The sequence below is a fragment of the Vibrio sp. 10N.222.52.B12 genome (assembly GCF_002875385.1).
In the GTDB taxonomy this organism is placed as follows: Bacteria; Pseudomonadota; Gammaproteobacteria; order Enterobacterales; family Vibrionaceae; genus Vibrio; species Vibrio jasicida.
In genome coordinates, this window is record NZ_MDAW01000145.1 from 1 (window position 1) to 40,420 (window position 40,420).

The window sequence follows — 40,420 nt, forward strand, 5'->3', positions numbered from 1 at the left end:
GCTTAAGTGAACTACATTGCGAGTTTATGCTCGGGCTTTTTGATTCTGTATGCTTCACTTCACCGTTATCGGCTTATCTTTCACACCAGCGTAAAACACCAAAATCTCTACCGGCTCATCGCCCGTATTTGCGCCAAAATGCCATTGGTCGACGACTTCCGCAATTGCATCCCCGGCTTTCAGTACGATCTTCTCGTCATCCTTTTTCGTGACTGTGATTTCCCCTTTCAGCACAATGCCAGCATTAATGACAGGATGTTGGTGCATGGGAAGCTCCACTCCCTTCGGGACGGTAATTTTCAAAATGGTGACTTCCGGTTGGCCTTTTGGATATTGTGGTAGCGTAGTGCCATCCCAACTGGTTGTTGTCTTTAGGACTACGTCAGCCTCTACTGAATCTGGCAATTGAGTATCTGCCCATACAGAGCTAAACACCAATGAAAGTGCAATCACTGCGGTTTGAATCGGTTTCAAAACCCTCTCCTTGTCTATTAATAACCTTTGCTTAAACAGTAAGAGAGATTCAGATATGAGCCTGACTTGAAGAGTAAATATGTGAGATAGAGAACGATTTTAAGTCATCCATAAAAAATGCCCACCGAATCGGCAGGCATTCTCTATTTCACAAAGTTTTAGCGCTAGATAGTGCCTTTATTGGGAAAGCTTTTTCATTTGTAAGCCCATAAAGATGAAACTGATGCCTTCAATCAGTAGCGAGATACCCACAAATGTGCCCAATAGCGTGGTTGAGAATGCAGGATCATCGAGCAACATGAAGAAATAACCACCGATAAGCACTGAAATTACGCCACTGAATACAATCACGTTGCTGCTTGGTAGGCTCCGGTTGCTCAAACCAAAGAAGATACGAGTCAAACCGTTTAAGATCATCACAATCACCATCAACATTGTAATGGTTACTAAGCCTGCTAGTGGCTTGAATAGGATAAACAAACCGCCAACAATATATAAAACGGCACTTAAGACGTACCAAAGTTTCTCTTTCCAAACGTTAATGGAAAACGTGTGGTATGCCTGAACCAGACCACTGAACAACAGAACCGCACCAACGATGGTCGAGATCGTCACGCCAGCCAAAACAGGCAAACTCATGGCACCAACGCCCATTAATGAGATAATGACGCCGACAATGACGAAGTACTTCCAGCCTTTAGACAAAAAAGTCGGTTGTTGTGATTGATTAGAATTTTCCATTGAATGCCTCTTAAATTAAACGCAAGCCGCCTTTTCAGTCTAGTCTAATAAAACCGTAGAGAGTTCACAGACTTAACAGAAATACGTGTCCCGTTTGCAGAATTGGATGTTAAACCCGTATCACATCATCGCCTATACACTATTTTTGAATAATAAGATTCACGATTGTTAGATTAAAGCAGTGCAAAACAAAGAGATGGGGAGTAGGATTGGCGGCTTTCTAACGCTTGCTGCTTGATTTTTTGTTTTGAGATTCTCACTCCCAGTTTTCAGGCCCGTTTTGAGGATGACATTTTGCTCGATCATCATATTCGCACTTTCATTTCAGAAAAGCTGAGTGCCGTCGGCATCAATAGCGATCCATACGGAATAGAGCTCACCAGTGTCTTTATTTTGTCGAGCCTCGCTGCTGCTGCGATCAGTTATTTGATTGTTCACCACCTTATCGTTCGCTCTGCCAACAATGTGTTGCAAAAAACCAATAAACCCTTGGCAGACAGCTTTACGAAATACGATGTTTTAGAAAAACTCTCACTGCTGATTCCAATTATGGTTTTGGATGTCTTTATTCCATTAGCCGTTGGTCATTATGACTGGTTAGCCAACATCTTTGACCGCATTTTAAGTATTTCGATTTTGGTCATCTTTATTTGGATGATTTTCGCCCTACTTGATGCCTTGAATGACATTGCCACCTTTAAAGGCATTACGAGAAAAATGCCGATCAAGAGCTTTGTTCAGCTTATTAAGCTCTTTACCTTCTTTGTAGGTGTTGTCGTATCGATGTCGATATTGGCCAATGAATCCCCTGTTATCTTCCTCTCTGGATTGGGGGTCGCAACAGGTTTTGTCATGCTGGTGTTTAAAGACACGATATTAGGATTTGTCGCGGGTATTCAGCTTTCTGCAAACCGCATGATCAGCTTGAATGATTGGATTCAGATGGACTCATACGGCGCCAACGGTACGGTAGAAGAGATTTCATTAACGACAGTAAAAGTACGAAACTTCGACAATACCGTTAGTATGCTGCCCGCTTACGCACTGGTTCAAAATGCATTCATTAACTGGCAAGGAATGTCCGACTCCGGCGGTCGACGCATCAAACGTGCCGTCAATATTGATGTCACCTCAATTCGATTTTTATCTGAGCAAGAAATCGAAAAGCTCAAGAACATTCGAATTCTACGTCAGTACATTTACGAAAAGTCTCGTGAGATCAATGACTACAACGATGAAATGAGCGAGGAACCTGCGTTGGGTAACCTTCGTCAAATGACCAATTTAGGAATGTTCCGTGCGTACGTGAATGCTTATTTGAAAGCGAACAAGGACATCCATCAATACATGTTAATTATGGTGAGGCAGTTAGAGCCGACACCCGAAGGGATTCCAATCCAAGTTTATGCGTTCACGAATAATACCGACTGGGCTTATTACGAAGGCGTTCAGGCGGACTTGTTTGATCACATCTACTCTATTATGCCACTCTTTGGCCTAAGGCCGTATCAAATGCTGACCAGCAATGATGCAACTCATATCACGCTGGAGCAAACGAAGAGCCGCTCAAAATAAAGACACGCTTAGGATGGTGAAGTTTCAGCTTCACCTTCCATGCTGTTCACCAGATTTTTACGGTTGTAGCGATGTTCACTCAATACACCCCCTTCCACCTTGTAACGCAATCCATACTTTCCTATACACCCTCGCAGTCTCGAGCGAGTCAAATCCGACAGATCGGATGCCGTACTCGCCTTATCAACAAGCTGAACCCAATACGTTTCCATTTTATCTTTCATTATGATTTCCCGACCAACATCTTAACTAGCGTTAGCGAGAATTCTTGCAAATACTTCCTGTGGTCTGGATAGCATACGACAGAACTTTTCTAACGGAATGCCTACGAGAATCGCAAAATTATTGTGTGAAAAATCATTAATACGTTGAAAATAAAGGTTTCTGTCTGATTTTTCCTACGATAAACAGAATGATTAAATTCTATAAAAATTGATAAGTTATCGGTAATAAATACGCTTCTGTAAGTAAAAATGAGGCGCCAAACCTCTGAAAAACCCTCTTAAACCAGAGCAAGTGTTAACTGTTAATCCGCATCGATTGCTCTAATTACCAACAGTCTCTTCGTCCTTCACACCGATGTGCATGAGTCATTCGACCACATGTTTTCGCAACAGGGACAAGTACCTCAACGTCGTCATTGTGATCATCCCCCTTGTTTAGTGAACAGTCATCGCTCAAATATGCAGGTCTAATTTGAAGATTTTGACTATTACTTTCATTACAAAAGTTACGTCAGATTAGACATGCTTTTTGCCACATTTTCTGCTCCCGTCTGTATTTCATCAATGACTGAGGAGACTAGTAACAGTTGCTCATCAGTCTCAATAGAAGATTGACGAATAGACTGCATCGATGCTGAGATCTGACTGGTAAGTGCAAGATTGTCCGAAACCACTTTACTTATTTCATTTGTCGAGCTCGATGTTTTCGACGCAAGAACACGAACTTCATCTGCAACTACGGCAAAACCGCGACCATGCTCCCCAGCCCTCGCGGCCTCGATTGCTGCATTTAAAGCAAGCAAATTGGTTTGGTCTGCGATACTGCCGATGACTTGGACTATATTCTCTATACTTACGGAAAGCTCATTAAGCGTATCAATCAAAGCAACAGAACTTGCCACTTGTTCCACAACCGCAGATGATTGCTTTTGAGCTTGATGGATTGAATTTTTACCATCCGTTGCAACTTGTTCTGTCTCAACAGATGTACTACAAGCAATCGACAATGCATCTTTTGACTCTTGTTCTCTCATCACTTCTGAGGTGATATTCGTAGCAAACTTAACAACCTTATACATCTCATTTTTCTCATTAAAAATTGGGTTGTAAGATGCTTGAATCCAAACCTTCTCTCCGGTAGATGACTTTCTCAAAAACCGACCGCTAAAGGCTCTTCCATTTTGTAAGTCTTTCCAAAAATCTGGGTTTTCTTTGTAAAACTCATCAAAGCAAAACATTTGATGATGTTTCAAAATCACCTGCTCTCTCGAATAGCCCAAAGTGTCTAGAAATGCCTTATTGGCATCTAGCACCTCCCCGGAGGGACTAAAGGCGATCACTGCAAATGTTTTATCTAATGCTGTTAAGAGATCTTGGTTATTCATACTAGTTGTATGCGCTTTGGTAATGTCCGAAGCGATTTTGGCAACTCTATCAACACGACCTTGAGAAATAATAGGAAAGTATGTGGCCTCAATAAATACCTCATTTCCTCCTCTGTCTCTTCGAGAGAACACACCGCTTTTTTCTTTTCCAGCTCTTAAGTCATCCCAAAAATTTGAGTAAATTTGTGATGAAACTAATTCTTGAGAACAAAACACTGAGTGATGCTTACCGAGCACCTCTGTTCTTTCATATCCCATGCAAGATAGGAAAGAGTCACTAACCTCTAAAACATGGCCTTGAAGATCAAATTCAATGACGGCAGTCGATGAATACAACGACCTGACAAAGTCCATATTCACATCGACAATATTTATTTCTTCTTTCTTTTTAAAAAACATAGGAGATCGCTCGCTCAATGTGGTTGTAATGGTGAGTTAAAGAAGCTGTCATCACCACCGGAAGGGATCATTCATCCTATAACGGAATATAATCACATCCCTGTTCGATAACTCTTGCCACTTTATTGAACTTAATCTCTGTGCAGAATCAGACTGAGCGCAGAAAAGCGTCAGTTAATTCTTACCTTGTTGGTTATTTGATTTATTTTCCAAATTTATTTTTTAGCGTTAAAAACCATTTCCCAGATCTTTCAATAAATATCTAACTTAAAATATCATGCTAATTTTATATGCAACAAATGTATAAAAAATTAAAGCATATTAAATGAATGTGCTCAAATGGCACTACCGAGTTAATTGAACATTGCTAACAGACTAAAGTTTAATAAAATTTGTAATGTAACCTGGCTTGGGTTGGTTCAATTTACCGCCTACAAATTCAAGCAAATTTTCCACAATTAGGTGTAGGTTTTTTCCCAAATATCACCAGATGTTCTTTTTTTGTGTTTTTTGAGATCCAGAGTCTATTCATTAAGTTGATTATAATTCACCATCACAAAAGTAAGGGTTTATTTTTGCTGCTTTTAAGTTTTGAGATACATAGATAAGTTAACTCGACCTTATTAAGCAAACGATAACCCTTTCCACAAATAGTCGTAGTTAATATAAATGAGATGAATATGAACTTAATTTTTCGCAGCTTAGTGGTCGCTACGGGGGTAATTTACATACCAATGCTTCACGCTGAACCATCAACCGCTTCCCCCAGCTCTTCTGTACAAGATTCTACCGATACAACACTCTTGGCAGCTTCGAACCAAAATTTAACCCAGTTGCCGCCTTTTCAAAACGGACACTTTTATTTAGGTGGACGTCTTGGCTGGGCTGCTTATGATGGCGCATGTGGCACTTCTGCTTTAGATTGCACCGATGATACTTTGGGCTATGGATTATACGGGGGCTATCAATTCAATTCTTGGTTTGCTCTTGAAGGTGGTGCAACATCTTATGGTTCACCAGATGCTCGTTATTCCATAGGCGATGTCTCTGCAGACGTTTATGGCGGAGAAATTGCAGTCAAGCTAGATTATCCTCTAACCGAACGTATAAATGTGTTTACCCGATTAGGGGGTGCATACCAATATATCGAGAAAGAAATCTCTACAATTCAGGGAGATTCAAGTAGTCACGACTGGAACGTACTCTCTTCATTAGGGGTTAGCTATCAACTTTCCCAAAACTGGTCGGTACGAGGCGAATATCAATTCATTGATGGAATTGGAGATAGCAACGTGGGACAAGCAGACTCCCACTTCACGTCTATTGGATTAACGTATCACTTCAATCAGCAGGCACCCATCATTGAGCCTAAACCAATTGAACCAGCGATTCGTTATGTAACTATTGAGAAACCGCTCTCTCTCAGTGCACAAACGTTATTTGCGTTTGACTCTACTACTGTTGTCACGAATCAGTCGCTAGATTTACTCGTAGAACAACTCACGTCCTATCCTGAAGATAAAGTACAAATCCTAGGTTATACCGATAATTCCGGCTCTGAAGCTTACAACCAACGCTTATCAGAGCAACGCGCTAAAGCAGTTGCTGCCTATCTAACAGAAAAAGGCATTGATGCATCTCGCTTAACCGTCGTCGGTAAAGGTGAAGCAAATCCCGTTGCTTCAAATGATACGCAACAAGGGCGAGTTCAAAACCGTCGTGTTGAAATACGATTCGACACAACAATTAATCAAACTCTAGAAGCTACTGACAAGCCAAATAAGACGAACTAAGAGGTAACAAAATGAAGAAGTTATGGCTATTTGGCCTTTCATTGTGCAGCATCCTTTTAGCAGGATGTAACAATGGAGATGAAGGGCTGGTCGATGTACCAGACGGGGGAATTCATCAAGCAGTTTCCATCGTTGTCACTCCTAAAAATGCTCAGTTCCCTGTTGGGCTACCACTTCAATTCGAGGCAATTGCTACGTTAGATGATGGTACAACTGTCGATGTAACGTCCAACCCTTCACTAAGTTGGTCCTCTTCCAATAACGACATTGCAACTATCGACAATCAAGGTTTATTAACCAGTGTTTCAACTGGACAAGTAACTATTACTGCAAAAGGCATCAACAAAGATGGCTCTATCGTTGAGGATACCTCAAATGTAACTGTCACAAATGCTGCGGTCACCGAGCTTCTCGTGACACCAAAAACTGCTTCTGTTGCGAAGGGATTAAGCCAAGCATTTAGAGCCGAAGCCATTATGTCTGACGGGCAAGTCATTGATGTTACCAAAAACCCCGAATTAACTTGGAGTAGCAGCGATACAGCAGTTGCCTCAATTAATGATGATGGTACCAACAAAGGACAAGCTTTGGGTTTAACTGCGGGTACGTCTGAGATTAAAGCGCAAGGCATGGTAGGTGACAAAGAGTTTTCCGACACAGCAGTATTGACAGTGAATGAAGCCACAATTCAAAGCTTCAATGTCTCCCCTGACGCAACTTCCATACCTGTAGGTTTAGATACAGTATTAAAAGCAGAAGTCACTCTGACAGATGGCTCAGTAAAGGACGTAACGCAAGAAGCAGATTGGACAACAACAGATCCTACAGTGCTCGACGTTAATAATACAGAGGGCAACAAGGGTTCTATCCACGCTAAAAAAACGAACACGTCGCCAGTAGATGTCATAGCCTCAATTACCGTAGCTGGGAAAGAGTATACCGACAGCACGGCTATCACAGTCACTACTGCGACAGTAACTGCCCTTTCAGTAACACCAGAAACAGCCACCCTACCGGAAGGCTTAACACAAGAGTTCATTGCCCAAGCCGAATTATCTGACGGAACATCTCTCGATGTAACAAAGAACACAGCTGTTAGTTGGACAACCAGTGATAGTTCTATTGCGACGGTTGATAAAGGGATAGTGACTTCGGTAGCAGAAGGTAATGTAACAGTAACAGCCGTTGGTGTGGTTGGAGAACAGAGATTCTCAGACAGTGCCACATTGACTGTCACACCGACGGTCGTAATGAACATTATTATTTCACCGCAATCAGTAAACACTCCTGTTGGGTTAACCAAGCAATTTACCGCAACTGCAGTCTTCTCTGACGACAGTGAATTGGATGTTACAAACAATGCCGCAATTAGCTGGACTACAGGTGAAGCAACTATCGCAACAGTAAGCAATGATGCGGATGGCAAAGGAATAGTAAAAGGTGAATCCGTAGGCAAAACAACGATAACTGCCACCGGAGTATTAGGTAGTCAATCCCTACAAGCAACGGCAGATTTAGAAGTTACTAAGGCTGTCATTACTGATTTCCAAGTGACACCTGCAATCAGCGCTTCGGCACTTGGATTGCCTACTTCTTTTATCGCAACCGCAACGCTTTCCGATTCGACATCACTCGATGTAACGAATAACCCAGAAGTAAGTTGGAGCTCTAGCAACACTGGGGTAGCAACAGTAACAAACGGAGAAGTTGACGGAAATGGTGTTGCTACCGGCATTACCGTCGGTGTAACCAACATCACAGCATCAGCAACCGTTAACGGAGAGAACTGGCAATCATCAGGAGAACTAACCATTAACAATGCGACTATTGTTGGTATTTCTATAGACACGACAGATAACGAAGTCGCTGTTGGAAAAACATTAGCAATGAAGGCTATTGGCGAACTATCTGATGGCAACACTACTGATTTAACTGCAGATGACCGTTCAACTTGGGTGATAGAGGACACCTCATTAGCTTCTGTCTCTAACGCGGCTGAGGATAAAGGCACGGTTACTGGGATTAAGCTAGGCAGCACCAATATTACCGTATCTGGAGAATTTGATGGTTTAACTCTGGATGCAACAACTGCATTGGATGTTGTTGGCCCATATCGTCGTCCATTATTAGCAGATGAAACCGTATATGAGGAAGATACAAAAGAAGAGATCGTCTATGTCGACAGCACAGGTACAACTCAAATGCCAGGACCTGGCCCTGATATTTATGGTTATGCTGCAGTAGACATTGATGTAGCCATTGCTGAGTGTCAACTGAGAGGTGAGGAATTGGCATCAAATCCAACATCACTAGCTGCCTACTTGAATGAAGGCAATGATGAAACGTCAACTTGGCCACTCAACTTCCGTTATTTCTGGACGACAAAAATGAGCACTGGTGAGGTCGAATCTTGGTTTGAATACCGCGACTCTGTGTTCTTTAACGATGATACAGCGAAATTCGAGATTTCAGGACAAGACCCAGCAGCAAAAGCATTTGTTATCTGTGAACACAAATAGTGCTTAACACTTAAGCTATAAAAAGGATGGCTGTAAACGACCATCCTTTTTTAATTGGCTCAACCGCTATTTAATTCATTATTGAAAAATCGCGTTCATCCACATCGATTATTCGAACCTCCAACTTTTCGCCACACACCCCATATGCCTCCAGCACCCGGTTCGTTACCGACTGTCCACCACTGGTTTTCCCATTCACTCCCTTTCCACGAGACACGCTCACAAGGAGAAGCGTAAGTTTTGCTCGACTCCCATTGAACACCGTTGGGGGTGATAGGTTTTGCTTTTTGCACCACTCTCACTTCAGTGGAATCAGAAGTTACGCCATCATTGACCGTTAATAAGAAGCGGTAAGTAATGTCGGCCGCATGTTCATCAAAGCCTACATTCGTCTTCGAGGCGGAAGGTGATGCAATAATAGCAAGAGGGCTTGAAGGAGCGAGTTGCTGCCATTGATACATCAATTGGTCGCCATCCGGATCGCTGGAAGCATCCCCAGTTAGACTTATCGTCCCAGCACCTGTCAGTTCGTATTGGTTGCTGGTTGCGACAGCGACCGGAGGTTGGTTTACGTCTGTACTGTCTTCACTCTTGATGTACAACAAACGATTTGGAGAACCGTCGCCCACGTTGTACAGAGCATTTGCCGTGCTATTTTCTATCAGCAAGCGTTTTAGCTCACTCGGCGATGCTTTAGGATTCACTTCTAGCAATCGTGCAACTTGACCAGCTACATGTGGTGCTGCCATTGAGGTACCGGACATTGATTGATAACCACCATGGTTGCGGGCGGAAATAATGTTTGCTCCTGGAGCAAACAACGTGACACACTCCCCCCAGTTAGAGCTATACCAACGGTAATCGTCGTTGGTGGATGCCCCAACTGTTATTGAGTATTCAGAGTGAGGTGTTTTGGTACAGGCATCGGTGTTATTGTTCGCCGCCGCGTGTACAAATGGCAGGTTGTATTCAGTAATAAGCCTATCAACCGCTTGGTCGAGTGGAGCCCAACGAGTACTTCGAGAAATACTGTAGTTGATGACAGCTGGCTGACCTTGTTGCTTAGCATGTTCAATGACCCAATCAAAAGAGTTAAGGATCTGGCTTCCCCAACCTTTGTTCTCACAATTCAAGACTCTCACAGAATAAATATCCGCTCCCGGTGCGATACCATATTGACGCCCAGCGGCTGTGCCCGCAACGTGAGTGCCGTGGCCATGACAATCAGAAGCATCGCTGTCGTTATCAACAAAGTCCCAACCAGATTGAGCACGCCCCCCAAAATCCGGATGAGAAAAATCGATACCTGAGTCGATAACATAGATTGATACGCCTTTTCCGGTGTATGGCCCTACTTCGTATTCTCCATCCAAAGGCAGCTCACGTTGGTCAGAACGATCCAATCCCCAAGAAGCGACTCGTTGTGAATTCTGGCCATGTACACCGTCCGCGCTAAAGATAACGTCTGGATAAACACCTCTAACCTCCGTCATCTCTTTTAGCTTCTCGGCTTGACCTGTCGATAGTTTTACAGAGAAGCTATTGAGGTTTTGGTAGATACTATCAGCCAAGGGGGCATGAGTTCGGGACGAACGTGTGTGAACCGATTCAGGCACGTTCGCCAAACGTTGCAATACTTGATTTGCTTTTTCTTTGACAGAATTAACCTGTGTACTTCGCGTCATTTTCTTTGGTGAGCTCGCATCATCTAGGAGGACGATGTAAGTTTCACTTTGAGATGCATTGGCTGGTAAATGCAGCGCAACCGGCAAGGCGCAAAGAAATAATCTCTTGTAATTATCCATGTTTTCACCCTTATGAGATTCCATGAAAAACGTAATTTGTGGCTAGTATTTCTAATTTAGGTTTCTTGCAACATTGCATTTAAGAACACTGATTGTTCGAAGTATTAACTTGTCGCCAAACACCCCATGTTCCATCCGAGCCCGGCTCCGTACCTTGAGTCCACCACTGGTTTTCCCATTCATTCTCTTTCCAAGAAACGCGTTCACAAGGCGTTGCGTATGTTTTACCTGCGTCCCATTTTGGACTTGATTGAGTCGCTTCCGCTTTCTGCGTAATCACTGCTTCTGCAGAGTCCGAAAGCTCACCATCGCTGACGGTTAAGATAAATCGATAAGTGACTTCACTCGTACTGCCAGCAAACCGCACTTGGGTGTTTGCTTCTTTAGGAGATTCAATAACTGCGAGGGGAGATTTAGGAGAAGTCTGCTGCCATTGATACACTAAACCGTCACCATCAGGATCATTAGACTTTTCACCGATTAACATCACGGTTCCCGATCCTGTCAATTCACCTTGCGAGCGAGAAACAATAGCGTTAGGCGCTTGGTTTTCCTCACCTTTTGACTCCACCAACATCACCTTTTCTTCCGTATTCGGTGCAAACGAGCCGCTATCCACCGGTGATGCCCATTGCCCAACGGTATTACTAAGGTACAGTCTGTAATCTTTGGCCGTACCATTTACGTTGCCGTCTTGTCGCGGTAGATATTCAACTCGGGATAACGCGACACTTTGACCTAAGTCGATGATGATTTCGTGTGGAGCTTTACCCACAGGAGATTGACTCCAACGTGAATGCCAAAACGTATCAGGATCACCATCAATAGCATTGCTTGCCGGACGTGGATATTGAGTTTCTTGACTAGAAACCGAGACAATTCTCATGTTATCCGGAGACACAGTACTGCCAGTTTGGTCAACAAAAGTCAGTTCTGCCGCAGAAGCAAAGTCTTGTCCTTTAATCTCTGAATCAATAACAAAGCGTGCGTAACGATAACGGTTTTGGGGCTCTGGTTGAGGATCATCAGCGACATTCAGTTGCCATTGACGTTCACTGATAAGACGGTTGCTTGGGTCACGTTTCACTTTTTCAGTCGTGTCTTTCACGACCACTTTTAGAACATGACTTCCAGAGTCGAGATTTGTCGGGTTTACCGTTATTGCAGCCTGATCACCTTCCAAAAGAACGTCTCCATTTAAGGACCATTGAATAGCTACTCTGTCAGTCGGAATAGGAGTCGATACACTGAAAACTCGTTCGCTTTCTAATGCGATGGTACTCAAAGAAGGAGAAACTGAAGCAACTGGGTTGATCGTCTCATACATTTTAAGGATCAAGGCTTCGCTATTCACTGAGCCAAATTCAAGGTTTGTTCCTAAAGCACGCATCAAGGAGTTTTTGATCGGACGATATTTTCCAGTCGCACAGTATTGCGCGCCTTCGAACAGACCAACCTCATGATCATGTGCCATCCAATGCGACCATTTCACATTGCTTGTTTGCATCGTGACATTTTTTGCAGAGGGTTCACCGTTCAGATTACAGTTACCATAACTGTATTCGTCCGCAAGCTTACCGAAGGTATGACCCACTTCATGTAAGGCAAGTCCAACCGCACTGCTGTGGGTCGACATGGTTGCGACATTTCCGTAACCTACTCCACCGTATTTTTCTGTATTGGAGACAACAAGGAAAATCTCGGTCGCGGATTCCGGCAGGACAACTTTAGCTTCATTCAACGAAACAAAACGATCTTTGAGTAGCAACAATCGGCTTGAACTGTCAGGGAAATAGCTTTTGAACGCGCTGCCGTCGAGTGGAGAACCAATACCGATACCTGATTGCTGGCTAGCTTTTTCGATTAACCAAACGTTAAAATAGTCTCGGTAATCGCTGTAAGGTGATTTAGCAAAAAAACCATCGGTAATCAGTTTTGCATCGCTTCGGAATTTTTCTTTCTCTCCAGCGGTATACCCGTCTCCTAACAAAACTAAATCGATTTTTTCATTTGGAGACCCATTATCAATAAATTTATAGGCAGACGTGGAAACACTGCTTGTTCGAAGGGAAGCCAAACGCTTTGGCTGGACCATGAGCAGTTCAATAACTTCGCCAGCCTCATTTAAACTGTAGAAGCGAACAGAACTTCCTCTCTCTAACGTCGCTTGCTGAGCATGATCTAAACTCACCATTCCCTGCTCAAACCACTTTTCATGGGCCGCGACAAATTCACCCGTTTGCTCTTCAAATTCTTCAAACTGCAAGTATAAAGGGCTTTCAATATGCAGTAGCCCAACACGCTGATGAGCATCATTAAGGACTTCGATCGCGATGAGCGCGGGTGTATCTAACCCCAGTTCTTCTGCGGTATATGCCACCCTTGAGGCGTCACTCATCACTTCAATCTGGAACTCTTTTCCGATATGAACATCAGCTAGAGCGGCTTGCGGAACAGCACTGAAACACGATAGTGCTACAGCAAGTAACTTCAATTTTGGTTTAATCATATTTTTCTCCTTGTTTCCTAGCGTTTACCTGACTAACAAGTACAACGTGCCCTTGCCCAAAGGCATTGGCCTCGGCAATTGAAAAGATCATTTATTAATAATGAGAAAGACAAGTCGGGAGGCAGTTCTCCCGACAAATTAACGAAGGAAAAGCATCATGGACATGCTACGCCAGCATTCTTCCATACACTTGATGTATCCGGCTGATCACCACGCGTCCACCACTTCGCCTCATACTTAACGCCGTTGTACGTCACTTGATCACCGCCGGAGTAGGCTTTTTGAGTTGACCACGGCAGCGCTACATCGCTGATGAGCTCCCAGGCATCGCTGTTATCAGGCTGATTGTTCTGGCTCCAGTACTTTGCCTTCCAAACGAGTTGCTTGTGGCTGACAAGATCACCACCCGAGTACGATTTGCTTGCTGACCATACAGCGTAGTTCGCCGCATTTGGGTCACTGATGTTGCAGGCATTGTTGTTGGCTTTGACTTTCACAATCATGCTTGAACTGGCACTTTCCCCTGCTGGATCAGAGACGACCACACGGACCGTAAATTGGCTATCCACTGTTACTTCTGGAACCGTCAGACGAATAGTGCCTACTGATACAGGCTGATAAGCTAAGCCAGCGGTATGCCATTGATATGAAAGCACATCACCATCTTGGTCCAATGCCGTTGCGGTAATCTCAATAACTGCACCGGATTTTGCCCCCATGCTTTTCGGGAGAGACACTTGCGGCGCATGATTTTGGTTTGCTTGAGGCTGTGCACTAATCATCACCGTATCTTCAGAACTTGCTTTTCCATCGGAGACCGTGACGGAAAAAACGTACGACTCCGCTTTGTTAGACTCCGGCAAAATGACACTGGTGTTAACTTTGTCGGTCGACTGAATGGCCGCAGGTAAACCCGAGATTTGCTTCCACAGGTAAGTTAACTCATCGCCATCGGCATCCGCTGACTTCTCTGCAGATAGCGTAATGGTTGCGCCTGACAGTACAGACTGATCTTCACCAGCATGAGCAACAGGTGCGCTATTCTCCGTTGGAGTTGAGTCGGTTAAGGAATCAGACTGTACAATAGAAACTTTGAGGTCTTGCTTTGGTTTCTCAATGTCTAGCGAACTCAACACCGTATCATCGCAGACAACTTCTGCTCTTGTCGGTGCATCCGATTGCTTGAGGTTGATGTGGAACTTGTTCATCACGTTATCGTCATAACGGAATCCAACCAATTGGTAGTTATCCGTTTGGTAGTTTCTACCGTTATACACTCTGACATAACATCCATTTGCGTTTAGGCTCTCTGCCGGAGTCGGCTGATAAACAAAGCCATACGCACCATGTAACGCCGGGAAAATATAACTATTAAGTGTCTGCTGAGGGTCGTAGTAACCGACGAGCGTAGTAACAGCGACACCGCTATCCGTAGGGACACGTGTCGGGTTATTTTCCGCTACCTGAGCTTCACTGGTTTCTTGCCAACCTTTACCGTCGCTGATGTAAAACTTGCTGTCACCACGATTCAAGTTCACCGATTGGCCATTAATATGAACTGTCACGCCATATCCAGAGTAACGTGCGACGTTCACCACTTTACCCGCGACAACATTTACAGCGCTCGGCAAGTAAATATCGCGAATCCAACGACCGTCGCCCGTTTCTACCTTTGTGATATCAAAGTCATTGATGTAACCCAACAGCGCTGAACCTGAGATGTCATCTTTGATCGTATTTAGTTGAGATTGCGAGGCGATAGATTTGGCCAGCAAGAGCGCTGGTTGTTCAAACTCTTGCATCGTTTTGGTTTCATCGTTCCATTTACTAAAACCAGTCGACGATGCCTCATCAAACGCCGCTTTCTTTTCCATAAAGGTCTGAATCTTTTCTAGTACAAACGGAGTGTGCAGAGTGTATTTGGAAATCGGTGAAGTTGGCTCACCGCCCCCCATTGCATCTCTGTTGAACTTATAGCCTTCGAAAGCTGGGATTCCTATGCCGTCGGTACAACAAACCTGATCCTGACCATTACGCTTGCTCCACATGAAGTTAGCAATAAAACGCTGTTGGAATTGATCCCAACCCCATGCAGAGTTTATGTCTGTAGATGGCCGATGCGTTGTGCCATCCGTGCCACCCGGCCAGTGCCCAAGGCCAAAGTTATGTCCGACTTCGTGACTCCATTCATTACCTAACGATGAGTCGATAGTTACCATACCGTTGCCACCACTGCCACCGTGAGCAACCACACCATTTTGATAACGCCCTACTGCGGCAATCGCTGTAATTTGATTCGCCGTATATGGATGTGCTCTCTCTGAGATCGCTGTTGAAGAGTTGATGCCATAGTTTGCTAGGTTGATGCCGTGCGACATCAGAATCTTGGTGGTATACGCACGCATATCCCCTTTGTGCCAAGTGCCCGTGCTCGGGTCTAACTCGGTTAACAAGCGACCATCTGGCAGCATCACTTCATTGAGTTTCACTGTTTCGTACGGGTTAACGATCAACTTGCTTACCGGAATTTTTTGGAAGTAGTCTCTATGTCTTTCAGGATTATCTGCGAAGTAAAAACGCCCCCTTGGATTGGTTAACATCCCTAAATCCATCGTGTTTATCAGCAATTCGTTCGGCGCACCAATATCCAAACCGGAGAGGACGCCTGATGTGCTTCCATTCAGGAGCTCTAGAGTAAGGCCGGGCTGTATCCAAGTCGCTGGCAGTGTCACTGACCACATATCTTGTGCATACGTAATGTCGAGGTTTGGACCATCGTGACTCGGAAGTTGCTCTGGTGGGTTCAGTGACAGCACACCTAATTTCTCACCTTTCGCATCGCGCCCAATCACTTTCACTTGCGTCGAGTCCAGTGCATGCTCGACAGGTTTAACAAGCAGCAAAGTATCACGCAATGCAGTGAGATGCGGCCTAGGATCGCCTTTATCGTTGTGATGAGGAACCGTGATGTTTTGCGCATAAATGACCATCGCCTCAAAATCACCCTGTAAGTCATTAGTCGGCTGATTATTATTGAACGGAATCACCTGAGCGTGAGTAACGCCCGTGAATAATAATCCGCAAGCGACACTTAACCCTATACTGACCTTATTTATTTTCATACCTTTCCCTTATGTTTGTATTTCAACCACTTTGTTTATTACTTTTATTTCCCAGCAATTGTAAAAATCAACTTCATGAAATCAGATTTTTCCCGAGAAAGATCAGGTTAAAACCTTAAAATATTTCTTATTGAGCAAGCGCGAACAGAGCTTCCATTTCATGGATTTAGAAATTACTTAATTAGCTTTAGCGAATTTAAAGCTCTAGCCTGAGAATTAACACCGCTTTCAAAGTCATCAAGACAACAATGATAAAACCAAGCGCTCAGGAAAAAAGACAATAAATTTCAACACATTAAATTAGTTTAAATTATTGAAGTCATAAATTAATTAAATATTTAGCAGCATATTTCTGTAAATAAAAGTTAAATAAATAAGTTTTAAACCAACCTCTTGTTGTTGAAAAGATCAGACTTTTACTACAGCACTATTATTTTCATCCGACTGATAAATAAGAAGATTAAAAAATATCGCATAAAGTCTGCTTAATATGGAATCAGAGTCATGAAATTCATTAGCCAATAACTCATGCTTCATAACTTACTGAATCAATACCTCATTTTTAAAAACTCTATTTGAAATTCATGATGTTTCGGAAATAAAAAAGCGGAGAAGGAAAACCTTCTCCGCTTTGTTCGTTATTTATACGTTCGAGGAAAAACTAAGGTGTCACGTCTGTAAAGGTAAACGTCCCGTTATCCAATTCGCGTTTCACTTCTTGCTTTTTGTCAAAGTCAATCTTAGTCAGGTCAACTTTCTTGATTCGACTGTCGTGCATCGTAGTGTAGTACAGCGCCTTGTTACCTTGATCGATCACCGAGGTCCATTGCGTCGCACTCGGCAAATCAGGGATGTGTTCACGATATTCAGGCCCAAATTCTGTACCAATTGGAATGTCGAAGTTGTTCAAAATGTGGAATGCTTGTGACACCCCCTCTTCACCCGTTTTTGATTCTGGAGCAGTGTTTACGAAAAACGCCGCACGAACAAATCGCGATGGTGGCGTAATGTCCCCTGGCATACCCAAGAAGCCAGAGCCAATACCGAACGACTTCGCTTCAACACCACCAAACTTGGTTGGCGCACTAGTGCCCGGTTGCAAATGAATGTAGTTGTTTAAATTGGTCACTTGCCATGGGAACGTTGGTGAGTTCGTTAGTACACCTACTTCGTTGTCGTAGATGTGTACTTGGCCATGATCCATGATTTCAATGACGATGTTGTTACCCGCTTTGTCGGTAACACGCCAATGCCCAGTTGGTGAAGGTTGTCCTTTCTCATCGATATAAACCGGAACAATATCGATGTTTTTCATCGCTGTTTTAACTTCATCGACGGTTTTGAACTGCGACAACATCCAACGAACAAAGTCCATATCCGCAATGCTGTTTGCGCGATCTTTCGCGTCGTACGCTTTTAATGAACCGTAACCTTTGAAGTAAAACAAACCGGCAGTCAGTCCCTCTTCATTGATGCCTTCACCAATGAAGCGATCGTCACTGACGGAGATCCCAACAAAGCCATACTTACTCTTCCAATTCAAACCTTGTTTTTGGTCCGGCATAGTCGATGTAAACGTGTAATCACGGGGAGCAACAATCAACTTGCTGTTGAGATCGTTTTCGCCCCACTCAATTGTGCGAGCATGAATATGGTCATTCGCCACAGTAGAAAGAGAGATGCCAGTACAAGCACTCGCCGGAACGATAATGCTCGCAGAAAGTGCCATAGCAAGGAGGGTTTTCTTTATCATTTTTAGATCCACCAAGGAGGGGTAACATCTCGCGATTGTAGTCCTTTCTAGGCAACTTACAATCGAAAAGATATTAAAATGGTGGAATATAAACTTACTCGTGTAGACACAAAATAGCGCTCTAGCTATTAGAGCACTACTCCTTGCTTACTATAGAATCCCCAAGTTGCCTTCAATAATTACTGGGTACATAGAAATGCCTTTGCGCGGGTCTTCTTCGATAAGTTTGACCAAGTATTCTTTATCGGATTTTTGATTAAGCTTGAAAACGATAACAATTCGATGGCCCCTGAGAAACTCGTTAATATCAAACGAATCGTCATTGGCAACTTTATCTCGGCGCACCTGAAACAAATACAAAGTATCAAAAAAGGAAGCATAATACCCAGTATTAACGATATGAGTATTCGAAAGGTAATTCACGTCCATCTTATACCTGCCATGAGAGCCAATAAGCTTAACGTTTCTGTCGCCGAAGTCTCCTTCCAACAGAAATACACTGGTCAAAGCATTCAACCAAGGAATGGACAATAGAGTAATAAGTAGTGCTAGGTAGATGAGCACCTTTTTCTTTCTTCCCATTTTCACCATCCTACCAAGCGTCCGTTAAAAACAACTTCATCAAAAAGATGTTCACTTTCAGATTTTTGCATCTTACCGATCCACTTACCATCGCCTCGATCTGCAAGCTTCACGTGAGTGAGCCCTCGGAAATAACGAGATAAATCTAAACTGATCACTTTCTCAGCAAACTCGGGCTCAAGACCTTCGATGTAATTCCCATCAAGTGAAAAAAAATACATTGAACTGCCTAAAGACGCATAGATACCAGTGTGAACTCGGTACACTTGGCCATCAAAAGTATGGATGGTTTTGTAGAAGCCCGATTTGGCCGTCAATAAGATCTCATGTTCTTCATCTTGAAAGTGGGCATAACCAGAAAAATAAGTACCAAGAGAAAAGAACCATGGGAGAAAAAACGCAATGCCGATTACAACGAGTAATCTTAAGCTTAGTCTTTTTACGTTAGCCACCGATTCCTCCAAAGCAATCAAAACATTCAAATGCCTCGCGATAAACAAAGTAGAAAGTGACGATGCCAACAATTATCCCGAGTGAAACCTCCCAAAAAATCGGCTTTCTGACCAGCTTTTTTATCCCTGTATATTGAATCTCAACATGTCGAGATTCCGATTTGTCAGCCTCCTTTTTTATGTCGGCTAGATTCTCTACAACAACAGGTTCCGCTGTTACCGTTTCTTCTACTCCTTGATTGCCTGCATCTGAAGCGCCATTTTCATGCTCTATCCCAACATTTTTTGCATTGATGAATACATATCCTTCACCAGGAAGGTTATTTATCTCAAAACCCAATTCTAGACTGTCGAGTTTTTTGCGTAACTTCATAATCGCAACCGCAAGCGAGTTATCTCCAACAACTCGTCCGGGCCACCCCAATTCAATCAACGCTTGTTTATCGATGACCTCGTCATGAGAATCACAAAAAGCGAGAAGTAAATTATATTCACTTCGATTCAGTTCAAGTGGTTGATTCTCCTTTCCCGATTCACTATCGACCAAAGTAATCGTTCTTCTAACCGTATCAATAGATAGTCGTTCGTACATCTTTAACCTCGTGCAACCCCATTAGCATTAATTGTTGTATAAAAAAATATAAATTCAAATTATTCATGGCTTTATAAGAGAAATTCAACTGAATTAAATCTCTTTTAATCATCGGTAAAGCACTATTAACAGCCTTTTATTTCCAAATTTTCGCTCAATCGATTCAAATTGCTGTCGACGAAAAACGGCTCGATTTCATATTGGATACGAACCAACAACTTTTTTAAACATAGGTGAAAAACATGAAACTTAATACATTTTTCTTGATGGGTGCGACAGCAATTACTTTTGCTTCTGGAGCAGTAAATGCAGCAGATGAAGCAAGTGCCGAAGTTATCTGGAGTGGCCTAATTGGCAGCTCTGTTCCTAGCTCAAACCTAAAGATTACAGGTGAAGGCGGCGGCGAGATTGCTTCCGGCACTCTTTTCATTGAGAAAGACGGTAAGTTCACATCTACAGAGGTGGTTCTTGAAGCTCGTGATTATGACTCTGTATTAGAAACCGTTGGTGACCGTCAACCTCTAGCAACGTGGTCATACATCAGCGCTCAAGTAATGATGGATGGTTCAATGTCATACGAAGCAGACGTAGCGGTAACTGATCAACTATCAGGCACGACATTTACTCAGGGTAATTTCAATGAGCTTCAAACAGGCGTTGTTGCTCTGACGGTTAAAAATGAACAACCAATCACCGATATTGCTGTACAAGGCGAAGGTCAAGTTAGTGTTCAAATGAGCGCTAGCTACGAAGACGGCCTTTAATTGACAAAAGGGGGAAACGTGAAGTTTTCTTTGATTCGTTCGTTATTTTGCATGTTGACTGGAACATTCGTTTTCAGCGTAAAAGCAGAAACACACATTTTTCAGTTGGTCAGTGAAATCGATAAAAGTCAGTTTTTCTCTCACCAGATTACTGACATCGCGTTTTCCCCTTCTTCATTAACACTAAAAACAAATACAGAAAAGAACACATTTAATGATGCGTTCACTTTGTTGACGGTCACGACAGACATTCCAAGTTCTGACCAGTCAATGAAGTTTCAACTCTTTATGAAGAGCAACACTTCACAGTGTTACAGCGCGGATGAGACGGCCCTAGTAACACCGTCAGATTTTGCTCAAGTTTACATTGAGGGACAACCATTAACAGAGATTGAACCTTTGTTAATGGAGTTCAATCAAGCTTCGGATGGCGTAAAGGTTGGCGAATACGACGTCAAATTTTCTTTCGGAACCTTGCCTGAAGGTGCGAGCTTGTGCCAAGGCAAACTATCTGTGCTAGCGGAGCTTTCATTGTGAATAGAATTTCCACCGTTGCTACCAGTATTTTGGTAACACTTTCGTTTAGTGATGCTTCTTTTGCGGCACCGATCCCTCAAGGTTTTCAGGATTTCTACGAGCAACAAGCTCGAGATGTAGAAATCAAGGGGCTGAATGGCTCGTTCATCACGTTGCCGATGTTAGTCACATACAACTCAGTGCAACTTCAAGATCAGAATGACGTTCAAACGTTAGTGGAACACTTAGTGCACTCTGGTTTAACCAAAGTGACGGCTACGAAAATTACTAATGATTTAGTAGTTGGCATAGAAAACAGCGTTGATTGTGTGGGTGACTTGAACCTGTGTTCTCTTAACCCTGAGTCATACGATGTTTTCTATGATTACCACACAAACAAGCTCTACATTTACGTCAATAAAGCGTTGCTTGCCAATACAAAACCTGGAGCAATAAAGAAAGACTACGCGTCAACGTACAATGCAAATCCTGGTTTGATCAATCGCGCAAATGTATACACAACGTCAAGCTTTAACGGTAGCCCTAACCTGTCACTCAGTGACCAACTCATTTTGGGTCTACCTTATGGCTCGGTACATCTTGACACTTATGTTAGCAACCAAGAAGGAACCTCCGAGGTTAACTACGGTTACTACAATATCGAACACAGAAACTTGCGCCTAACCGCCGGCTATCATCAAGACCGCTTGGCATTAAACAGCACATCGTTTTTATTGAATGGCACTCAGTACCATGAAGCTAGTGTAAATCTATCTTCAAGTAAAAACCTAAGTCGAGCAAATAATAATGATGACCAGTTTTTGTTTTTTTATGCCCCTTCTAGTGGCGTTTTAAAAGTTTACAAAGACGAACAGATCATCGTCCAAAAGTCGGTAACAGAAGGCCAAGGCAGTATTCGCTATTCAGAGCTTCCTAGTGGTGTTTACAACGTGATGGTAGAGATCACTGCTGGTTCTCAAGTGGTTTCCACGGAGTCAGTTCGTGTTTATAACGCACAAACCGATACGCTTAACACCGGAGAGTTCGACTATTTTATTTCAGCAGGTCAATTCCAAGGAGCGGATGTAGAGGTCATCAATGAAGACGATGAATTTGAAGCGCAGAAGACTGAGTCTTTCGAAGCCAAGCCTTATCTTCAAGGCATAGTGGCATATAAATGGTCTGATACTCAAACCCTCGCCTTGGGCTCTACTGTGACCGAAGAGCACAACATGGGGCAAGTTGGCCTCAAAGGGTATTTACCATTTGAGAGCCGTTATGAGGTGACGGCCTCTTCAATTGATGGCGAAGCCTCTTACTTATCTGGCTACTTAAATGTGGGCCGCATCGGCGTCACCTATGAAAAGCTCGATAACGAAGAGAAGAACCGTTTTGCCCAGTACCTGTATGGCGCTGCAAGTAAGGAGCAACTGAGCCTATCGAGCAGCTTCACACTAGGTAAAAAAATCCGTGGATATGGGTCGGTAAACTACTTAAATCAAGCAGATATCTACAACAACGAGCGTAAAAACTGGTTCTTATCATCAGGATTAAGTGCACCTTTTGTGCTTGATTCTAATCTTGATGTCAACCTGAGTTACAACAACGAATCGTTGGCTTCTGACTTTGATGAAGGCGAAGTGACTCTTGCTATTAATTGGTCTGTACCCTTGTCCTTTAAGCTAAGAGGCAAGTCGAGTGTCACCATAGATCAAGATGGCTTTAGCCAATACACCAACAGTCTAGAGACTCGAGATCTGCTCGAGAGTGAAGAGACGGATCTCCGTCTAACGGCAAGCAACAGCTACTATGCAAACTCGTCGCAATCTTCGCTCAATAATGTGACAGCTTATGCGGCAAACCGAAACGAACATTATCATGCAGATGGTTTTGTGTACCTTGCTGACAACGGTGAAAAGTCAGTTAACGCATCACTAAGCAGTACACAAGTTATTGGTAAGAATAGCATTCACTTCACCACGAAGCAGAGTGATGCGTACGTCTCCGTTGATACGAAGAACAACATTCGTTTTGACGATGAAGAGAACCAAACAAAAGGCTTGTTGGTGGTAAAAGCTGACGACAAAGTGAAGCATAAAGAATACATCTATGGTGATTCTGGCTTGATTTCACTCGATAAATATCAAACCAGCACTATCGAATTAGATGTGGAGAGTGTTGCGCTGCACAACACAGGTCAGCAAAACGCGACGGGTTATACGCACCCAGGAACTGTAATTGAACTCAACTCAAATGTCAGCCGAGTCATCAGCTTTGTCAGTAAATTCAAAGATATTTTCGGTAACGACATTGAGACTATCGAATGTGAAGGCCCTGCGTGTTTGTCCATCTCAAACATTACTTCAGGTATTCACAAAGTTGATGTTCAAGAAGGGCAAACTTTTTCACTCAAGAGCGGTGGCCAGCAATGTTATTTACCATCGGTAGACGATGCAAAACAATTAAACTTTGGCACAAATTACTGCCAGCCAGATCTTGAACCATTGGAGTCAATGGTTCTCGTCAAAAATAATCGAGAAATCAATGTGATGTACATCGGTCAGTTCGATGACATCACAGAGATCAACCAACAACTTGAGGCAATGACCAACAGTGGCGCTGAACTGCTGACAACGCGTTTGGGCCGTAAGTCTTTTGTTTACCTGACTGGAGATAAGGATCTTCAACTCAGTCATCAACAACGTCAAAACATTGAAAACGTCGCTCAGTACGCCAACTCGGAAACGCAACAAGAGCGCGACTTTGTACTTAATCGACCAGAAGGTAACTGATGATGAAATCACTTCCAATTTTCGCTGCTGCACTTATTTCAACGGCAGCTTCAGCAATGAACGTAGATACTATGTTGTTAGTAGGTGACGAATACGGAAACGGCGTTTTCACTATCTCAAACAACAAATCGACCACTGAGTTCATTCAATCGAATATCACTCAACTGCAAGTTAAAAATGGCGAACTGACGCGCACACCTTATACAGAGTCAAACTTCTCTGATTGGCGCGTAACGTTAACTCATCCAAAGATGATCCTTGAATCAGGTCGCCAAAAGCAAGTTGGTGTGCGTTCCCTGTGTGGTAACAAATGTGATTTTAGCGAAGACCAATACTACCTAGTTAGCTTTGAACCATCACCTTACGACCCAGAAGGAAAATCACAGTCTGCTGTGACGATCAACTTTGGCTATCGTCCTCTCTTTGTGATTCCTGCGAAAACACAGAAAATCGACTACTCAGTATCACTGTCGAACGGGAAACTGCACATCAACAACACGGGTAACAGCTTCATCCGCACTTATGTGGACCAATGTACGGATAAGGTAACAGAAGACTGCGAATTTACCGCTATGTCCTTGTCAGGCCGTGAGCGCACGTATGAATTACCTAAAAACATTTCAAAAGATCAAGTAGAAGTGACCGTTATTAACCATGACGAAAGCTACCATAAAAAGATAACGCTAAAGGATGGCAAGTAATGATTCGTTTTGCTTCTTGGTTACTGTTGATTGTTGCCCCGCTGGTTCATAGTGCCACGCTTAATGTTCACATTGAAGGTCAACAATTGCGACTTGAAAACGCCATTGCTTTAGGTGGCAACACATACACCTTAAGTAACTGGACAGTAGCAAGTGGTCTCACTCCCACAGATCGTTTTCTTCCGGGCGCGTACCTAACCAACAAGCCAGATGAAATGACGTTAACTGGACCGACTGGGACAAGCGTTAATGCCCCTATCGGGCTGAAAGGCGTACAATACAACGTGTCATCTAACAATTATGTTCGTAATGACACTCAACTTGTAACCCCAAGCTGCGCAACATCGCAGCTATCTGGAAATACTGTCACTCTTTCAGATGACAGCACGCAAAGTTGTAGCGCTAGCTTTTCTCTTGATTACAGCAATGAGGTTACCCCTTTTTATTTTTACAGACCAACATTTGACTTGGATACAACCGCACTTCTGGCCGCTTTGCAGGGGCAAGAGAAAGGTGTGTACACGGCAACCATTCCTGCTGACATTCGATACTACTATCAGTCGTCAGGTGGCGCCCTCACCTATCGTGTTTTATCTGACGTTTTCACCGTCAATATCGATTATGTTCCTAACAGTTTGGAAAGCATCGATGTTGCTGGTGATGGTGTAATGAACCCTACTTATGACACAACCAACCATACTGTGTCCGCTGAAACCACGTTCAATATTACCGCAACAGGAACCTTTAGCACGGGATTATCTATGACTTTGCTAACCCATGATTTCACGTTGACGTCCAGCACTGGGAAGACAGAGATCCCGTTTAGTATTGAATGTACTTCCACAAACTGTGAGGACCCTATTTGGGTAGAAAAGGGGGTAAACAAACTGACGAATGACGAAACAAGTTATGTACTCGATGCACCAACCAATGTGATTAATTTTGATCTAACGGTGAGTTACCAAGATATTCCTTCAACCGAAGTTGAATCTGGCACTTACTCAGGAAGTTTCACCGTTATGTTCGAGGAACTGTATTAATGAATACAACAACGTTCATTATCGGATTCATTGCAGCCATCTCCTCTGTTGCTGAACCTACCAATTGGTACGTAGGAGGCTCTCTCACCCATAACGGAAAAACAGATTCCGAGTTCTCTGATTCCTCTTTTGGAGGGGGGATAAAGCTTGGCTATCAAATCTCTCCAACCTGGGCGATAGAGGCATCAACCGGTTCATATGGTCAGCTAGATATGCTCAAAGTCGGTGAATACCGTAACACCACTAAAAACACCTCTCGCTACGGAACCGATCTGTCGTTGCTGGGCACCTTGCCTCTATCTAAACGCTACAAACTTTACGGTGGGTTGGGCATGATATCGGAAAACGACGAGCTCTCGCCCATCGCACAAATTGGCATTCGATATGAGCTAAACTCTCTTTGGGCGTTCAACTTTGGCTACAAGTTCATTTCCAGTCAGGAGCCAGACTATAAATTGCAATCATTGGGTTTCGGGATTCAATATCGATTCAAAAATACCAACACTCAAGCGCCCTCTCCTGCTTATGATGAGATTCAAGTGGTTTCTGAAACACAAACAGACAAGCAAGTTATGCCGGTTATGGAATACACAGATCGCGACACAGAGTGTAAGGCCAACGTATATTGCGTAAAAGAAGGGGATTGGTTGTACAAAATCGCAAGCCAACATCACATTTCCTTTACCGAACTGATGTCAGCCAACGATGGCTTTAAAGCCTTACGTGATATAGACGTTATTCACCCAAAGGACACCGTCATAATCCCCAACTTGCAGTGCCAATAAACCATGTTGCTTTGTATCAATGAGGCTAATCTCGCCATTGATGCCTATGACGACTCAACAAAAAGCTTAGTCATGTCGGTATCCATGAGCGTGAGCAGCTTAAATATCGCTAAAACACTCTTCGACGACACCGACACAATTTACAGTCGAGATGCCCTCATCGCGGCGGGTTGGCCAGATAAGCCTATCGGTTCTAACTCCCTAAACGTGAGTATCATGAAACTGCGTAGAAAACTGGCCACCATAAACTCGCACATTGAAATCAGAGCTTATCCAACGCAAGGCTACAAACTGGTTTTGCCTGTTGGTGTAAACCTAATGTCATTGCAATCAAGGGCAGCGAACGACTTTGCCTCTCTCTCTGAATCAAAAGAAACGAGAAAAAGAGAAGGACCATTGCAATCGGCGTCTTACCCAACTCAAACTAGCCTCCCCTCAATTCGTTGGGGAGATATTTTCCTTAGTGTTCTCATTTTGCTTTACAGCAGCTCGCTTTATTACTCTTTATACTGACTATGAACTTCAAAAGAACGATTGGCATTGCTTCGCTCATTGTTGCGATGCCTTTTATCAATGCTACTGGTGGCGATTTCACCGTGTACTCGCCCGTGACCTCAACACGACTAGAAACGCATTTACAGTTTTCCCATGGCTTTTATTCATCACTCCAATTCATGCCCTATGACGTTATTCGTCATAGCCAAGGGCTTTATGCGGTGATAAACGATACGGTATTTATGCTGTCTTTTAACAAGAGTTATGAATTTTTAGATGGCAATCAAAATGCTGCCCAAACAATAACGCTCAACGCTAAAGATTACCTCTCTCAAATCAACGTCGCTCAACTCGATGAAAAAAGTAACACCGTTTATCTCAGCAAGAGGTTTGAATATGAAAGGCTCGATAATGTCGAAATTACTGGCCACATGGGCTTCTGGTAAGTTCTCATTGTGGAAGGTGTCGATAATTATAGGGGGCCTGGTAATCCTAAGCCCTTGGTTAAGTTTGCTGGGCTCTAAGTTCTCCATAGAAAGCCAATTGAGTAACCCTAGCCGAAAACTCAGCGTATACGTAAACAATGGCTTGTTTACTTTCATTACCACATTAGAAGACGGGACAACGAGAAAGAGCTCCGGCATTCTTGGTCACACAAACAACAGTTTTTACTTCTTAACGCTGAGCAGCCAGTACTTGTATATCACTGATCACTCCTCACAAGCGTTTAAAAGGGATCTAATCAACGCAAACAACCGATATTTTGACGCAAGAATTGAACGTCTAAGCAAACAAGAGTTTTTGCTTACCTATGATGAAGAGATTGAATCGGAAGGGACACAGAAGCAACTTGCCAGAATGTACGGACAGTTGAATTGGTTTGAATAAACAATGATTAGGCATAAAAAAGCGCGACACTGTGGTTCGCGCTTTTCTTGGAGCTATAACACTAATAGTTAGTGAAATAAGCATCGGTGACATAGGTGTCTACCCCAACAGCAACCTCATGCCCAGAATCAATTCTACTGCCAATTTGTATCCAATAAGTTTGGGTGGGATCAATATTAGACCAATTCATACTACCCTTATAAACTGGAGACTCGGGCTTATCTGATGTGGGAGAGTTGTATATTTCTAACATGCCATTGTTAACCTGTATCCACAGATGTCTTTCCGGTGTTGAGAGATTCATACTTGTCTCATCGTATAATTCCCACCCTGAGACTACTTTCGCATTTTGGTACCAGTAGTCATTGATTACTTCAAATGATTTATCTGTCCTAGGTGAAGATGGCCAATTGGTACTTCCCCACTCTGTCGATGGTTGAGAGGACTCTTGCTGTACTGCAAATGAAAAACGTCCATTTTGAGGCGCAAGGCCTCCCGCATCTTCGACTTTTATGTAGACGACAAAGTTGTGTCCAGTGTATTGCTGTTGATATACGTTAATAGTACGTAAGTTCCCTCCGCCAGAACGGCCATCTAATATAGGCAAACCAAAAGAACTTAACGGTTTAAAGGACTCTTGTTCTGTAGCCAATCGACTCCATTTATCCTCATTGTTTAGCTCTAATCGCGAAGATGCTGCCTCAGATTTAAAGACGATAGAATCGACTTTAGATGCGCTTATGTGGCTGGATAACACTTCATCATTAAACGACGTATCTGTGTAACTATCCACCAGCTCGCCCGATGAACCTGACACTTTACTAATTTCTGGTTCATAGTTTGAGAACACCCCTTTTTTACGCTCTGACAATAACTTAACCTCTTGAAATGCTGCAGGGTTTCCGTCAGGGTCAGTAATAAAGCCACTGACATCAAAACGAACACCATTCACAAAGCTGTAATCTAATTGCGTAGAAAAATCCTTTACTGCTTCGCTATCTAACAAGACACAAGTTACGAAGCCGGCACCGCTTTCTTTCAACAATTCAGAAGTTGTTCCACCTGTCGCATTCATACTCTTGCCTGTGGTTTCTGACATCATGTCTGCACTCCAAAAGTCTGCACCCGCAGGCCAGTTTTGAGAGGTAAAAAGGTTGCCTTGACTTGCAGTGAGTATTTCCCATTCACGGTTGATTGGCAAACGTCCATTCCTTGTCGCACAGTAGTGTTGCGCTTGTTCAAGGTTCATGGTGACCACTTCCACTCCTTTCGGCCCTGTAACTCCATCTTGTGCTTGATAATTCGTATACGCTGTATTTGTATAGTCCGCTAGCACCTTACTTACAGGGGCAGTAAATGTAATATCTGCACCAATTGTTGAGTCGTAAACCGTTACATCATCCCAATCTTGAACAAGGCTAAAATCAGGCTCTATTTCAAGATAAACTTGTCCAACTGCGTATCCACCGCGACCATCATTAATGGTGTAAGCAACTTCATGTGGTCCCGGCTCTGAGGAACGAAAAGTAAAGGTATGCTCAGAAGCGGACGTAATTTCCGTCTCCGCGTTGTAAGCTCTAACGGATTCGAGGATCACCGCATCTTCTGCATCAGAGATATAGTCCGTTAAATCAATCGTCACCAACATCCCTTTATCTAACTTTCCTTCACGGACATAGTTAAGGGCAACTGGCGGCGTATTCTGTGTATCAGAAACAGCCACATCAATCGTTCCTAGCTTGGTGACTGAACCATCTGTCATCGAATAAGTAATTCGAGAAACACCCACATCAGAAGGAGTAAAAGTAAGCATGTTGTTAGCCACATCGCTATCCACAAAACCGGTGCCAAGCACAGATGCATCAGACGATAGATAGAACACTGATGTATCATGCTGCCCGGCTAATTCCTGAGAAAGGTCAATCACAACAGGCGTATCAATATCCGTCGTTTCTGCAAGGTTGGGTAATGTATTATCAGCTGCTGTTTCAGACACAGAAACACGAGCAATTGAAGATTCCTCACCAACATAAAGCTCACTATTTTGTGGGGCGACTGTGTATTCGTATTGGCACTCACCCACTACGTTCGAGTTAGTAGTGAACGACATACCTTCAACCGAAGTAACCTGACAAGCATCATCCCAAGTAGAGCGCACTAAAATAAGCTTCATAGCAACATTGTCGCTGTTGGTCGCCGTTGCCTTAACCGTACTTTCGGTTCCAACCATTGCTTTAGCTTGAGATGGAGACGCGACGATACTAATCGCCTCTGGGGATACTAAGCTCTCGCCAGAGTCAGTTGAAGAATTGTCGCCAGAGCTACTGTAGCATGCAGATAACGCTATTGAAAAAGTCAGAAAAACACTGAGTTTTACGATTGAGTTCATTTTAATAACCTTATTTACAGATAACTTGAAAAATTAGCATCGACAATGTATGCCTCAACATCTTCATAGTTAGTCGCCCCCCCGGCTCCAACCCAGAATGGTTTGGTAGGGTCAATGTCTCCCCAGTCAAAAGTAGTAATGAAGTCTGGTTCTTCAGGCCGTACTTTGGATGTTGACGAATAATGATATAACTGGGCGCCTTTTTTTTGGAACCAAAGGTGTCGATCCTCGTGCCTTACATTGGCTTGCGCAGTTCCCACTAAGTTATTAAAACCGTTATAAAAATTAAACTCTCCGTTAAAAAAGTGCGTCACGATATTAAACGTATCCGAGGTTAATGGTGCGCCTGGTTCAGCTCTTGTGACGTCATACCAAGAGCTGTCTGGAGTGTTTCCTTGTTGTTGAATAAAGAAAGACGTCGCCCCATGCGATAGAACGCCAACGTTTCTAATATGCAAATACATTACGAAATCTTTACCAGAGAAACTGTCTTTATATACCGTGCTACTTCCCATTCCATCCGGAGAATCATACGTAAAGAGCACTGGAACACCATTTTCCCCGATTTCAGGTAGTGACAACCCATAGCGCGTATCAACATGATTCCACTTGCTCGGATCGGTTGTTTCAAGAGCCGAAGAACCTTCATCCGGAACAAAAGGAAACAGATCTCTGTTAGAGCTTACTTCCGAAGCAATTACCGACTTATTGAATGATGTATCAAAATATGAAACTACCTGTTTTCCTTCTGTATCCATAACCAAATTGAGAGCAGACGCACCACTTTCAAACACACCTGCGTCACTAAGGGCTTCTAGTTCTACTTCCTGATACATTCCGGCTCCACCATCAGGATGAAGCACTTCAATCTCATATGAATACTCATTACCTGTCGCTGATTGTTCTACAGCCAACACCGAGAAATCACTCACTGCCTCATTGCTAAGGTCGACACACGTTGTGTACATAGCCACCATTTTTGACTGGCTGCCAACCAGACCATCATTCAAGTTAACCGTCGCTGTATTGGTTTCACTGACGTTCTCTGCTGTCCAATACTTCTTGCTCGTTGGCCAATTGTGGTTGCTGAACGCACTGGTTTCATTTGCAATTAAGGTTTCAAGTTCACGTTGAAGTGGTAAACGTCCGCCACGCACTTTGCAGTATTGGCGTGCTTGGGTGAGTGTTTGCGTTACCACCTCTGAATCTTTCAAACCATATTCACCATTTTCTGTATAGGTTGAGGTGTAAGAGGCATTTACGTAGTCTGCATATACTTTTGTCATTGGCGCAAAGAAACGAATCTCTGTATCAATAACTGGGTCGTAAGTGACGATATCTTCCCAATCTTGAATCAATGAAAAATCAGGCTCTACTTCGATTCGAGCAACCGATGTTGTGTAACCTCCCATGTGGTCACTGACGGTATATGCCACATCGTGAGCACCAGGTGTTGTCGACTCAAACGTAAATTGAGTATTCATTACGTCCGTTGGCGACAACAATGCGATCGTAGAGTTAAAATCTTCAACACTGACTAACTGAACGTTATCTCCATCCAAATCGGAGACATATGACGCAACATCTATCTTGGTACTTTCACCAAGTTTGATGAGCTCTTGATGAGCAAAAGCATTGGCGGTTGGCGGAGTGTTTTCAGTCAACTCCGAGACAGAAACCGAAATCGTACCTTGTTTGATGGCAGATTCGCTTTCGTAGCTGTAGAAAATCTCACTCTGCCCTTTCCCTGTCGGCATAAATTGAATGCGTTGTGAGTCGAGATAAGTGGCACTTCCGTTACCAATAACAACCAACCGTTCTTGTAACTCGTAGCTACTATCTGGCATCGAAGCACCTAACTCCGCTTCAAGGTCAATGATGATTTCTTGATTCTCGGTGGTTGAAGCTGTGATTCTCGGTAGCGATGTCGATGCATATGTTGAAGCAGAAGCAACACGAACATAAGACTCTGACTGCGCGCTACTGTTCATTGGAGAGACTCGGTATTGATACAGGCAATCTTGCGTTTCATTCGAGCTCACATCAAACGACGTTGAACCAGAGCTGACGACCTGACAAGCATCGCCTGATAACGACTCGACAGACGTAACCTCAAACTCGCTATCATCGCTTGTATTGACATAACCAGTAACGTTAATAGAAGTGCGCTCACCAACAATAGCATTGTTACCAATATTGGCAGAGAATATCGCCGTATTGTCGACAGGTGAAGTAATTACCGGATTGTCCGAGCCGCCCTCGCTGCCACCATTACACGCGGTAAGGAGTGTTGCGAGAGAAGCTCCGATTAGTAAAGAAAGAGCTGAATTCCTTTTCAACAGATGCTTGTTGAATCGTTTCATTGATGTCACTCGGTTGTTGAAGGTTCAACCATTTTGGCTGCAACACTTCAAAGTAACCACTAAATGACTATGATTAGTTATTAACGATTAAGACTATGATATTAAAATGATTAATTGGGAATTAATTGTTTTTAATTCATGAAATCCAGAGCTTTAAGGCTGGTTAGAAGCTTTTGACACTTTCTATTGCCTTAAGTAGTTGGCAAAAATCGAAGCAATCTTGAGTGCTGCTAATTTCATAGTTTAGAGAGTTGAAGTCCAAATGAACGGTAGCGACAAGCCGCGTTCTTTCGGGTGTCAGTTGAATGGTAATTCGGTTATTAACCAACCCTTGGGGACTTTGGGCATAACCAACTTCTTTTGAAAACTCAGCTATCGCCGTGCGCCATAGCGTTATGTGAAATAGTGTTCGGGTCATGGTGTGATAATTAATACTGATTGTTCGAGCGACTATCATCCACACGAGCGGAATCAGTTACCAATAAATGGTTGTGAATAATGCCATTAATCGCAGATTGAAGAAGCATAGCTGTTAACCATTTTTGCCCACGCAACTACAATCTAAAACCCATTATCCCATAGATTTTCACTATAAGTTTTATACGACGCTATCTCGTTGATTCCAAACAATTACGCCATTCTAAAAACTTCTAAAACACCGATTTAACCCTTATTAATTTCGATTCACGACCATTCATTTAACACAAGCACTAACCTTCACCATACTTGCCGGCCCAAACGAACGACTTAAGGTGTAGGTATGCAAAACGTCAAACTCAATCATGTGTATGCAATGGCATTGAACCACGCACATTCATTTACAGCACTTGAATTGCTGCAAGAAATGGCAGAGCACTCTCCGGAAACCTATACACACACGCTCAATGTATGCCTAGTCGCTCATGATTTTGGTGAGTTTCTGAATTTTACAGATGCGCAGTTAGAGCTGATTTTTGATGCAGCTCTAGTACATGACTTAGGCAAGCTAAAAACACCAACGGCGATCCTCCATAAACATGGCAAGCTTGAACCAATTGAACGTCAAGTGATGAGCGAGCATGTAAAGCACAGCTACCAGATTGCAAGAGGTATTAAAGCTCTAGAAACAGCGACAATGGTTGGTGGTCTTCATCATGAACGTTGGGATGGAAATGGTTATCCATTTCGTCTTAAGGGCGACGAGATTCCATTTATCGCGCAAGTGCTCGCGATTGTTGACACATGGGACGCAATGGTTTCAGACAGAGCTTACAGAAAAGGCATGCCTAACTCGAAAGCGATCAACATCCTTCTAGCCGAAAAAGATAAAGGCCAGTTTAATCCGAATCTAGTCGAGCTGTTTGTTACTTACGTTCATTCTCACGGTAAAAGCAACCTGTCGTGAAGAGCATCAATAATATCTTCTTTTCCAATGTCTTTTTTGAGTTACTGCCCATATCCAACGTTCATAAACGGAAACGCCCAAAGTTATTAGCTTTGGGCGTTTCTTCTAACAAAACCTGGTTGAGGCGGATGTACGACATATCGAGCGTTACAACGTCATGTGTAAAATTGGAAATGGTTTACCCATATCATCGAGTGGTGAGCGAGATTCGATTTTGAAGCCCATACGTTGGTAAAAACCGACGGCTTGTGGGTTTTGCTCATTCACATCGACTTTTACTGCGCCGAGATGTTTGGTCGCGTGTTGCAGCAACATCTTACCTATGCCCTTTCCTCTTGCTTGATTTAGAAGAAACAGCATCTCGATTTTTTCATCATGAACACCAACAAAACCTTGTATTGCACCTGTAGTGTCTTTTACACACTTTAAGGTGACTACAGGAAATGCTTGCTCAATAATGATGGGTTTAAAAAACTCAATATCTTCTTCTGTGATAAAGTCATGTGTCGCTCGGACTGAATTTTCCCAAACGACTAGCAGCTCTGCATAGTGTTCAGGAAGCACATTTTCTACCGTCATAGGTGTTCTCTCTTTGAGTGGACTGAAGTTCAATGTGCAGCCGCGAATCGGCATTTTAACAAGATCACTTTATTCTGCCTACGCTAGACGATTAAGAATAACGTCCTCAAAAGATCTTTGCCGCCACTCGATTAAAAAATTGTTGGCAATCTTGTCCAAGAAGACGGGTAAATAACCCAGCTTTAACCAAACTATGCAGAGCTGGATAACGTTGTTTCGGTATAAAGCCATCTTCAAAATATCGCTCATCACCGAACCCTAAGATTCGTTCATGTTCTTTGGTCAAACCTTTCAAAAAAGCAGCGTTGAGCAAAAGTGGCGCGTACCGATCATACTCCTTATCCAAACTCTGAATAGGGCAAGCAGGATCGTGAAAATTGTAAAACACCACATTACGAGATGTCAGCACCGGATAGTTTTGTCGGTGAACCCCACTCGTATCAAATAAAAAGGCGGTTCCTGCCTTGCCGGTCACGTGTCTTATTGGCAAGTTCATTTCGTCGACTTGCGCTTTGTTCCAATGACCCGGAGCCAGTTTTTGTCGATGGCTTTGCTCTACGTAAGCAAACTCACCACTGTTTACATCGGTAAGATACACACCCAACTTTATCTGGGGTGGTGGCTCTTGGCATCGGTCAACGTCATACCAAGCGTCGTTATGCCATCCATGAAAATTACGAGTGGTACGAATGGTTTTCCACCCCCTAACCTCAGTCACTTGAAATCGGTCGCCAATGTAGTCACGGCATATATGCATCAATTCATCATGTTGGATTGGGTACAAAAAAGCAGGCGACAGTGTAAGTAAGTTTTCAATGAGTAATCGCCATCGTTCATTTTGTTGGTATCCCGTCCAAGTATTAAACTGTGGATGGGTGAGGTGTTGATCAAAGCATCGCTGCATTTGCTCGAGCTTAGGTAGCGGAACATAACCATCAAGCACAACAATACCGTTTTCACGTAATTGTTTGAGAATATCTTCTACGTTTAGCATTAGAGCTCCCTCTCTCCTAACCTCTCAATTCGAGCATTTTTTTCATGCTCTCCCACAAACTTTCATTCGAATTAAGCAAACGTTGATAATGCGAAAAAGTCTTAGACACCATATTGTCCAAGCCAAAGTTCTGTTCTGCATGACGTCGGCCGTTTTTGCCAAACTCTACTCTAGCATCCGTATCTTCGATTAATCGCCAGATAGCGTCATATAAACCAGTCTCATCCCCAGCTTCAATTAAGATCCCACTGTGATGATGCAGTATGACCTCTGGTAGACCACCTATATTAGAAGCAACAACAGGAACACCGCATGCGGACGCTTCAATCGCAGTAAGACCAAACGCCTCTCCCCAAAGAGACGGCATAACAAACACATCCGTGACACTCAAGATATCCGGAACATCAGAGCGTAAACCTAAATATTGAATGTCTCTCTGGTAATCCTGATGAGCACAAAGGGTTTCCACTTCTTTACGGTATGCGCCATCGCCAATGATCAAGAACTGGCATTCGATACCACCATCAACACAACGTTTGGCAACATTGAGAAAATGGTCGATGCCCTTCTCCTGTGTCAGCTGACCAATGAAGGCCACTATCATGATGTCGTCGGATACGCCAAGTTGCGCGGACTTAATCTGCCTTGCTTTCTCTTTAGATATCGCCGATTGAAACCGCGCGAGGTCAATACCGTTATAGAGGCGATGTATTTTGTGGTGAGCATTTGGCAAGTTTCGAGCAATGCGTGATGCAACAAAATCAGAGACAGGCAGATATGCGTCAATCGCGAGACTCAGAATACTTTGCCGCATAGAACGGAGTTGGTTTAAGACCAAATAATCTTTACTGGGCATACCAAGAGGATTGGAGCTGTGATCCGTAAAAACAATTTTTCCGCCCCACCTCAATTTACACAACAACAAACTCGGATCTGTTGGACCAATAAAGTGGGTGTGAAGAATATCGACTTTACGCTCTTTCAATAAACGCACAATGAAGCCTGAATTAGTGATTTTGTCATAATCTAAGCAAATAAGCTCACAGCCTGACTCAAGCAGCCATGTCTTCAGAGTCGGTGATATGGGTTCAATAACGCAGACAATGTAAGTCCAACCACGCTTTTGGGCTTCTTTTCCCATTGACCATAGGTAGTCTTCAAAAGAACCTTGTTTTTGGGGTGAGATTAACGCCCAACAAAACACTGTTGGTTTGAATACTAAATCATTGGAATCTTTCACTGCTTTCTCCTTCACTATCTCCGTGAGCAAAGAGGTCGCCCCATAATGCTCATTGGTCGTAAGTTAGAAAGCCAACCGAGTACCTATTTTCAATTTGATAACGAGAGATGCGCTGTCCCCCGGTTATTGTTCACTATGCAATAACAAAGCCAAGGGGAGATGCAAAGGCGCCAAACGAAAAAAGAGCCCTCACATCCATGGGGCTCAAGTAAAATTTCGCATTATTGTCATTTTAAGGTGAGGTCAAGACTATAGGAGGTGTTAACGCTCAGACGCATATTAACCCACCAGAATGATTAGGAATAAGCATCTGAACTCTCGAGTTTTTTAGAATTGCTTATTGCATTCGACGTCGAGTTTCAATTACTCATCGTCAAAAAAGCCACCATACATCAACCATGGTGGCTTTCTTATTTATCAATTTAATAAACGCGTAAACTGATATCTCTCAATATGAGAATCGAGATTAGTTAGTTGGACGCCAAACACCCCATTGGTCTTTCTGGTAAGTCGCTTCAGGGTTGTCACCACCTTGAATCCACCATTGTGCTTTCCAGTTTTGGTCAGCGTAAGAAACCACTTCACCACCTAAGTATGTTTTAGCAGCATCCCAAGTGCCATTCTCATCTGGATCTGGTTTAGGATCTGGGTCTGGCTCAGGTTTTGGTGGCGTAATTTCGTCATCACCTGCAATAACCTCGAAAGTGAACGTCTCAGCACGTGCGCTGTTTACCGCGTTAGCAACAAATGACAGTGTTTCGTTCTGCGTGATTGCGCTAGTGTTTACCACTATAGACGCAGTACCGTTGTTCTGAATGCTCACCGATGAACCTTGAGTTTGTGTTAGGTTCGCGGCTTCACTTGTCGCAATAATTACGCTGTCACCAGCATTGACGACTTTATCGCTCTTCACAAGTTCGTAAATATCGCCAGTCAGTGGCTCTACACCACCACCATCATCAATAACTGAAATCATGCCAGATGCGCGGCTATCTTTTGAGTTAAAGAAGTTACGTGATGGATCGTTCTGGAAGTACATGTAATGTGACATTTCTTCATGCCAATCACCGATGAAGACTGCGCCGTCTTTGAACTCTGCGTGCCAACCGTTGATTTCTGAAGCAAGTAGACGTGCCCAATCATTTACGTTCGAAGCTTCAACCTTAATATCGAAACTACGTGCCACATCGCCATTCTTGTTGATGATGTCATATTTAACTGTGTCACCGATTTCAGGATTTACAAAACCTTGAGGAATGTACAGGTCACCGCGAACAAGATCAGCTTCAGGAGGAAGAGTATCACCACCTGCAATAGTGATATCAGAACAGTTGTAGAAGCCTTCACCAGCGGCATCATCACGCTGCCAACGAACAAATAGAATCGCGTCACCAGAACGATCTGACGGAATCGTAACGTCCATGCGGTATTTGCCGCCATTTACGGGAACATTACCTACCGTCTGAATCAAGTCTAGATCGCCCCATGCCAGTGCTTTACTTAGATCCGCACCAGGTTTGGTTAGATAAAACTCCCAGAATGAAGGGTTGTGAGGAGCCGTCGCATTAAACACAAATTCAAATGTTCCTGTGTTTAGTTCAGTACGAGTCCAAGCCGTATGTGGCGCACCCATTCCCTTTTTCTGAGGGTCATTTGCATAACACAATGTGCCGTCAGGAATCGCCGCTTTCACTGCTGCCATATTGTTGTAATCAGTAATGTTCTTAGCGAATTCATTACGCTGAACAAAAGGATAAGAACCAGAGATATCTTTCGCTTGAGCACATGCTGCATTTGGTGGCGTACCAGACCAAACTCCACCTTGTTCGTAACACGTGTTTTGACGAGCACTCGGGAACTCAGACCAGCCGTGAGCATTGGCTGCTGTAGGTAGCCCGGATAGCATCGCCATACCCACCGCGATTTTAAGAATGTTATTATTTGCTTTCACTTTTTCACTCTCTACCGTTTATTGTACAAAATAGCTTCAGCGGATATTTTATAACCACTGTTACCTATTGCGTGTTTATAGTTTTAATCAGAAAACAGTGAAAAATAATATACGTAAGTTTAATCAATAAAAGCACCATGGTTATTGATAGGAATTAACATCACAATTTTAAATAATTCAGATATATATGACAAAACCAACACAAACAAACAATTCCCTTAAAAAACATATCCATAAGTTCATTTTCCATCCATAACCCAATAGAAATGTAGAGTAAATATACCAGAACAGAACACCAATCAATCAGAGCTATGTATAGTTACTTCTTGTGACTTACGTTCCAATCAAATTATTTATCATTATGATTAAAAAATATAATCAAATAAGAACTAATATAAATAAACAAAATATAAAGAACCTCATATTTCATTGTTATTATATTTACTCTTGCTAATAAAACGAACATAGAAAGACAACAACACTTTGCTCTTATCTTGCAAATAATCTTTGTGTCTAGAAAAGAAAAAAGGAGCTGGCGCTCCTTTCGTTTTATCGTTGAATGTGAACATCTCTTTGAGGGAATGGAATCGTGATGTCTTCGGAATCAAAGGCATCTTTCACTCGCTCATAAAGACCAAAATACGCCGGCCAATAATTTTCAGAATCAACCCACGCCCACACTAACATTCCGACATGGCTATCGCCGTGTTGGCTCACATGCACCGTAGGCTCGGGCTCATTGATGATCAAATCATAGTTTTCCATCACCTGCATGAGAACGCATCGTGCTTTATGGAGATCATCGCCATAACTAATGCCGAATTCGATATCTATACGGCGCTTGTCTTCACAAAATAGGTTCTTTACCGTTCCGTTAGACAATGAGCCGTTAGGAATGATGATTTTTTGGTTGTCATAGGTCAGCAAGACAGTCACAAAGATCTGAATATCAACCACTTTGCCCATGTGCCCTTGCGCTTCAATCACATCGCCGACTTTAAATGGCTTGAAAAACAGAATCAGCACGCCACCGGCGAAATTAGACAAGCTGCCTTGCAGAGCCATACCTACAGCAAGGCCAGCTGCACCTAGCATTGCAATAAAGGACGTGGTTTCGACACCAATCATGGATGCAGCAGAAATGATCAAAAGGATTTTTAAAATAACAGAGGCAAGAGACGAGAGAAAGCCTCTCAAACCATGCTCGATTTTCATTTTTTCTAACGTGACTTCTATCGCTCGGCTGACTTTGCCTACAATCCACCAGCCAACAAACAACACTATCAAAGCTAATATGAACTTTGGCCCAAAGGTCAGCAGCATCTCCAAACATTTTTCATACAATGCTTCTAGAGAAATGTTTTCCCACATTTGTATACCTCTCTAATATTAAAAAGAGGAGTACTTTGGGTGTACGGTGCGTTGAGTTCAACTGACTCCAAGCAAGATTAAAAAAGACAATCACATTTTTTGTTCGTACTAACCGATATTTAGCGTTTGTTGGAAGGAAATATCGACTCGGTATCAAAACCCCAGATACAACAAAGCCCGCTATAATAGCGGGCTTTGCGTTTGTCCATGAAGGACTAAATTTGGTGGGTCCGACCAGATTCG

31 protein-coding genes are annotated in these 40,420 nt (G+C 43.1%); 13 read left to right on the top strand and 18 right to left on the bottom strand.

The genetic code is table 11. The annotated features are described in order from the left end of the window. Positions 1-54: 54 nt before the first annotated feature. Both BCT11_RS20815 and BCT11_RS20820 read right to left on the bottom strand, forming a co-directional pair. The gene (locus tag BCT11_RS20815; RefSeq protein WP_102389177.1) at positions 55-474 is read right to left on the bottom strand and encodes a cupin domain-containing protein; all 420 of its coding nucleotides are present in this window, start codon (positions 472-474) and stop codon (positions 55-57) included. Positions 475-651: 177 nt separating this feature from the next. Further along, entirely contained in the window at positions 652-1,215 is a 564-nt protein-coding gene (locus BCT11_RS20820; RefSeq protein WP_038871184.1) for a DUF308 domain-containing protein, read from the bottom strand. Between the two features lie 294 nt (positions 1,216-1,509). Between BCT11_RS20820 and BCT11_RS20825 the strand changes: the two genes are divergently transcribed. Then, positions 1,510-2,790: a mechanosensitive ion channel family protein gene (locus BCT11_RS20825; RefSeq protein WP_038874929.1), complete on the top strand. Its 1,281-nt coding sequence runs from the start codon at positions 1,510-1,512 to the stop codon at positions 2,788-2,790. Positions 2,791-2,798: 8 nt separating this feature from the next. Here BCT11_RS20825 and BCT11_RS20830 read toward each other — a convergent pair whose 3' ends face one another. Together BCT11_RS20830 and BCT11_RS28540 are read right to left on the bottom strand one after the other, a co-directional pair. Continuing rightward, positions 2,799-3,014, bottom strand: a complete 216-nt coding sequence (locus BCT11_RS20830) for a hypothetical protein (RefSeq protein ID WP_227740561.1) — start codon at positions 3,012-3,014, stop codon at positions 2,799-2,801. Positions 3,015-3,520: 506 nt separating this feature from the next. Continuing rightward, the gene (locus BCT11_RS28540) at positions 3,521-4,798 is read right to left on the bottom strand and encodes a PAS domain-containing methyl-accepting chemotaxis protein (protein WP_277869661.1); all 1,278 of its coding nucleotides are present in this window, start codon (positions 4,796-4,798) and stop codon (positions 3,521-3,523) included. 680 nt (positions 4,799-5,478) lie between these two features. Between BCT11_RS28540 and BCT11_RS20840 the strand changes: the two genes are divergently transcribed. Continuing rightward, complete coding sequence (locus BCT11_RS20840; protein ID WP_102389178.1) at positions 5,479-6,591, top strand: OmpA family protein; 1,113 nt, start codon at positions 5,479-5,481, stop codon at positions 6,589-6,591. An 11-nt stretch (positions 6,592-6,602) separates the two neighbouring features. Next, positions 6,603-9,110, top strand: a complete 2,508-nt coding sequence (locus tag BCT11_RS20845) for an Ig-like domain-containing protein (RefSeq protein WP_102389179.1) — start codon at positions 6,603-6,605, stop codon at positions 9,108-9,110. 95 nt (positions 9,111-9,205) lie between these two features. Here the strand turns inward: BCT11_RS20845 and BCT11_RS20850 are convergent, their stop codons facing one another. The 7 genes from BCT11_RS20850 to BCT11_RS20880 form a co-directional block, all read right to left on the bottom strand. Further along, entirely contained in the window at positions 9,206-10,915 is a 1,710-nt protein-coding gene (locus BCT11_RS20850) for a S8 family serine peptidase (RefSeq protein WP_045423585.1), read from the bottom strand. A 79-nt stretch (positions 10,916-10,994) separates the two neighbouring features. Continuing rightward, on the bottom strand, positions 10,995-13,424 hold the full coding sequence (locus BCT11_RS20855; protein ID WP_102389180.1) for a M64 family metallopeptidase: 2,430 nt from the start codon (positions 13,422-13,424) through the stop codon (positions 10,995-10,997). A 155-nt stretch (positions 13,425-13,579) separates the two neighbouring features. Next, positions 13,580-16,546 (bottom strand): M66 family metalloprotease, encoded by a 2,967-nt coding sequence (locus BCT11_RS20860; RefSeq protein ID WP_102389181.1) that lies wholly within the window; start codon positions 16,544-16,546, stop codon positions 13,580-13,582. A gap of 661 nt (positions 16,547-17,207) precedes the next feature. Further along, positions 17,208-18,299, bottom strand: a complete 1,092-nt coding sequence (locus tag BCT11_RS20865) for a choloylglycine hydrolase family protein (RefSeq protein ID WP_102389182.1) — start codon at positions 18,297-18,299, stop codon at positions 17,208-17,210. A gap of 150 nt (positions 18,300-18,449) precedes the next feature. Further along, positions 18,450-18,881, bottom strand: a complete 432-nt coding sequence (locus BCT11_RS20870; RefSeq protein ID WP_102389183.1) for a hypothetical protein — start codon at positions 18,879-18,881, stop codon at positions 18,450-18,452. 2 nt (positions 18,882-18,883) lie between these two features. Then, entirely contained in the window at positions 18,884-19,333 is a 450-nt protein-coding gene (locus BCT11_RS20875) for a hypothetical protein (protein WP_042600709.1), read from the bottom strand. Further along, the gene (locus tag BCT11_RS20880) at positions 19,326-19,925 is read right to left on the bottom strand and encodes a winged helix-turn-helix domain-containing protein (RefSeq protein ID WP_042605201.1); all 600 of its coding nucleotides are present in this window, start codon (positions 19,923-19,925) and stop codon (positions 19,326-19,328) included. The genes BCT11_RS20875 and BCT11_RS20880 overlap by 8 nt, the downstream gene beginning before the upstream one ends. Before the next feature lie 242 nt (positions 19,926-20,167). Here BCT11_RS20880 and BCT11_RS20885 point away from each other — a divergent pair, with 242 nt between their 5' ends. From BCT11_RS20885 to BCT11_RS20925, 9 genes are all read left to right on the top strand, one after another. Beyond that, a complete protein-coding gene (locus BCT11_RS20885; protein WP_102389184.1) occupies positions 20,168-20,689 on the top strand; it encodes a hypothetical protein in 522 nt (173 codons plus the stop codon). A gap of 18 nt (positions 20,690-20,707) precedes the next feature. Next, positions 20,708-21,226: a hypothetical protein gene (locus BCT11_RS20890; RefSeq protein WP_052485345.1), complete on the top strand. Its 519-nt coding sequence runs from the start codon at positions 20,708-20,710 to the stop codon at positions 21,224-21,226. Next, positions 21,223-23,997 (top strand): TcfC E-set like domain-containing protein, encoded by a 2,775-nt coding sequence (locus BCT11_RS20895; RefSeq protein ID WP_102389185.1) that lies wholly within the window; start codon positions 21,223-21,225, stop codon positions 23,995-23,997. Before BCT11_RS20890 ends, BCT11_RS20895 begins: the two co-directional genes overlap by 4 nt. Beyond that, positions 23,997-24,698 carry a hypothetical protein gene (locus BCT11_RS20900; RefSeq protein WP_347231049.1) on the top strand — a complete coding sequence of 234 codons (702 nt, stop codon included), beginning with the start codon at positions 23,997-23,999 and terminating at the stop codon, positions 24,696-24,698. Before BCT11_RS20895 ends, BCT11_RS20900 begins: the two co-directional genes overlap by 1 nt. Then, the gene (locus BCT11_RS20905) at positions 24,698-25,738 is read left to right on the top strand and encodes a hypothetical protein (RefSeq protein ID WP_102389187.1); all 1,041 of its coding nucleotides are present in this window, start codon (positions 24,698-24,700) and stop codon (positions 25,736-25,738) included. The genes BCT11_RS20900 and BCT11_RS20905 overlap by 1 nt, the downstream gene beginning before the upstream one ends. Further along, the gene (locus tag BCT11_RS20910) at positions 25,738-26,523 is read left to right on the top strand and encodes an outer membrane beta-barrel protein (protein WP_102389188.1); all 786 of its coding nucleotides are present in this window, start codon (positions 25,738-25,740) and stop codon (positions 26,521-26,523) included. The genes BCT11_RS20905 and BCT11_RS20910 overlap by 1 nt, the downstream gene beginning before the upstream one ends. Before the next feature lie 72 nt (positions 26,524-26,595). Then, a complete protein-coding gene (locus BCT11_RS20915) occupies positions 26,596-27,036 on the top strand; it encodes a helix-turn-helix domain-containing protein (protein ID WP_157939365.1) in 441 nt (146 codons plus the stop codon). Between the two features lie 2 nt (positions 27,037-27,038). Then, a complete protein-coding gene (locus tag BCT11_RS20920; protein ID WP_102389190.1) occupies positions 27,039-27,464 on the top strand; it encodes a hypothetical protein in 426 nt (141 codons plus the stop codon). Continuing rightward, complete coding sequence (locus BCT11_RS20925; RefSeq protein ID WP_241909046.1) at positions 27,430-27,906, top strand: hypothetical protein; 477 nt, start codon at positions 27,430-27,432, stop codon at positions 27,904-27,906. Before BCT11_RS20920 ends, BCT11_RS20925 begins: the two co-directional genes overlap by 35 nt. A 61-nt stretch (positions 27,907-27,967) precedes the next feature. On the opposite strand, the gene BCT11_RS20930 is transcribed toward BCT11_RS20925, so the two are convergent. Next, complete coding sequence (locus tag BCT11_RS20930; RefSeq protein WP_102389191.1) at positions 27,968-30,295, bottom strand: hypothetical protein; 2,328 nt, start codon at positions 30,293-30,295, stop codon at positions 27,968-27,970. A gap of 14 nt (positions 30,296-30,309) precedes the next feature. Continuing rightward, on the bottom strand, positions 30,310-32,658 hold the full coding sequence (locus tag BCT11_RS20935; protein ID WP_102389192.1) for a hypothetical protein: 2,349 nt from the start codon (positions 32,656-32,658) through the stop codon (positions 30,310-30,312). Positions 32,659-33,418: 760 nt separating this feature from the next. Between BCT11_RS20935 and BCT11_RS20940 the strand changes: the two genes are divergently transcribed. Next, entirely contained in the window at positions 33,419-34,042 is a 624-nt protein-coding gene (locus tag BCT11_RS20940; RefSeq protein WP_102389193.1) for an HD domain-containing phosphohydrolase, read from the top strand. A 147-nt stretch (positions 34,043-34,189) separates the two neighbouring features. Here BCT11_RS20940 and BCT11_RS20945 read toward each other — a convergent pair whose 3' ends face one another. From BCT11_RS20945 to BCT11_RS20965, 5 genes are all read right to left on the bottom strand, one after another. Then, complete coding sequence (locus BCT11_RS20945; protein WP_102389194.1) at positions 34,190-34,621, bottom strand: GNAT family N-acetyltransferase; 432 nt, start codon at positions 34,619-34,621, stop codon at positions 34,190-34,192. A gap of 106 nt (positions 34,622-34,727) precedes the next feature. Next, a complete protein-coding gene (locus BCT11_RS20950; protein WP_102389195.1) occupies positions 34,728-35,615 on the bottom strand; it encodes a phytanoyl-CoA dioxygenase family protein in 888 nt (295 codons plus the stop codon). A gap of 16 nt (positions 35,616-35,631) precedes the next feature. Beyond that, the gene (locus tag BCT11_RS20955; RefSeq protein WP_038871128.1) at positions 35,632-36,855 is read right to left on the bottom strand and encodes a glycosyltransferase family 4 protein; all 1,224 of its coding nucleotides are present in this window, start codon (positions 36,853-36,855) and stop codon (positions 35,632-35,634) included. A 466-nt stretch (positions 36,856-37,321) separates the two neighbouring features. Continuing rightward, on the bottom strand, positions 37,322-38,767 hold the full coding sequence (locus BCT11_RS20960; RefSeq protein ID WP_241909049.1) for a lytic polysaccharide monooxygenase: 1,446 nt from the start codon (positions 38,765-38,767) through the stop codon (positions 37,322-37,324). A gap of 588 nt (positions 38,768-39,355) precedes the next feature. Beyond that, a complete protein-coding gene (locus BCT11_RS20965; RefSeq protein ID WP_102389197.1) occupies positions 39,356-40,177 on the bottom strand; it encodes a mechanosensitive ion channel domain-containing protein in 822 nt (273 codons plus the stop codon). Positions 40,178-40,420 lie beyond the last annotated feature (243 nt).

What these genes read in the sequence shown, in the direction of transcription:
- BCT11_RS20820 (WP_038871184.1), bottom strand. Translation starts at nt 1,215, where the DNA reads ATGGAAAATTCTAATCAATCACAACAACCGACTTTTTTGTCTAAAGGC.
- BCT11_RS20830 (WP_227740561.1), bottom strand. Translation starts at nt 3,014, where the DNA reads ATGAAAGATAAAATGGAAACGTATTGGGTTCAGCTTGTTGATAAGGCG.
- BCT11_RS28540 (WP_277869661.1), bottom strand. Translation starts at nt 4,798, where the DNA reads ATGTTTTTTAAAAAGAAAGAAGAAATAAATATTGTCGATGTGAATATG.
- BCT11_RS20840 (WP_102389178.1), top strand. Translation starts at nt 5,479, where the DNA reads ATGAACTTAATTTTTCGCAGCTTAGTGGTCGCTACGGGGGTAATTTAC.
- BCT11_RS20845 (WP_102389179.1), top strand. Translation starts at nt 6,603, where the DNA reads ATGAAGAAGTTATGGCTATTTGGCCTTTCATTGTGCAGCATCCTTTTA.
- BCT11_RS20850 (WP_045423585.1), bottom strand. Translation starts at nt 10,915, where the DNA reads ATGGATAATTACAAGAGATTATTTCTTTGCGCCTTGCCGGTTGCGCTG.
- BCT11_RS20855 (WP_102389180.1), bottom strand. Translation starts at nt 13,424, where the DNA reads ATGATTAAACCAAAATTGAAGTTACTTGCTGTAGCACTATCGTGTTTC.
- BCT11_RS20860 (WP_102389181.1), bottom strand. Translation starts at nt 16,546, where the DNA reads ATGAAAATAAATAAGGTCAGTATAGGGTTAAGTGTCGCTTGCGGATTA.
- BCT11_RS20865 (WP_102389182.1), bottom strand. Translation starts at nt 18,299, where the DNA reads ATGATAAAGAAAACCCTCCTTGCTATGGCACTTTCTGCGAGCATTATC.
- BCT11_RS20870 (WP_102389183.1), bottom strand. Translation starts at nt 18,881, where the DNA reads ATGGGAAGAAAGAAAAAGGTGCTCATCTACCTAGCACTACTTATTACT.
- BCT11_RS20880 (WP_042605201.1), bottom strand. Translation starts at nt 19,925, where the DNA reads ATGTACGAACGACTATCTATTGATACGGTTAGAAGAACGATTACTTTG.
- BCT11_RS20885 (WP_102389184.1), top strand. Translation starts at nt 20,168, where the DNA reads ATGAAACTTAATACATTTTTCTTGATGGGTGCGACAGCAATTACTTTT.
- BCT11_RS20900 (WP_347231049.1), top strand. Translation starts at nt 23,997, where the DNA reads ATGATGAAATCACTTCCAATTTTCGCTGCTGCACTTATTTCAACGGCA.
- BCT11_RS20905 (WP_102389187.1), top strand. Translation starts at nt 24,698, where the DNA reads ATGATTCGTTTTGCTTCTTGGTTACTGTTGATTGTTGCCCCGCTGGTT.
- BCT11_RS20910 (WP_102389188.1), top strand. Translation starts at nt 25,738, where the DNA reads ATGAATACAACAACGTTCATTATCGGATTCATTGCAGCCATCTCCTCT.
- BCT11_RS20915 (WP_157939365.1), top strand. Translation starts at nt 26,596, where the DNA reads ATGTCGGTATCCATGAGCGTGAGCAGCTTAAATATCGCTAAAACACTC.
- BCT11_RS20920 (WP_102389190.1), top strand. Translation starts at nt 27,039, where the DNA reads ATGAACTTCAAAAGAACGATTGGCATTGCTTCGCTCATTGTTGCGATG.
- BCT11_RS20925 (WP_241909046.1), top strand. Translation starts at nt 27,430, where the DNA reads ATGTCGAAATTACTGGCCACATGGGCTTCTGGTAAGTTCTCATTGTGG.
- BCT11_RS20930 (WP_102389191.1), bottom strand. Translation starts at nt 30,295, where the DNA reads ATGAACTCAATCGTAAAACTCAGTGTTTTTCTGACTTTTTCAATAGCG.
- BCT11_RS20935 (WP_102389192.1), bottom strand. Translation starts at nt 32,658, where the DNA reads ATGAAACGATTCAACAAGCATCTGTTGAAAAGGAATTCAGCTCTTTCT.
- BCT11_RS20940 (WP_102389193.1), top strand. Translation starts at nt 33,419, where the DNA reads ATGCAAAACGTCAAACTCAATCATGTGTATGCAATGGCATTGAACCAC.
- BCT11_RS20945 (WP_102389194.1), bottom strand. Translation starts at nt 34,621, where the DNA reads ATGACGGTAGAAAATGTGCTTCCTGAACACTATGCAGAGCTGCTAGTC.
- BCT11_RS20950 (WP_102389195.1), bottom strand. Translation starts at nt 35,615, where the DNA reads ATGCTAAACGTAGAAGATATTCTCAAACAATTACGTGAAAACGGTATT.
- BCT11_RS20960 (WP_241909049.1), bottom strand. Translation starts at nt 38,767, where the DNA reads ATGGCGATGCTATCCGGGCTACCTACAGCAGCCAATGCTCACGGCTGG.
- BCT11_RS20965 (WP_102389197.1), bottom strand. Translation starts at nt 40,177, where the DNA reads ATGTGGGAAAACATTTCTCTAGAAGCATTGTATGAAAAATGTTTGGAG.